This window comes from Chryseobacterium scophthalmum (assembly GCF_900143185.1).
Classification (GTDB): Bacteria; Bacteroidota; Bacteroidia; order Flavobacteriales; family Weeksellaceae; genus Chryseobacterium; species Chryseobacterium scophthalmum.
Genome location: NZ_FSRQ01000001.1, coordinates 1,901,561 through 1,959,231, shown reverse-complemented (window position 1 = coordinate 1,959,231; position 57,671 = coordinate 1,901,561). Strand labels below are relative to the sequence as shown.

Here is a 57,671-nt window from a genome sequence, read left to right as displayed (position 1 = left end):
GATATATTTCTATTTTAAAACTAATAATTTGATTTTTAAAGTGTTGTTTATTGCTTCTTTTTGAAAAACTATATTCTGATATTGATTTTCTAATGATTGACGAAATTAGCTTTTTCCTGAGATAAAATAAAGTCGACCATTGCGTTGTTAAGTTCCTCCTGATAAGCTTTTTCTGTTGTAGAAAACCCGTGATTTCCTTTTTTTACAATGATTAATTCATGAGTGGTTTTCTGCTTTTTCAACATTTTGTTGAGTCTTTTAGAATGCCTTATAGGTGCAATTTTATCTTTGTTGCCATGCAAAATTAAAGTTGGAACCGTATTTTGAGTATAATGTAGAGGAGAAATCGTTTTACAGAATTCTACAATTTCCTTTTTATCTTCTTTGCTGTTCAAGCCTGTAATTCCCATAATAAGCTTACCTCTCAAATCAATAATCTTTTTTGAAATTAAGCCTACAGTCAACAAAAGTGGTTTTGGAGCACGGGTATGAAGAAGCCTGTTCATATCAGTCGGTCCAAAATTATCAACCACATAATTTACTTTTGCCGAATATTTTGAAAGTTCCTTATCGCCAACAAAATCTTCATCCTGAGTATAAGCGCTTAAAAGCGAAAGATGTGCGCCTGCAGAAACGCCCCACATTCCAATATTGTTTTCATCAAGATTGTATTTATCTGCATTTTTGCGAACCCATCTTACCGCATCTTTTGTGTCCTGAATCGGTGCCGGAAAATGAATATTTTCGGTAACTAAACGATAATTAATACTGATAACAACATAGTTTTTTTCTAAAAGTTTTAAAATGGTGTTTTCAACATAGTTATCAGCTGTAATGATTTTGTCACCTTCAACCCAAGCTCCACCGTGAACGTACATCACAACAGGAAGTTTTTTATTTTCTGTATTTTTCGGACGGTAAATATCAAGCTTAATATCTTTATTCGTTTCATCGGTTTTGTAAACAATATTTTCTGAAACATTAGCGTGCTCAAAAAGGAGTATACTTTTCTGTTTTTGTGAAAATCCAAACGTGGAAATTGTCAATAGGAATAAAAAAAATAGGTTCTTTAAAAACCTATCATTTTTTGTGTTTGAGTGGAATGCTCTCATAAAATATTGCTTTGGTTTGCTACTTTACCAGTTCTTCAAAAAGTTTACCAAAAGTTTGGTTTAAATCTTTCGATTTTCCGGGATGCGGTCTTGAAGTTTGTACAACTGCACTTCTCACCGCAGTCAGCCAACGGAATCTGTCTGGAATTTCGAGTAAAGCAATTGGCCCGCCTTCTTTTTTTCCTTCAGCAATATTTTTAAAACTCTCAAGATTTTTAGTAATATCATCATAATCGAGTTTGCTGTGCATAAGTTTAAATTTATCAGGACAGAGATAAAATTCTACTTTGATAAATTTTTCTTTTTTCGAAAACAAAACCAGTCCAATGTTGAAAAACTCTTCTCTTTCAACCTTCGGTACCAAACGTATTACGGCGTATTCGTATATCTTATCCTCTTGCATTTCTGGCTTCGTTTATAAAGATTTGAGAATTTTCTAATCGGGTCTTCAGAAAGTTGAAATAAATTTCACGAATTTCGTCCGGACTTTCTTCAGCATCATTCCAGTGCAACCAATCCTGTGGAATTGTATTGACGATTTCTCTGAACAATGTTTCATTTAAAACGGAATGAGCAAATTGATCTGCCTCATCTAATTTTGTCGCCTGTGGAAGCAAAACGTGATCTTTTACATATTTAAAAGGGGTTTTCGCAGCCGCATCAAAATTCTGCCATGAATGATGGAAATAAAAAGACGCACCGTTATCGATAATCCACAATTCTTTGTGCCACATCAAAAGATTAGTATTTTTGAAAGTACGGTCTATATTGGTGATAAATGCATCCAGCCAAACAATTTTTGAAGCCAGAAGTGCATCGACTTTCACGCTCGAATCGTAGGCAATAGAACCTGAAAGATAATGAAGTCCTAAATTTAATCCTTCAGAATTTTTCAATAAATCCTGAATTTCTTCATCGGCTTCCGTTCTTCCAAAATCTACATCAAGATTGGCAAAAACCAGCTCTGGAATTGGTAATCCCAAAGCTTCCGTAATTTTTCCTCCTAAAAATTCTGAAATCAACATTTTTACACCATGACCGGCTCCACGAAATTTTAAAACATATTTAAAATCATCATCGGCTTCTGCCAAAGCAGGAAGTGAGCCTCCTTCACGAAGTGGAAGGATATAACGTTGTACAGTAACTGTTCTTAAATCTGACATAATGCAAAAATAACGTTTTCCTTTGTGCTTATTTCTATTTGTGCTATTTTTAGGTTTAAAATTTGTTTAAATTAAAATATTTCTCTTGAAGATTCGACTAATTGCAGAAAATTAAATATTTGTCGGATTCAATTAATTCAAAAATAAAATACATGAAAATCATCAAAAATCAAAATATACTCATCTCAAATCCTGAAACCAAGGATTTCCTTGCAGATGCATTTTACCCTGAAACCAATGAGACACTACCTTTGGTAATTTTTGTTCATGGTTATAAAGGCTATAAAGACTGGGGTGCCTGGAATTTAATGGCAGAAAAGTTTGCAGAAGCAGGCTTTTTCTTTGTTAAATTTAATTTTTCGCATAACGGAACTACCGTTGAAGATCCTGAGAATTTTGCTGATCTGGAAGCTTTTGGAAATAATAATTATTCAAAAGAATTGTCAGATTTAAATGTTGTGATTGATCATTTCGTTAAAGATCTAAAAATTGATGACCAAAAAATAATATTAATCGGTCACAGTCGCGGAGGAGGAATTTCTATTATTAAAACCTGTGAAGACGAAAGAATTAACGGGTTGATTACTTTGGCAAGCGTAGATACTTTAGAAAGATTTCCTACAAAAGAAAATTTTGAAAAATGGAAAGAAAACGGAGTTTATTATGTACAGAACGGAAGAACAAAGCAGCAAATGCCCCATTATTTCCAGTTTTTTGAAGACTTTAAAAATGATGAGTATCGTTTTGATGTAGAACGTTCGATGGAAATGGCAAAAGCTCAGGTTTTAATTATTCATGGAACCAATGATGAAAGTGTTGACGTGAAAAATGCAGAACATCTTCATATTTTAAACCCAACTTCAGAATTGTATCTTATTGAAAATGCAAACCATACATTTGGCGCAAAAGAACCTTGGGAAGATGATGCGCTACCAAAAGGGTTGAATGAAGTTGTTGAAAAGTCTATTAAATTTATCAAACAAAATATTTGATTTTATTGTTAAAATTATTTTTGATGTTAATAATTTTCATACTTTAGTGAAACATTAATACCATTAAACAAAAATTTTTATGAAAAAATCAAATTTAAAAAAATTAAGCAGAGCAGCTCAGAAAAGTATCTCAGGAGGAGTAGGAGGTCTAGAACCAATACAATGTGCAACAGGCTGCTACAAAAATTATCTTGGTGATGGACAAGGCATTTTATGCATTGTGCCCCCATGTCAATCTCCTAATTTTGGTACACAAAGCCAAGATGCTAATGGACGTTGGCAGTGCTGTTACTAAGTATTCAGTTTTAAAAATAAAAGAAAGGAGTGAAAATTTTCACTCCTTTTAATTTGAATCTAAATTTATTTAATCAAAATTTTCCAGGCTTCTTCAATTTTACTATCTAATAATAATTTTTGAGCTTCCAAATGAATGTTTTCGTCGTTATGACAAGTTTCAGAAGGTAAAACTTCTACATTAGCTAACATACCTAAATCATTTCCGGTAAACACTTTGCTAAGTTTTATAGCATCCGGAAGTAAATCAAATCCAATTCCTTTCGTAACCAATGGTTTTGGGACTTCAAAAAGATTATTTTCATTATTTCTAGAATACCAATTTCCACCAAGGCGTGCAACCATATCTAGTTTTTTCTGATCCAGGTTTCCTTCTTCATTCAGATATTCTTCTCGGATGTGGATCTTCTGTACTTCACAAATGACCAAATTTCCCGCACCTCCCTGGTCTCCTAAAGATCTTACTTCTAAAACCTTGCATTCAAAATTAACAGGACATTCTTCGATTAATTTAGGTGTAACCAAATCGGCATCTTTCATCGTTAGTCCGGACTTGATGAATTCGTTCACTCCGTCACCATATTCTGTAGACGCTAAAGAAATCTGTTGTACAATTGGAAAATTAACGGTTCCGATCACTACTTCCGAAGTTTCCAAAACATTTTCTAAAGTATGTTTTGTAGTATTGTCGCGTACTCTTCTCGATGGTGAAAAAATCAAAATCGGAGGAACCGTGCTGAACATATTGAAGAAACTGAATGGCGATAAATTGATTTCTCCATTTTTATCAACTGTAGAAGCTAATGCGATTGGACGTGGTGAAACGGCAGTCTGCATTATTGTTTGTAGTTGTACAGGAGTTATTTCGGATGGAATTACTGTTTTCATTGTTTATATTTAACCACAAAAGTCACAAAAGTTTTTAAGTAAATAATTAGAATCTTTTAAGATCAAAAAAGCATATCGTAATATTTATTTACGAAGGTTTCGTGCCCTTGATGATAGAGATTTTTTACATTAAAATTTACTAATATGCCTTTGGGTTTTTTCATTAAATTAATATAATTTAAAACTTGAGCACGATGAATTTCATGTAGTTCTGAAACTGCTTTTAATTCAATTACGATTAAATCTTCCACTAAAAAGTCACAAAAGAAATCACAGTTAATTTCTTTTCCTTTATAAACGATAGGTACTTTAAACTCAGATTTAAAGTTGATATTTCTTAATTTGAATTCTTCTTCCAAGCATTTATGATAAACACTTTCAAGCAAACCAGCACCCAAAATTTTATGAACTTCAATACAAGCTCCATTGATTTTGTATGTCAAATCTGTTAAGTATGATTGTGTTATCATTTGTGTGTTATTTTACAAATTAGCATAAAGTTTTGTGAACTTTATCGGAAAATTATGAAGCTTTAAATGTTAAAAAACTTTTGTGACTTTTGTGGTTGAGATTTAATTATTTAGTCGGAATGATTTTTCCAGCAACCTCACCAAAACCAACTCTAACGCCGTCTTTTTCAGCCCAAGCTTTCATAGTTACAATATCATTATCGTCGATGAATTTTCTTTCCTGTCCGTTGCTTAGCTGAATTGGGTTTTGTCCTCTCCAGGTTAATTCAAGCATAGAACCGAAAGATTTTGGATCGCTTCCTGAAATAGTTCCGCTTGCGTATAGGTCACCAACTTCTACGTTGCAACCATTTACCGTGTGATGAGCCAATTGTTGGGTCATGTTCCAGTACATGTGTTTGTAGTTGCTTTCAGAAATTAGGTTTTCTTCACCGTTTTCAGGCTGTAAATAAACTTCTAAATTGATATCGTAATTTTTGTCACCTTCAAATTTTAAATAATCCAAAACTTCAGGATCTTGTGTTGGAGAAGCGGTTTTAAATGGCTCTAAAGCTTCCAAAGTAACTACCCATGGAGAAACTGATGACCCGAAATTTTTCGCCAAAAATGGTCCCAACGGAACGTATTCCCAAGATTGAATATCTCTTGCAGACCAGTCGTTGAAAACGACCATTCCGAAAATAGCGTCTTCGGCATCTTTTGTAGAGATACTTTCGCCCATTTCGGTATTTTTATTGACAATAAATGCCATTTCCAATTCAAAATCCAATTGTTTGCAAGGTCCGAAAACAGGCTTGTCTGCATCTGCAGGTTTCATCTGACCTTTTGGACGGTTGATTTCTGTTCCTGAAACCACAATTGATGAAGCTCTTCCGTGATAACCTACCGGTAAATGTTTCCAGTTTGGAAGTAGTGCATTTGCCGGATCTCTGAACATTTTCCCAACGTTGGTTGCGTGCTCAATGCTGCTGTAGAAATCAGTGTAATTTGGAATGTGAACAGGCATCATCATTTTTACCTGATCTACATCGTAAAATGCTTCTTCAATGGTTTTTTCATCTTTAGATAAAATAGAACCTTCAAGCAATAATTCCTGTATTTTAAGACGTACGGCGTTGGTTACAGGTTTTCCAAGTTCAATAAATTCATTTAAAGTGTATGCTTCAAAAATATTGTCATCAAGACCTTCGATATCTTCAAAGTAACCAAGATCATACAGGGTTGCAAGATCTATAATCTGATCTCCGATTCTTGTACAACATCCTATGAATTCTTTATTGAAAACAGTTACTCCGAAAGGAATATTGTGGATTGAAAAGTCTGAATTTGATGAATATTCTACAAATGATTTCATAATTTTTGTAATTTAATTTAGATTAGAATAAAACCAATACTGATTTTACTTTTTAGCTTTAATCTTCGCTTTGGAAAAGGATTCTTCGTCAATCCATCTGTCTTTATTGTTGACGTCGATAAGGTATAAAATATTATCCTGTCTTGTCAGTAACAGTGTTTTGGTAACGGGAATCGGAACTTTTTTGTTTTCAAGCAAATCGGCTCTCAGTGAAATGATATTTTTTCTGCTTCTTACAATGTCGCCGGAAAAAACATTAGAAGTACTTTCACCAGTGGCTTTATCGTCAAATATTTCGACATACGTTGCTTTCTGACCTTTTATCACAATGAAATTTCTTTCTGTGTGATCGGGCAGGTCTTTTATCAAAACAAATTTTTTGTCATCAATATTTACATCGCTTAAATTTTGATTAATACCTTTTCTTTCCTCAAGTTTGGTGAGAATAGCATCTAAAGTTCCGTATTGTGCGTTTGCAAAAAAACTTGTTCCAATGAGGAGCAATCCGCTGAAAAATTTGATCATAATACTGTGTTTTATAAAAAAGTTTTGTCAAGATCTGCATCCTGACAAAACTCTGTATTTATTATTTTAGATTAAAGATTTCCTCTTTTTTCCTGCTCTCTTTCTAATGCTTCGAACAATGCTTTGAAGTTACCTGCACCAAAACTTTGTGCACCGTGTCTTTCAATGATTTCGAAGAATAGAGTAGGACGGTCTTCTACAGGTTTTGTGAAGATCTGAAGTAAGTAACCTTCTTCGTCATGGTCAATAAGAATTCCTAAATCCTGAAGTTTTTTAAGATCTTCGTCAATGTGACCAACTCTTTCAGGAACCATGTCGTAGTAAGCTTCCGGTGGAGCAGAAAGGAATTCTACACCACGTTTTTTCAACTCAGTTACGGTATGAATAATATCTTTTGTTGCAACAGCAATGTGCTGCACACCTTCACCTTCGTAGAAATCTAAATATTCTTCAACCTGAGATTTCTTTTTACCTTCCGCAGGCTCGTTAATCGGGAATTTTGCAAAACCGTTTCCGTTTGACATTACTTTAGACATCAAAGCAGAATATTCTGTGTTGATCTGCTTGTCGTCAAAAGAAAGGATGTTTACAAATCCCATTACTTTTTCGTACCATTCAACGGTAGGAATCATTCTGTCCCAGTCTACATTTCCTACACAGTGATCAACATATAATAGACCAGCTTCTTCAGGTTGGTAAGCACTTTCCCATTTTTCGTAACCAGGCATGAAAGGACCTGTATAATTTTTTCTTTCGATAAACATGTGAACAGTTTCTCCGTATGTGTAAATTCCGGACATTCTTACTTCACCGTGTTCGTCAGTTAATGTTGTAGGCTCTAAATATGGTTTTCCGCCTCTTTTAGTAGTTTCTTCAAAAGCTGCATACGCATCATCTACCCAAAGTGCCAAAATTTTAACACCATCACCGTGTTTTTTTACATGCTCATTAATTGGAGAATCAGACTTTAAACCTGTTGTAAGAATCAATCTGATTTTTCCTTGCTGTAGAACATAAGATGCACGATCTCTTACTCCTGTTTCAGGACCTGCATAAGCAACAGACTGAAATCCAAATGCTGTTTTATAGTAATGAGCCGCTTGCTTAGCGTTTCCTACATAAAATTCGATGTAATCTGTACCATTAATTGGTAAAAAATTCTCAGCTTGAGCAATTTTTTCGGCAAATGTAAGTGTTGACATATTTTCTATTTTTACTTTTATTTAATGGCTTGCAAATTACAAAATTCCTGTAAATAATTAAAAACAAAATCGTTATGCAACCGATTGTCTTATTTTTAACTAAAATTAAAGTTTGTTTAAGTATAGATAAGTTTATTGTTATTTTGTTATTTATTCTACATTTGTTAAAGATACAACATGCAGAAAATAAAATTATTTCAAACACAGAAAGCCGTAATTATTTACGGCTTTCATTTTTTATTATTTAATCTTCCTGCATCTGGGTTGTAATTATCCCATATTTTCCACACGTTATCTATTTTACGGATAAAATAAATTTGGGTGTTGAGCTGGTTCACAAAGTGCTCTTCTCCGGTTTCTCCAGCTTTGAAGAGGAGATTCCAGAACTCCTGAGTTTCAAGAATCTTTTTATCAGGATCGTCTGTTATAATATTTACATCAAATATTTCAAAATTTGAACGATTATTTTTGGTAACAAGTTCAAACTGTCTATCGCAAAGTTCTTTACTGAATGCTGAAGCTCTCTCAAGAAAAGGGGAATTGTCGAATACCCAATCCTTGAACAAGTCTAATTTTAAGGTAGGGAAATTTTTATATAATTCGAAAACTGCTGTACAGTATTGATACACAATGTCTACTGAAAAAACATCGCTGTTTACCTTTTCTTCAAGTACTTGGTGTTCTTTAATATCATGAATGTATGAGTTGAGGTCTTTAAAGCCTAAAAAAATACATATTTTATCAAGTGTTTTTAAAAAACGTAGATCATTGTGTGTTTTATCTTGATAATCGCTTTCAAAAAAACGCTGTAAAGTAATGTGCGAAATTGTATTTCCCAACTCAAACCGTTTATCGTTTTTGAGTTCTTCAGATGATGCTAATTCTTCTTTAATGATTTCTGAAAGAATGATATAATGACTCCTTTTCCATTCATTTACTGTTCCTAAAACTGAATCTTGAATTTTCGGATGTTTTGCAACTTTTTCTTTTATAGAATTGTAAATCGTCTTCATTTGTGTACTATTTATATATAACAAAAGTTTTTGGCAAAACGATTGCCAAAAACTTCATGGTTATTTTACTTAAATGTAAGAACTTTTTTAGTTTGAAAAGCTATATTTTTTATTTTTTTAATGTTTAAACCTCTCATAAGCTGCTCTTTCCAGCATTTCTCGGTCATCAGGATGTGCAATACTGATTAATTCCTGAGCTCTCTGGCGAAGATTTTTTCCATATAAATAAACGCTTCCGTATTCTGTTACGACCCAATGGATATGACCTCTTGTGGTTACAACACCCGCTCCTTGTTTTAGGAAAGGTACAATTCTGGAAATTCCTTTTTTTGTTCTTGAAGTGATGGCGATGATCGGTTTTCCGTCTTCGCTTAAAGCTGCACCTCTCATAAAATCCATTTGTCCACCGATTCCGCTGTATTGCATTGTTCCGATAGAATCGGCACAAACTTGTCCGGTGAGATCAATTTCAATAGCAGAATTAATGGCAACCATTTTTTTGTTTCTCATGATATTGATCGGAAAATTCACAGCACTTACATCATTGAATGCAAAAACAGTATTATCATCTACGTAATCGTACAATTTTTTAGTTCCGAAACAGAAACTTGTAATGGTTTTATTATTGTGATAACCTTTATATTTATTGTTGATAACGTCGTTTTTAATTAAATCAATCACTCCGTCGCTGAGCATTTCGGTATGAACACCAAGATCTTTGTGATTTCCTAAACATTTTAAAACGGCATCGGGAATAGTTCCAATTCCCATTTGAAGTGTAGATTTATCATCAATTAACTCAGCAACATTTTTACCCACCAACATTTCATCCGGACCTACTTTTGCTCCGTAATCAACGGTTGGAAGTTCTTCTTCGTGCCAAACCAGTTTATGAATTTTACTGATGTGAATCATTCCGTCGCCGTGCGTTCTCGGCATCAAAGGATTAACGATGGCGACAATTGTTTGAGCAGTATCGACTGCAGCTCTTGCAACATCCACAGAAGTTCCCAATGTACAAAAACCATGTTTGTCGGGCGGAGAAACTGTAATAAATGCTACATCAAGCGTTAAAATGTTTTTTCTGAAAAGAATCGGAATTTCACTTAAAAAAACAGGAACAAAATCTCCTCTGTCAGAATTTACGGCATCTCTTACCGGTGTGGAAACAAATAAAGAATTAACGAAAAACTTGTCTTTGTATTCAGGTTTTGCAACTTCTACATTTCCCTGTTGTGTAATGGAAACAATTTCTACATTATCAACACGGTGCGACTGTCTTGCTAATTCGTCAATTAAATGATTCGGAGTACATGCACTTCCATGAAAGAATACACGGTTTCCGCTTTTTACAGTATATACAGCTTCTTCTGCACTAATATAATTGTACATTTTTCTAAAATTTTATAGATATATTCTACGATTTTCTTTAATCCTTTAAAGATACTTCATATTGTTTTTATAACCCATAAATAAGAGAAAATATTTATCATGTTTTGGTGAAAGCTGGTTAAAAATAAAGGACTGAATGTATAAATTCAGTCCTCAATTTTTTTATAACAAGTTTAGAGCTAAAGGCTAATTGCCAAAAGCTGTATTATTCCTGTGAACGGTCTTCCAGACTGTGATCTTCGCTTTCCAGCCAAGAAGTTTTGTAAGACGGGTCTTCCACTTTCATCGCTTCTTCAGTAATTTTCAAAGGACGGAAAGGGTCTACCATCACTGCGTATTCTTCGGTGAATTTTTTACCGATACTTCTTTCCATTGCTCCAGGATGCGGTCCGTGAACAATTCCTCCCGGATGAAGGGTTAAATCCATTAAATCGATATGATTACGGCTCATAAAATCACCTTCTGTATAAAATAATACTTCGTCAGAATCGATATTCGAGTGATTGTAAGGTGCAGGAATTGCCATCGGATGATAATCATACATTCTTGCACAGAACGAACAAACTACAAAGTTGTGTGCCTCAAAAGTCTGGTGAACTGGTGGCGGTTGGTGGATTCTTCCTGTAATGGGTTCGAAGTTTTTGATATTAAATTTATAAGGATAAAAATAACCATCCCAACCTACAACATCGAATGGATGCGTTGCATAAATGAAATCAGTGATCTGGTTTTCTTTTTTTACCTTAATTAAAAATTCTCCTTTTTCATCTTTAGGTTCAACAAAAGTAGGAGCGATGATGTCTCTTTCACAGAACGGAGAATGCTCCAAAAGCTGTCCAAATTCGTTTCTGTATCTTTTTGGCGTGTAAATTGGTGAGTGACTTTCAACTACGAAAAATACCGTGTCGTCAGAATTTAATTCAACCTGATAAATCGTTCCTCTCGGGATAATTAGATAATCACCAAAAGAAAATTCAAGATTTCCTACAAAAGTTTTCAAAGTTCCGCTTCCGTTATGAACGTACAAAAGTTCATCACATTCAGCATTTTTGTAGAAATAATCCATTGATTTTCTCGGCTTCGCCAATCCCATTTTCAGATCATTGTTTACCAAAAGAAACTTTCGACTGTCCATAAAATCGTCTTCAGGAGTTACATTCATTCCTTTAAACATTCTTGGAGTTACGTTTTTGTCTACAGCAATTTTCGGAGCTACATCTTTTGGTTCGCCAATCGATTTGATTTGCGTAGGGCGATGAACGTGATACAGCAAAGAAGAAATTCCATGAAAACCTTCCGTTCCGAAAAGTTGCTCATAGTAAAATTTATCTTCAGGAGATTTGAAAACTGTATGCCTTTTTTGAGGGATATTTCCCGACTGATGGTATCTCATTTTTACTTTTATATCTAGAATTTCAAATTTAATATTTTTTAATGAATTGAAATTTAAAAACAATTTTTATTTAAGTTTTGTCGTTCTAAAAATAAATGTTAGTTTTGTCTAACAATTTTATTTCATGAAGCGAATATTATTTTCTGCAGTTTTTTTATCGTCATTTTGTTTCGCTCAGGAAACAGATAGTTTAGATTTAAATAAAACTCAAAAAACCGATTCTGTTAAGATTTCTGAGAAGAAAGAAATTAAAACAAAAGATATCGATGATGTTGTCATTACCGGAACGATAAAGCCAATCAGTAAGTCGAAAAGTCCGGTTGCGGTGGAGATTTACAGTCAGAAATTTTTCCAAAAAAATCCAACTCCGAATGTTTTTGAAGCGATTGCAATGGTAAATGGCGTAAAACCTCAGTTGAATTGTTCGGTTTGTAATACGGGAGATATTCACATCAACGGTTTGGAAGGACCTTATACCATGATTTTGATTGACGGAATGCCTATTGTGAGCTCACTTTCTACAGTCTATGGTTTGAGCGGAATTCCGAATAGTTTGATTGACAGAATTGAAGTTGTAAAAGGTCCGGCTTCGTCACTTTACGGTTCTGAAGCAATGGGTGGAGTCATCAATATTATCACAAAAAATGCTTTGACAGCTCCCAAATTGAGTGTTGATTTAATGACAACAAGCTGGGCAGAAAATAATGTCGATTTGTCTACGAAATTTAATGTATCTGAAAATATAGCTTCACTTTTAAGTTTAAATTATTTTAATTCAACCAAAAGATTCGACGAAAATAAAGACAATTTCACCGATGCAGCGTTACAAAACAGAATTTCAATTTTCAATAAATGGAATTTCAAAAGAAAAGAAAACCGACAAGCGAGTTTTGCGTTAAGGTATTTGTATGAAGACCGTTTTGGAGGAGAAATGCAGTGGAATAAGTCGTATCGTGGAAGCGATGAGGTTTATGGTGAAAGTATCTATACCAATCGGGTAGAAGCTTTTGGAGCTTATCAATGGCCGATGAAAGAAAATATTGTGACGCAGTTTTCTTACAATTTTCATGACCAGAATTCTTTTTACGGAACCAATCCTTTTGAAGCGACTCAAAAAGTAGCTTTCGCACAAACGTATTGGGATAAAAAACTAGGAAATCATGATTTGATTTTAGGAGTGACTTTCAAAAGAACTTTTTATGATGACAACACGCCCGGAACTTTATCAGGTGATGGATTGACAAATGAGCCGATGAAATCACCAATTTTAGGAGCTTTTATTCAGGACCAATGGGAAATAAATGATAAAAATACTTTGTTGTTAGGTTACCGATTTGATTACGATAAAATACATCATGCTGTACATTCACCGCGTTTTGCATGGAAGTTTTCCCCGAATCCTTATCATACTTTGCGTTTCAATTTCGGGACAGGTTTCAGAGTTGTCAATTTATTTACAGAAGACCATGCTGCTTTGACGGGTTCTCGAGATGTTGTGATTCAGTCTAATTTAAAACCCGAAAAATCGGTTAATGGAAACCTGAATTATGTCTGGAAAATTCCTGTTGGTGACAAGTTGATTAATTTGGATGCTTCAGCGTTTTATACTTATTTCAGCAATAAAATTGTCGGCGATTTTGATACGGATCCTGAGAAAATTATTTATGATAATCTTAATGGTTACGGAATTTCAAGAGGTGCTTCAATGAATGTGGATTATAGTTTTAATTTTCCTTTAAGTGTAAATATTGGGGTCACCTATTTGGATGTTTACCAAAAATTTGATGGTGAAACTGAAAAATCCCGACAACTTCATGCCCCAAAATGGAGTGGAACGTATAATCTGACGTATAAATTTCCGAGTAATTTGACGATAGATTTTACAGGACAATTTTACGGACCGATGCGATTGCCGGTTTTACCGAATGATTATCGACCTGAATATTCCCCGTTTTATAATCTTGCGAATATTCAGGTTTCGAAAAGTTTCAAATCCGGATTTGAAGTGTATTGCGGAATTAAAAACCTGTTCAATTTCACGCCAAAAGATCCTTTGATGCGACCATTTGACCCGTTTGATAAAAATGTTGACGACCCAATCTCTAATCCGAATCGTTATACTTTTGATACGACGTATGGATATGCTCCGATGCAGAAAATAAGAGGTTTTTTAGGGGTGAAATATATTTTGAAATAGTTTTAACAACGAAAGAGGCAAAAGAAGCAAGCGGAAAAAAGGTTTATCTAAACTTAAGATAATTACAGACTCATATGAATCAACGGATAATCTTTGCCCGAACCATCTTTTTCTGATCTTCCTGTTTTTCTGAATCCCATTTTTTCATAAAATCCTATTGCCTCCGGATTTTGCTCATTCACATCCACTTTTGTACAGCCTGTTTTATCATGCAAATGTTGATAAAGAATTTTTCCTAAACCTTTTCTACGAGCGTCATTATGTATAAAAAGCATTTCTAAAGTATCTTCTGAAACTGCACCAAATCCTTTTGGATTACTGTTTTCAGAAATAATGTAGACCTCAAGATGAGGAAAATACTGCTCAGGAATTGCTTTTTTGAAATATTGAAAATCACTTTCCAATAAAAAATCATGAGTAGCTTTTACGGCAGACTCCCAAATTTCAACTAGTTTCGGATAGTCGTCTGGAACTGCTATTCTAATTGTATAAGACATTTCTTATTTTTCGGTTAAATTTAAAAATTAATCAATGAAAACGAAAATCATGTTTTGAGAATGATAAGGAAAAAAATAATTGACTAATTTTAAGTAAAAGAAATCTTATGTTTTTCCCTGAAACCATCAGCAAAATTTTAAAAATAAAATATCCAATAGTGCAAGCTCCAATGTTTGGAGTAAGCACTCCGGAAATGACAGCAGCTGCAGCAAAAGCAGGATGTTTAGGTTCGTTAGCTTTGGCTGATCTTTCAGCCGAAAAATCTGTTGAATTGATCCGTAAAACTAAAAAACTGACCAATCAACCTTTTGCGGCTAATATTTTTGTTCATCACATTCCTGAAATAACAGATGAATTAAAACAACAATATTCTAAGACTAAAAAATATCTTGAAAATTTGGCTCAGAAAAATAATATGGAAATTAAGCTTCCTGAATTAGAAAGCTTGAAGATCAATTCTTATCATGAGCAAATTGATGCAATTGTTGAAGAGAAATGTAAGATCCTAAGCTTTACTTTTGGAAACCTTGACAATAAAAGTATTCAAAAATTAAAAGAAACCGGAACAATTTTGATCGGAACCTGTACTTCTGTAGAAGAAGCTTTGGAGTTGGAAAGATCGGGAATCGATATTATTTGCGTTCAGGGAATCGAAGCCGGAGGTCACAGAGGTAGTTTTGTTTCGGAAAATATTCCTCAAATCGGCGGATTTTCATTGTTGTCACAGGTGTATGATGCTGTAAAAGTTCCTCTGATCTATGCAGGTGGAATTTATAATGCAAAAACTTTGGCTGCTGCAAAAGAATTGGGTGCAGAAGGTTTTCAGATAGGAAGTCTTTTGCTGACTTCTCAGGAAAGTGCTTTACAGGATTTTGAAAAAGAAAGACTAAAGAATGTCAATGAAAAAGATATTGTATTGACGAAAAGTTTTTCAGGACGCTACGCAAGAGGGATTAAAAATAAATTTATTGAAACGATTGAAAATTCAGAGTATATTTTGCCGTATCCATATCAGAATAAACTGACCGGAGAAATGAGAAGAATTGCAAGAACGGTGAAGAATGATGAGTTTGTCAATCTTTGGGTTGGGCAATCAATTGTTAACTACAGCGAAATTTCAACTCAAAATATTTTAGAAAAATTAATTAGGGAATATTCAGAATCTATTTAATTTTAAGGTTCTCGCAGATTTAATTGATTTAGCAGATTTAATAAATGGAAAAACAGTTTTATTTGTGCAGTTAACGGGATAATATTTAAGCTATCTTTAAATTTATATCATAAAATCATACAATATAAATGAAATCACCATCACAAAATTTTGAAAAACCAATAAGAAAAAAATCAACTGCTAGAAAAATATTTAAAGTCATTGGATTTGGATTCTTAGTTTTAATTCTTGGTTTAGGCATTGCAGAATATGTTTACCGAAACGAAAAAGAAACACCGCTTTATAAAATTCAACAGTATTTAACGTACAGCAAAGAAGATTGGGCGAATTATGAAAACAATAAGCGGATGTTGGCAAGTTCTCCTGCGGAATCGAGTATAACCGATATTGCAAGTCCTGCTCCTGAAAGCCCGATTGATACATTGATGTGGGAAAATGCAATTAAAAATAAAGATTTTATTCCGGATGAGGTTTTGGCTGAAATTAAAAGGTACAAAGCTCGGGATTTTTCTAAATTGATCTTGGCAGAAAATAAACCGACAAGTGAAGAAGCTCAAAATGCCATTATTAGTCATTATAAAAATGAAGTAAGTCAACTTTTAGACGAATATAAAGCCCATATTCAAATCGGAACAGCTTATAATGCACCATTGCAATCAGGAGATGAATTGGTAAGAGTTACGGCAATGGTTTCGGCGTTTAATAAAGAACGTGGAAATTTGGGAAATATTCAGATGCCGCTCGATGTGATCTATGATTTTGTTCAATATAAAACTGAACCTAATGTTTGGTATGTATCAGATCTTAGCCAGAATATTCCTTATGATTATAAGCTTAATAAAGACCCTTGGTAAAGTTTTCATTAAAGTTAATATCAAAAAAATAGCTTTCAGAAGTACTGAAAGCTATTTTTTAGTGTGTAAATTAAGAGTTTATTCTTCTCAATTATTTATTTAGATCTAAACCTCCAAAATTTCCGGAACTCATCATCATATAAACACCTTGTGTTTTATCAAGCAAATCCCAATAGGCATGAAGTTCTTCAGCGTTGGTAAACACTTTCAGGTTTTCATTTTTAAATTTCTCTTTAATTAAATCTGGAGAAATTGGCTCCATTCTTTTTATTTTTAAAGCATCTTCAGAATAGAAAACAATGGCTTCATTCAATCCGTCCATTGCGTGGTCGTATTGCTCAAGAAAAATAGGATTTAAACTTGAATACGTGTGAAGTTCAAGGAAACCGTATTTTTTTTCGTTTTTAAACTGTTCACAAAACGCTTTTACAGCCGCTTTTACTTTGCTTGGAGCGTGTGCGAAATCTTTGTAAAGAATTCCTTTATCTTCTCTTTCTACTTTTTCCAGACGCTTTGAAGCTCCTTTAAAGCTCATAATAGCATCATAGAAATCTTCATCCATAATTCCCAAAGTATGGCAAATATGTCTTGCTCCTTCAAGATTTAATAAATTGTGTGCTCCAAAAACAGAAAGTGGAATATCACCCATTTCGGTTTTCAGAAGTACTTTTCCGTTGCTGATCTCGTATTCTGGGGTTTTATATGGAATTTTTCTGAAATAATTTTCAGCATTTTCTACCACTTTTACCACTTCTGCATCTTCTTCATTGTACACCAAAACTCCACCCGGAGTTATGCTTGCTACAAATCTTCTGAACTGCTCGATATAATCGTCAAATGTTTTGAAAACATTGATGTGATCCCAAGCAATTCCGCTCATTAAAGCGATATTCGGTTGATATAAAAGAAATTTTGAACGCAAATCGATAGGAGAGGAAAGGTATTCGTCACCTTCCAAAACCATAAAATCGTTGTTTTCGGTCAATTTTACCATACAGTCAAAACCTTCCAACTGAGCTCCCACCATATAATCTACATCTTTCTGATGGAAATTCAGAACATGAAGAATCATTGATGTGATGGTTGTTTTTCCGTGAGAACCAGCAATGACAACTCTGGTTTTAGTTTTTGATTGTTCGTAAAGAAACTCAGGATAAGAATATATTTTTAAACCTAATTCTTTTGCTTTTGCCAACTCAGGATTGTCTTGATGAGCGTGCATTCCGAGGATTACAGCATCAATATCAGACGTGATTTTTTCAGGAAACCAGCCCATTTCTTCGGGAAGAATCCCTTTTTTTTCTAATCTCGATTTGGAAGGTTCAAAAATAGCATCATCTGAACCTGTCACATGATATCCTTTATCTTTAAGTGCAATTGCAAGATTGTGCATTGCGCTTCCGCCAATAGCAATAAAATGAGTTCTCAACTTATTTCCTTAGTTTTTTACGTTATTGTTTATGAGTTTCTGAAATTCAGCGGTAATGTTTTCCCAATTGGTTTTGTAATTGGGCATAATCATGCTTCCGTCGTTTTTGCTTCCTTCATTTACACCTTTCTTAATGTTGATTGAAGTTGTCACATTATCATAAACTTTTTTATGATCTTCCTGAATTCTTCTGAAATTATTTTTTGAAAGTGTTTCTTCCAGATTTTTCAGATCTTCATTAGATACTTTGAAGCTTTTTTTTATTTTTTTACCCTGTCCTTCAAAAGAATAATGTACATCATTTCCTTTAATTAAAAGGTTCTCGTAAGTAGGAGCATAACCTCCGCTTTTAGAATAACTGATATCAAAATCCTGATAAACTTTCTGACTGTTACAAGAAAGTATGGTGATCATTATTAAAAATACACCTAAAATCTTCTTCATTGTTTTTTAGTTTTGAGAATTGCGCTGTTCAGATTTTTTAGCCTTAATTTCTTCATCATAGGTGTGTAGGATATTAAAATCTTCGGTCTGCTCAATGGCAGTCATTATTTTAAGAAGAATCTGCTGTGCATTTTCTTTGTCGTAATCAATATCCAAAGGTTTTTTAAACTCCATGGTTGGTTTTACTCCGGTTACTTTTACACGAAGTCCTTTTTTATCAAACGCTCTTCTGAATCCATTTATTTTAATAGGAATCACAATCGGGCGCTGGTTTTTTATCAGTTTTGCAGTACCTTTTCTTCCTTGTGCAAAAGCTGCAGTTGTACCTTGTGGAAAAGTTGCTACCCAACCGTTGTCGAGAGCTTTCATAATGTTATCAATCTCTCCAAGATCTACCATTCGGTTGACGTTTTTCCCTTCTGCTCTCCAGGTTCTTTTTACGGTAACTGCACCTGCAATTTTAAAAATTTTAGGAAGAATTCCTTTGTTCATGGTTTCTTCAGCAGCAACGTAATAAAAATCTACTCTTGGATTAAGAAGATAAATAGGATTTTTAATGGTATTTAAATATCCATTGTTTACTGCACAAAATGCGTGATACATTGCCGCAACATCAGCAAAATACGTTTGGTGGTTTGATACGAAAAGCACATTAGAATCCGGAAGATCTACCAAATTTTCGGTTCCGGTGATTTTAAGCTTATTGAAACCATTGAATCTTCTGTAAGAAACAATTCCCAGAATAAAAATGATTAATCTTTTTAAAAAATAAGGTGTTCCGAATGAATCGGTAAAAATGTTCTTCTTCGCCATTTTTCAATTAAACATAATAGTTGCAAAGTTACATTTTTTTAATCAACTGGCTGAATTCGCTTAAGATCATCGCTGTGGCTCCCCAAATAATATATCCGTTAAAATTGATTACCGGAACTTCATGACCTCCGGCTCCCGGAAGTGCCATGATTTCAGGACTGTCTGGTAAATTTAAAAATGAAGTAATAGGAAATTCTATCACTTCTACAGCTTCACTTTGCTGCAAAATAAATTCAGGATTTTTTTTGGTGTAAGAAATAAATGGATAAACATAAAAATTACTTGGCGGAATGTAAATAGGAGATAGCTCCCGTATAATTCTCACATAATGTTTTTCGATGCCTATTTCTTCAGACGTTTCACGAATTGCGGTTTGGGCAAAATCTTTATCAAGCTCCTCACGTTTTCCGCCTGGAAGAGAGATTTGTCCGCTGTGTCGGTCTCTTTCGTTTGTACTTCTTACAATCAGAGGAAAATGCCATTCATTGTCTTTTAGATATAAAACGATATTTACGGCTGCAAATTTCGGATTTTTTTCTAAAACCTGATCGTATGTAAATATAGGACGTGAAGGCGGCGAGAAAATTCCGTGTGCATTGGCGCCTGCCAATCCTGCATTTTTTATTTTTCGTAGTAAATCTTTTCCAAAACTCATACTTCAAATTTACTAATATATCTTGTAGAAAGGAAGTGTGAAAATGTTAATTAAAAATAATTTTAAGTTTAAAAACTCATAAGTAATAATATTGATTGTGTTGTGTAACTAATAGCCGTTATAAAGAAAAACTGAAAACAGTTACAATACAAACTGCATTCAGTGATTTTTAAAATTTACACTTTTGCAGTGTTTTTTCCGGCGTTTTGCGCTTCTATCTTTGTCTCATTATTAACCAACAAATTTTACTGAAATGAGAAATTTAATTACTGGTGTTTTAACACTAACAGCTATGGGGTTCACATTTGCTCAAATGAACATCGATGTTAGCACTCAAAATGGAAATTTAAACGCAGCAACTGTTACACAGACAGGAATGCTAAATTCAAACTCATTATTACAGGATGGAAATCGTAACGTTGCAACGATTGACCAAACCGGAATACAAAACTCTAATACAGTTGTGAGCGACGGTAACAGAAATAACGTTGATGTAGATCAAACTGGCTGGCTTAACGTTAATAATACCAATCAGGTAGGAAACAGAAATGATGCTTCAACTTTACAATGGGGAGGTTGGAATAGCGTAGATCAAGATCAATTAGGCAATAGAAATGATGCTTCTGCAACTCAATATGGAGCAAGTAACGCAATTATCCAGTTTCAGGATGGAAATGATAACTCAGCAACGGCTCTTCAAGTAGGTAATTCTAATGCAGCAGGACAATATCAAATGGGATCAGGAAATAGTGCTGTAGCTGCTCAAGGTGGAAACTCAAACTTAATTGTACAATGGCAGGATGGTGACGATAACGTTGCTGTCCATGGTCAGTTAGGTAATAGCAACCAAGCTTTTGTAGGTCAATTTGGAGATGATAACCAAGCTTATGCGGCTCAAATTGGTAATGGTAACTATTTAGAACAAGGCCAATTTGGTGATTCTAATACAGCTTTAGATATTCAGTTAGGTAATTCAAACCAAGCTTATATTTATCAATATGGAGATTCTCATCTTCACGTAGGAACTCAAATAGGAAACAATAATACATTAACGGTGACCCAATCTAATTAATTCTTAGGTTATTTTTTATTCAACCCAAAGAGAGGCTTCGGCTTCTCTTTTTTTGTTTAAAGATAATTCGTAGAAACGATGATGTGATGTAACGGAAAGTAGTGATTTTAATTTTGTAATGGTAAGGAGTGTTTCGTAAGGCTGTGTAATAGGGTACCTTTAAATAAAAAAATGAAAGCCTTAACCAAATTAATTTCATGTATTATCTTCTTCACATTTCTTTGGGGGAAGTCGCAACAAGTTGATTGGAATAAAATCAATAGCAATACAATTATAGATGTGATTTCTCTTCAGAGTATTCCACAAAGTAATTCATCATCTATTGTTGCACAAGTTGGAAACGGGAATAACACTGATCTTACTATCAGTTCTAAAACCAACATTATTATTCAGCAGCTAGGTGATCAGAATAGTATTTATTTTAATAATGCTTTTACCGAAAAGGAAACTAAAGCTGCCGTTACCGTACAAGGTTATAATAATATTGTTGATGTCACAGGAAGTAACAGCGTTTCAGATGGAATGCAGATTAATGTAAAAGCAGATAATAAGACGGTCTTTGTAAGAAATTATTAGATAAAATGCGATGAAAAGTTTTTATTCATTATTAGTTTTTTTATTTCTTATGCTCTTGCCCTCATCAATCTTTGGGCAAGAGGATAAGAGAATTATAGCAAAAATTGAAAATGAAACAATTGAAAAACAACTTAAAATAAAAGCGATTGTTACTAATAATACTCCTACTTACGTAGAGCTCAATTACCTTTTGGTAAGCATTAAAAAAGGAGAAAATGGAAATCTTTCCAACAACAAACAAAGTGGGAAATTCTCTATTAATCCGGGAGAAACAAAATCTTTATCCGAAATCAATGTAGGTTTAGAAAATAAAGATGCACTGAAAGCGTTTCTCTACATCCGAGACGAGCAAACCCAGAAACTCATATCTAAAGACAGTTTAGAAATTAATCAGAATTTTTTTAACAAAAAAATCAGCCAGGTCGAAAAAGAAGAAGCTTTTGAACTGAAAGGCCTTACAATTGACGACACAAAAACAAAAGTGGGAAGAGATTTTTATGATATGTTTTACATTCAGTACAGTCAAATTCCCGATAAAAACAGTTCAAGTATAAAAATTTCTGAACTTCCGGCAAGAGGAACCAGTGGACAAATAAACATTGAAATTGATGATAAGGTTATTTACAGCTTTATTACAAACCCAAGTGAAGACTATCTAACGGAGCAGCTTGCCTATACTTTAAGATACATCAAAGAATATAATATCAGGAAAAATCTTATAAAAAATGAATTTATCTACTAAAATGAATAGTCATGAAAAATTTAACCGTTGTAATGATACTTTTTGCCGGGACATTTCTCGCAAAATCTCAGCAACTGGTATATAAACCTATCAATCCCGCATTTGGTGGCGATACCTTTAATTATCAGTGGCTTTTGAGCTCAGCCAATGCTCAGAATCAGTTTGATGAAAAGTCTAATATAGATAATTTATTAAGTGGTTTAAACTCTCTAGACAGTTTTACACAAAGCCTGAATAGGCAAATCTTGAGTCAGCTTTCTAGCAAATTGTTTCAGGAACAGTTTGGTGATGGAGCTTTAAAACCAGGAAATTACATATTTGGTTCACTGTATTTGCAAGTGACTTCTACAGCTCAAGGACTATTAATAAATATTTTGGATACCGGTTCGGGAGATCAGTCAGAGATTGTCATTCCAAAATAAAAAAAACTAAAAACGATCATGAAAAGTTATATTAATGTCAAAATGTTATTCTGTATAATGGTTTTGTCTATTGTATTGGGATGCGGTTCTATGATTGGATTACCTTCTTCAAAAGAAAAATCAATGATTGGTGAAATCACACCTTATACTACAGAACTCAAAAACTTACCAGCTCCTAAAGAAAAAATTGTTATCGGAGTATATAAATTTCGGGATCAAACCGGGCAGTACAAACCTGCAGAAAACGGAAACAACTGGAGTACAGCAGTTCCGCAAGGTACCACCACAATTCTTATCAAAGCTTTGGAAGACAGCCATTGGTTTATTCCTATCGAAAGAGAAAATATTGCAAATCTTTTAAACGAAAGACAAATCATCCGTTCCACAAGACAGGAATATCTGAAAGACGCAGATAAAAATAACAGTCAGGGATTACCGCCATTATTGTACGCCGGAATTCTTTTGGAAGGTGGTGTCATTTCTTACGACAGCAATATTCTGACTGGTGGAGTAGGCGCAAGATATTTTGGGATTGGTGCTTCTTCACAATACCGACAAGACAGGATTACTATTTATCTGAGAGCGGTCTCTACTTTAAACGGAGAAATTTTAAAAACGGTTTATGTTTCCAAAACAATTCTTTCCACAAGCGTAAACGGAAGCTTCTTCAGATATGTTGATGCAGAAAGACTTTTGGAAGCTGAGGTTGGGATGACTCAAAATGAGCCCGTTCAATTGGCGGTAACGGATGCTATAGAAAAAGCGGTGAAATCTTTAATTGTAGAAGGTGTTCGTGATAAAATTTGGGGGAAAGCAGTTGATTCAAATGTGAAATACCAAAAACTTATTGATGAGTACAATGCCGAGCAAGCCAACAGCAACAAAAGATTAATAGGAAATAAATATCCTAATGACAACAGACAGAATTTTTCAATTTTCGGAAACGTTGAAACGCAGCAGGTAAAAGATGATTATGTAAATCCTGCAACCAATATTGGTGGGAAGATTGGAATCAAATATTTCCTCAATAAAAATTTCAATTTAGAAGGAAATGCCAATTATTTCAAGATTCAAAACGATAACATAATGTCTCGCTCATTTTTCGTTACAGAAATTAATCTTGAATATATAATCATTCCACAATACAAACTTTCGCCATACGTCTATGGTGGAGTTGCAACGATGTTTTCGCAGGATAAATCAAGATACAAAGCACAAGTTGGTGGCGGATTAGAATATTTGGTAAAACAAAATATTGGTTTAAGGCTTTCCTCGCAGTATGATATGGGATTCAGTGATGATTGGGAAAATCTCACAACAGGTAAAAGAAATGATCAGGCAATACGATTTGGTCTTGGAATCAATTTTTATATCGGAAAAAATTAAAAACTAGGTTATGAAAACTTTTATAAAAATATTCACCATTCTCATTCTGATTTTTTCTTTAGGATCATGCAGTGAAGAATTGGTAGAACAGGCACAAACAGGGAATCTTAAAGGGAAAGTTGTAAAACGTGGCACCAACGAGCCGATACAAAATGCAAAAATTTTTACAACTCCAAGTACACAAACTGTGTTTAGCGACAAAGATGGTTTGTTTGAAATAAAAGATCTACCAATCGGAAACTATTCGGTGAAATGTGAACTTTCGGGTTATGTAACCAATTTTCAGGCGGTCAATATTCAAAATCAAGGGCAATTGGTTACGATTGTTTTTGAGATGAATGATGATGATTCGTTAAATTCTCCACCGACAGCTCCTGTGTTGTTGAGTCCAATTGATAATGCGGTCAATCAACCTTTGACGGTAGAACTCAAATGGAATTCTACTGATCCCGATACAACGGATGTTTTGAAATATAGATTGATTGTAAAAAATAATCTCAATACAAATATTGTTGAGGTAAATGATCTAAAGGAAAAGCATTATACGTTAGATAATCTTCAGTTTGGAGTCAGTTATTTTTGGCAGGTTGGCGTTTCAGACGAAATTCATCCGGAAGTTTTGAGTGCTGTATTCAAATTTACAACGAATACTGTTCCTGCAAATCGGTATCATTATGTGCGTAAGCAAAGTGGAAATTTTGTAATCATGTCCAGCGATAATCTGGGAAGTAATTTTCAATACACAGCTTCTATGTACAACAGTTGGCGTCCGAGAAAAAATAATAATGCAGGATTAATCGCATTTTTAAGAACTGAAAGTGGCGGAACTCATATTTACACCGCAAATCCGGATGGTTCAAATCCATTTAAAGTGACGCAGATTCCGGTTTCCGGTTTTAATAATTATGAAATGGATTTTGCATGGAGCACGAATGGAAGCATGTTCATTTACTCCAGTTTTGATAAACTATATAAAATTAATAAAGACGGAAGCGGACAGGAACTTTTGTACACAACACCCGATGGAAGTCTGATTTCAGAATGTGACTGGAGCTATGATAACAGTAAAATTGCCCTGAAAACAAATAATTTTAACGGCTATAATGTGAAAATTTATATTATCGATATGCTCGGAAATGTTTTGAAGAATATTGTTAATAGTGGTTTAGGAGCAGCAGGAGGATTAAACTTTTCTGTTGACGGACAAAAATTGCTGTACACAAGAGATGTTTCAGGATATCAGGATTCTAATTACCGACAGCTCGATTCGCGAATTTTTATTTATAATTTAGTAACCGACACTATTATCGATATTTCTACGGAAAGTGATAAACCAGTTGGAACCAACGATCTTGACCCAAGATTTTCACCGAACGATGCTCAGATTATTCTGATGAATACTTCGAATGATAATATTTCACAGAAAAACGTCGTCGTTATAGATTTAAATAACACCAATACAGATTTTACCAGAACTACACTTTTCACCAATGCAGAAATGCCGGATTATGAATAATATTAAGACCAAAATATTTCTCACAGATTGTTTTAAAATTTGTGCGATTTAAACAATCTGTGAGAATTAAAAATAGAAAGCATAAAATTTAAAAAGACATATGATTTAAAATTTCTAAAACTTAAATAAGCTAATTTAAACATTCATATTTTTTTGTAAACTTTTGCCTCAATTTTTTCTAGGATTAATGGCAAAAAAGAATCTAAACCTTTCGAGTTTAGATTTTTTTGGTTTAAAACTTAGAATTTTTAGTGGATGATGTTATTCTCCAAAGCATATTTTACCACACCCACCGAGTTTCTTACATTGAGTTTTAAAAGAATTCGCTTTCTGTGAGTTTCTACCGTATTGATACTGATAAAAAGTTTTTCACTGATGTCTTTGCTGCTCAATCCGTCGCAGATTAGTTTCAAAATCTCCATTTCACGCTTTGTTAAAGGGTCTTTAATGTGAGAATTTTGTTTTTCCTGCTCGTGGCTGATGTAGTTAATCATCATTTCTTTCGCATAATCACAAATGTAGATTTCGTTTGAGATTAATGCCTGAATAGATTTTAAAAATTCATCATAAGAACTGTTTTTGTCGAGGTAACTTTTAATTCCTTTAGTAAAAAGTTTTCTAATTGATGTTACGTCAAAAGAGTGCCCGATTACAATAATCTTGATATTTTTATTTTCAGCAACAATATTTTCTATAGAAGAATACATTTCTGTACGTACTAAAATACCGGAGCTGATCATTAAAAATTCTGGAGGGTCATTCTTGATGTGTTTAGAAAGATTTTCGTACGAATTAAAAATTTCGATCGAACTAAAAATCTTGTTTTGAACAAGAATTTTTGATAAACCCTCCGCATACAACAGTGGCTCATCAAAGATGGTTAATTTAGGTTTCATCAGGGTAAGTTTTCAATACATAAATATAGTAAAAACCCCATTATTTTACACTAAATAATCCGTTTTTTTACGGGTTTTATTAATGTAATTGTTGTTTTTATATGAAAATGATAATTTGTAGTTATTTATATCATTGATTGTTGATTAATTGCGTTTTCATCATTTTTTTGAGAGTTTAAATGTGTGAATAATTCGGTGTTTACATGAATTTATTAAACTTTTGGAGAAAATTTATTTCACAAGTAGGGAATTGTACATTAGGATTGAAAAAAAGTTTTTTTCAAAAATTATCTCATGTGAGGCTTAAAATTTATATAATTTTTTAAAAAGCTGTAAAATCAATGAAAATAATGTGATTTTTAAATGAAAAAAAACCTCGGTTAATGTATGAAAAAGTAAGCTATGATAAAATTTAAATAAAAAAGCCTCCAAAATATGGAGGCTGTAGAATGTTTTTTAATTAGAATATCCGCTCAATTCTTCCTTATTAGAATTGTAGATTTTGTATTCTAAATACTTAAAAGAATCCCTGGGAATAATGGTGACCCATTTTTTGTACTTCAAAAACCATTTCATCTGGATGCTTTTAAGACCTTTAGTAAGGTAAGCTTCTACGAAAGGGTGTACATGCAGGAAAAGTTTTCCTTTTTCTTTCTGCATAATGGTTCTGATGGTGTCTCCCATTTTCTCAACAATTACGATCGGAGCTACTATTTCTCCGTCTTTGTTGGGATTTTCTTCTTTAATGTCGATTTGTTTTTCCGGACGGTTTCTTTGTCTTGTGATTTGTATCAATCCAAACTTACTTGGAGGTAAAATCTTGTGACGGGCCTTGTCGCGGCTCATTTCTGTTTTAAAATGCTCATACAAATCTCTTCTATGATCGGGGTTGGTCATGTCGATAAAATCTACAACGATGATGCCTCCCATATCGCGAAGACGCAATTGTCTTGCTATTTCTGTGGCTGCCATTTTGTTCACATTCAATGCGTGTTCTTTATTGGCAGTATTTCCGGTGGTAATATTATTTCCGGAATTGACGTCGATTACGTGCAACGCTTCTGTGTGTTCTATCACCAGATAAGCGCCTTTTGAACTTGGAATATTTACGTGTTTTCCGAAGCTTTGTTTTAGCTGCTTTTCAACGTTATAATATTCGAGAAGAGGAATGTGGGAGTCGTAGAACTGAACGATATTTTTTCGTTCCGGAGCTATTACTTCCAGATAATTTTTCATTTCGTCTACCATTTGCTCGTCATCGCAAAAGACATTTACAAAATCCTGGTTAAAGTTATCTCTCAAAATAGACGATGCTTTATCATCTTCGCTCAAGACTTTAGAAGGTACTTTGTTTTTCTGAATATTCTTAAAAGTATTCTCCCATTTCTGAATCAGTTGATTCATATCATTATGGAGATCGGCTACTTTCTTTCCTTCTGCTACTGTTCTGATGATGACGCCAAAACCTTCTGGTTTTATACTGTCGATCAGGGTGCGAAGTCTTACTTTTTCTTCAGAACTGCTGATTTTTTTTGAGATTGAAACTTTATTGTCGAAAGGTATCAAAACCAAAAAACGTCCTGTTAAAGAAATTTGGGTAGAAATTCGTGGTCCTTTTGTGGAGATAGGCTCCTTGGTAATTTGTAATAAAACGATATCATCTTTGGCGATGATCTTATCTACAGTCCCGTTTTTGTCGATTTCAGGCTGAATTTCAAAATTCTTTAAACCTGATGAAGTCTGTTTTTTAGAAACCGAATCTTTTAAAAATTTTCGGTACGTAAGGTATTGCGGTCCCAAATCCTGGTAATGCAAGAATGCATCTTTATCATAGCCGATATTTACAAAAGCGGCATTAAGATTGGGTGCAAGTTTTTTTACTTTTCCTATAAACAGATCTCCTACTACAAAATCATTTTTGTCTTCTTCCTCATGAAGTTCACATAGTCTTCCATCCTCCAGCAAAGCAATCTTTGTAAGATCATCTTCATGCGAAACTATTAGTTCTTTCTTCATTTTTAAAATTAAAGATAAAAAGATTGGTGATGAAATTTGAGGTTAATGATTGCTCATTGTTCTCAATTCCTTACTGTTTTACATAACAAAATATAGTCGGTGAATATTAAAAAATTAAAAACACCAACTATATTATTATACTAAAAATCCCGAAGGAGATTATTTTTTCTTATGTCTGTTCGCTCTTCTTCTTTTCTTTCTTTTGTGTGTTGCAACCTTGTGTCTTTTTCTTTTCTTTCCGCTTGGCATAATGTTAAATTTTTTTTAAGTAACTAGTTAATATTAATTATTTCTCTCTTTATTTTACTGCAACCTTAGTTTTCACTTTCTCCACAAAAGATTTTGATGGCTTGAAAGCAGGAATATTATGTGCAGGAATTTCTATTGCAGTGTTCTTAGAGATGTTTCTTCCCGTTTTTGCTGCTCTTGTTTTCACGATGAAAGATCCAAAACCTCTTAAGTAAACATTGTCTCCATTGTACATAGAAGTTCTGATCTCCTGCATAAAAGCTTCTACAACTTTCTGTGTTTCATTCTTTTCGGTCCCCAATTTATTTGAGATGGTGTTTACCAATTCTGCCTTTGTCATTTCCTTTGTAAATTTTAAATTTTAGGTGTGCAAATTTAGTCAAAAAAATTGAATATTAACAATTTCAAACGAAAAATGTTTCACATAAACTACTGAGAATTCTGTGTTTAGTATAGTGTATTGCTAAAAGAAGGAGTTTTTTACATGCTGGAATTGTAATATCCGTTTTCTACACAGAAGCGAATGAGGTGCAGTTTGGTTTTTAAACCGAGCTTTTCTGTAAGTCTGTTGATGTACGTATCGATGGTACGTGTGCTCAGATTGAGCTTTTCGCCAATCTCTTTATTGCTGAAGCCTTCATAGCAAAATTTCATCAGTTGAATTTCTGTTGATGAAAGTTCTTCCTGGCTTTTTTTCTGACGGTTCATATATTCCTGAACCGCCAAAGGCTGTTGTTTCCAGTTTTCGGAATAAGCTTGATAATCAAAATCTTGAGAGGTAATTTGTCCTTTGATAATGTCTTTTATAATATTGCTGTTTTTTTGGCAGTAATAGATATTTGGAACCTTCTCTAAAATCTCTGCCATGTCTTCCTGATACGTTCCGGAATAGGTGATAATCGGTGTTTCACTATTGTTTTTTCGGATAAATTTTATGGCTTCAATACCGCTGAGAACAGGCATAAAGAGCTCTATGATAAAGACATCTTCCTGTTTCCTGTAGATTCGGTTAATCAGCTCATGACCGTTGTTGCAGTCATTAAGCAGCACATTAAATGGGTTTTCCAGAAGCGTTTTGATCATTATTTTTTTAAAATAAAAATCGCTGTCCGCAATAGAAAATCTTACCGTATTGGTCAGTAACTTACTCATTTTATTTTCGTGATTTGGTATGGCAAAATAAAATTCTGCTGACTAAAATAAGAAAATCTTTCGGATCTGAAAATTAAACTTTACATTAAAAAATTGTAAATAGTATTGTATGCATTGAATTTAATTTTGTGCATAAATATTTTTTTTCCTATTTTCACAATCCAAACCAAATCACAAACATGTCTACGAGTAGAGAAAAAAAATTAAACAAATCTGATGTAAGATTAGGTATATGGAAGTTTATACTTTCATTCGTTATATTATCTGCAATCTCATTTACCAGTGTATTCTTCTTTTTTAAGAGTTACGACAGGCAGCTTGCCGGTGTTGATGAAGAAGTACGTGCATACCGAGACCTTTTGGCTAAAGATAACCTTCTTCGTATTCATGTTGACAGTATTTACGCAAGAATGGAGCTGTTGGATTCTGACAAAGCTTATAACGATAACTATTTACGTACTTACATTCTCGACAACGTTCGCGAAGCTCAACAGCTTATGGCAGCCGACAGTGCTCATAATTTAAAACATTACGCAGTTTTAATGCAGAAAATTAAGCCAATGCTTAATCTTAAAAGCCAAATCCTCAATGTCTCTTTTAAACAACAGATTGCGATTCGTAATGTTCAGGAATGTCAGGGGAAATCTAATCAGATTAACAGCAAGATGAAAATAGATCCTACCAGAAATTTTACAGGACGAAGAAGATAATTATATTTTAAAGTTTAGAAATTATGCAGGGACAAGTTACATTATCAAAAAAAGAAAAACATTATCAGTTTTTTTACCTCATATTAATGCTTATCGTGGCGCTTTTCTTTCTGGGAGTTATTTTTCTAAAAGATTTTGCATCACCGTTTTCTGAGGCAGATACCAATTCGTTACAGATTTTGGATCAGAAAGTAAAGTTTGATCAGCAGCAAAAAATTGGTTTAAAATTAATAGATACCGCTTCGGCGAGAGTTAACAGATTGTCTGTAGAAATTCAGCAACCTGTAGAAAGAAATGATGCTGAATATGCAGTGCAGGATTTAGCCAATACGTTTCAGAATGTCACTGTCAACGATTCCCGAAAAATGGCTTTTCCACAAATAGGAAAATTCTTTAAAATGAACATGGTAGACAAAGAAAGAATCATGAAAATGAATGAAACGACGAAAACATTCGAAAAACAGTTTGAAGACTGTCAATTAGGATACAAAGAGAAAAGCCAGACTCTGAGAGATCGGAATAATGCTTTAAACCCAAGATAACACCAAAAATATACAAAACACATCACAAAAACTTACTATGAATTATTTTCAAAAGAACAGGAAAAACATCATTATTGGTGTAATTGCCACATTGCTTATTGCCGCACTCGTCGCATTGTGGCTGCAAAAAAAGGTCATTCATTCGGAGAGTGATATTGAAGGAGTAGTTTTCCCGTCTTCGCTTTTTACAGGAGATACTTTAAGATTTCAGGATAAAACACCGTTTGCAAAATTCAAAAAATGGGATTTTGGAGATGGGCAAACTTCAGACAAAGACAAAGGAATTCATTTTTACAGTAAGCCGGGTTATTACAACGTGACCTTGATTATTGATAATAAATATTCTAAATCTTTCCCGATTATGGTTTCCCCAAGAGGAATTCCAAAACCTAAAGACAGCACAGCCGGAGTAACGAAGATTGATGCCCAAACTCAGGCAATGCAGTATGAAAACATACAATTCCGTGCGCTTTCAGATGCTACACAGTTTACCTGGAGATTTGGAGAAACCGGAAAAATTGATGCTAAAGACAAACTGGCTATTTACGCGTTTCAAAAACCTGGAGATTATACGGTTACATTGTATACCGAAAAAGATTTGGAACCCGTTGAACATCGTATAAAAATCTTACCTGCGTACAATTCTATGCAGGATGAAGAGCCTACTTTAGACGAACTGTATGCGAAAAAAGATAATGATTTTAAATATCACTTGCAGCAGATTGCCAATGGTAACAGCTTCAATATGCATTACAATTATCTTTTGAAAACCTATTTGTGTAATAACGAGAATGCAATTGTAAAAGTTAGCGACAGCAAAGTCAATAATTTTTATCTGTATTGTGCAGGTCTTCAGTTTGATAAAAATACAGTGATACAAACTGTAAAATTGAATTTTGATGATGGTATGACTTGTGTAACCAAAGTTGACATCAACCAAAGCAAATAATAAATTGTTCGTTTATCGGGCATCACACCAATTATAAAGAAAATTAAGATGAAAAATAAATTTCCTCTAGCGGCTTATTATATCGGGCTTTCAGTTTTGCTGACGAGTTGTCAGGTAAAATTGCCATCAAAAAAAACTCCTGAACCACAACAATATGGGCAAATTGATAATGCTCCGGTAATTAATGGTTTTCCAAAAAAATCAGCTCCCTGGATCGTTATTTCAGACCGATCAAGAAATACAGCTTATCTCGATAAAAATGATGAAAAATCATATAAAGAAGTGAAATTTTTAGAGCCTTTAATGGTTTTAAAACACAGAGACGGAATGGTAAAAGTAGCAGAATATATTCCTGATGCTTTGATGAAAAAGATCTCGTCGAAATCAATAAAAACCTACGGCTGGATCCCCGAATCTGATCTTTTGCTTTGGAGTAATTCTTTGAAAAGCGAAAAAACAGGTTATCCGGTAAGAGTTGCGGTAGTTCCCAATAATCCTGATGTTATTAAAAGTGCAGAGAGGTATTATAAGAACGATTCGATCATGGTTTTTAATTCGCCAAGCCTTATTGAAGCTGCAAATGTAAAAATCCCGAATGGTCAAATGGTCTACGTTTACAAACAGGCAGAAAATAACAAACGTTTTCTGGTTGGGAAAAAACCAAGAATCGATATGGACAGTATCAGTACAGGTTTGTATGGTTGGGTGAGTTCTAATGTTGTTTCAGCTTGGGGTGAACGTTCTGCTGTAAAAATGAAAAACACAACAGGTATTAAAGAAAGTACTTTAGGAATTCATGAAGGTTCTCCAGGAGCTCAGGATAAGGAAAACCGTACTGCTGTTTTGTTGACGGATGTTAATCAAAGACCGCCTCTTGAAAATATTTTCCCTGTAACATTGGCTTTAAATGAAGAAGCAAAACCTGATCTTAAAACTAAATATTTTACCAATGTTTTAGATTACAGTAAAAACTTTGTTAAGAACGTCTTGGGAGAGCCTATTATTTTTGACCGTTACAAAGAGATAATTGATAAAAACAAGAAAATAAATATTGTTTTTGTTCTGGATATAAGTGAAGCAAATAGACCTTACATTCCCATTGTAAGCTCGCTTTTACAGGATCTTCAGTTAAAATTTGAAAAACCTTCTTATTTTAATTCTGTAAAATACGGTGTGGTTCTTTATAAAAACAATTCTTGTGGAGAAAATGTAATTCCGTCGCCTTTAAGTAAAGATTACAACAAAGTAATGAGTTTTATTGAAGATAAAATGAATGAAATGAATTGTCCTAGTAGTGTTGGAAATCAGCCGGTAAATGAAGGTCTGATTGCAGCTGGAAATTTACTTTCTGGTGTTCCGGATGAAGCTAATATTGTAGTTACAATTGGTACTTCCGCCAATCGAAGCGGAAATATGTATGGCGTTATTGGTTCATTAACACAAGCTCAGGCACGGTTGATTATGTTCCAAACTAATGCTCGTTCTTCCGATACTTACAACGATTTTGTTTTGATATCAGAAAATATCGTGACCAATACGGCTAAAAATGTTGCCGAATTAAAAAAACAGAAAATTATTAATCAAAGTGACGTCTTAAACAAGAATAACTTTAGTTTAATAGAAAGTGATGCAGGCTTCTTTTCTTTAGATTTCCCTAAACAGAGTATGGCTCAAGGATTTGTAATTTTCCCTAAAAAAGGGGACATCACTGCACCGGGGCTTTTGGTAAAATCTGTAGATAGTCTCATTGCTCAGGTTACTTATGACAATGAAATGATAGATAAGTCATTAAATGAACGCTTCCATTCTTCGGTGGGTGCAGGGAAAACTGAGGTAGATTTTAAATATAAATATTTGTATCCGGGATTGACTAATCCGGTTCCTTCAGGAATTGCAGCGCAGTTGATCAACTATGGAAATCCGTTTTTAGCAAAAGGATATATTCCTAAAGAATTGATGGATTACAAACAGAATATGGAAAAAGGTATTCTTGTTTCTGAGAGTGAATATGATCAGTTGAAAGCTTTCTATAAAGAAGTTTATGAAAATACTGGGGCTGCAAGAACAGACTTTAAACAGGGAAGAGCAATTAGAGAATATGTTAAATTATTGAAAAAATATAATCCAACGCTGAAATTTTTAGACAAAGGAGAATTGTATAAGAAGCCGATGTCTTATGCAGTGGGAGTAAGTACAGGTTTTGATAATTCTGATGAAGAAAAAATGTCTAAATACATGCTTGCAGGCTGGAAAAAATCTAATATCATCACCAATGAAGAAGCAAGAACTTATTTTAAATATTACAAAGATCTTGCAGACAGAATGCTTACTTACAGGAATAATCCTGCGGTAAAAATTAAGCAGAACGGGCAGGAATTTTATTGGCTTAATGAATATTTTATGCCAACAATGCTTCCTGTAGAGGAACCGGAATATACTCAACATTAATTAGTTATGACATAATAAAAAAACGGAGAATTAATTTTCCGTTTTTTTTATGTTAGAATACTTTTTGTTATCTTTGAGTACCAAATCTCACATTATGTCTACTCAATCATCATCTCATGATGGTAAACACTTCGTCGTTCAAAAAGGAACTTGCCAGTGTAACCAGGGAGATCAGTTTCCTAAGCATATCGTTAATGCTCACAACAAACATTTCTGGAATGATTCTGCCGGAAATTCAGATTATTTAGCTGTTACAGAAGATGATTTGCAATTCAATCCACCAGGTCCGAGTTTTGGAAAATGTAAATTAAAACCCAGTTCGGGAGGATATCTTCCCTGCGCTTATGCTCCTGCCGGAAAATGGCAGAAAACTTACGAAAAAGTTTTGGTGATGGGTAAAAAGTGTGTGACAGAAGTTTCGGAACTTCAATGTGCAACGGGTGGAAAAATTACGATCAAAGATCACGGACAGCGTGGTGAGATGAGTAAAAAGAATGTAAAAAATGCTGATGCAAAAGTAATCAGACATGCAAATCCTCTTGTGGATGTGAATGACTTTAAAGAAACAGCAATGGAAAGCGAAATCGACGCTTATTAATCTTTAAACTTTCCTGAAATGTCTAAAAAAGGAGTTTCAAAAATATCCGGAAATTCTTCACCAAAAGTGGGGGAAGCCGTTACGTATACTGTTACAGATTGGTATCCTTCCACTCCTCAAAACCAAAGGAATCCGGCAAATGTTATTTGGGAATTATTTAAAAAAAGACCCAACGGAAGATTTACATCCACCAACATCAAAAAAACGGGTGTTGGGAATTTTACTTTCGGAGAGGTTGCACAAAAGCATACCTATCGTTTAGAAGCCTATCTTTTTGAACCTGAAGGAAGAGGTGCGTCAACAATTGAAATCAATCCTCAACCTGCAGCCGTTCCAAAAATTGAAAAAGTAGAACTTCAGTATGTAGACGATTCACCGGGAACGGTGTTCAGTTTTACAGAGAAAATGAGAGCTCGCGCGCAATGTGTGAATTTGAATGGTAAAAAATTAAAGTTTACTCTTTGGGAAGATGATGCCACAGGCGAAGGACACGATGCAAAAAACCTTTTAATTGAAACTAAAGAAGCCACTGTAGACAGAAGTGGTGTTGCTACAGCTGAATTTATGCTCACCCGAGCTTTGATGCAAAAGGCAATGCAGGGAGAAACAGATCCCAAACAACTTGAGTTTTATGTTACGGTCGAATATTTTTCACACAAAAGACACGCAACAGATAATGTCAATGTGAACAATCCTTTGCATACACCTGCGCCAATTCCTCAACCAAGACCACAACAACCGACAAGTAATCCTACTCCTCCGCCTCAATCAACACCTGAAACTCAATCAAATAATACGCAACCCAGAGCCGAAAATTCTCCTGCAGCAGAAAAACCGGCATCACAGATGGAAGAAAGGGGAGTTGCTGGTCAGAATCCAAACCCATCTGAAGGAGAATTGCACGATTATCAGGAGGCTCAAGGAACAATTGAGGCTGAACAACCATCAACTCCTCAAGCTAATGAAGGGAAAACAGTAAGTATTGTACAAGATTCTTCGGTGGAAGAATTATTGGATGCTTATTTTGCTAAAAAAGAATACACTAAACAAACTGGTGAAGCTGCCGGAACTTTAGAATATAAGTTTGGAAGCAACGGAAATAAAACGGCTACTGATGCAGAAAAAGAAAAAATTGCAAAAATTATTTTAGGAAAGCCTGCTGTAAAAGCATTGGCAGACAAGAAAGAATACACAACTCTGGAAGCCATTAAACAGGCTCTCTCCAAAGAGGTTTATAATAAAGATGAAAAAGTAAGTTTCCAAACCTTTAAACTGGGAGCCGAATTAAAGAAAATTACCTCTGCGCCTTTAGACACAAAATTATATTTGGTGGCAAAAACTGCTGGTTCAGGTCTAAGTGACAAACAGGCTACGATTATTATTAAAGAAAAAGATGGATTAATTAAAGGTTCTGCAGGAGCTGTTCTACCCATCTTAGAAATTAGTGAAGAACAAATGGATCAGGCTACTCCGACCACAGGAGAAGTTCCGGGAACTGAAAAAAGTGAGTTCACAGGGAAAATAGAAAACGGAATGGTAAAAATTCCTGTTCATCTGAGACCGAAATCGGATGATGAACTGAAACAATGGAAGGAAAAGGTTTCCAGAGGAAAAGAAGATGGGGAATACACTTACAAATTTGGAGGTGAAAATAAAGTCACCGATGAAAATTCTAAAAAAAGAGTTGCAGAAACCATTTTGAAAAACTCAAAAAATGGAAATACGAACAATGAAAAAATAGCTGATGGTAAAACTGCTTACATTGAGGATATTGAAAAAGCTCTTGAAATAAAAACATATCAAAAAGACCAAACAATTAAATTTAAGCTTTATAAAAAAGAGAAAGAACTTCTTTATCTTCAAGCTAAAGCTCAAGGCGAAAAACAACACGATAAAGAATTTTTGAAAGCGGATGGGGCTTATTTTGAGGTAGCTACAAAATGTCCAAGATGTGGAGTGCTAACAATAGAGGAATTAACTCAGGTATTTCCATCTGCCGCTGAAGATAGAAAGACCCAATTGATGGATGCTTTTAACGGAGCTAATTCTAAATTTGGACTTAATACTTGTAGACAAAAAGCTCAATTTTTTGCTCAGGTTTTACAGGAAGTTGGTGAATCTATAAACGTACGAAATGGTGAAGGTTTAGATTATCCTGCTGAAGAACTTCCAAGACATTTCGCAAATTTCAGTACTACAGGAAGATTAAATGGTGCACCAAATAATCTTGCATATCAATATGGTAGAAGTGCACAGAATAATTACAGATCAAATCCTGAAATGATTGCAAATATTGCATACGCGAATAGAGGAGGTAACGGAAATGTTGCAAGTGGTGACGGCTGGAAGTACAGAGGCCGTGGAATCATTCAAATCACATTTAAAAATAAATACAACAGAATAAATACCAGAATAGATAACGATTACCCAGAATTCGGAATTGATATCGATGCAAATAATATTAATAATCTTAATGAAGGAACAGTTGCTAGTATGGCATATTGGGAGGATTATGGTTGTCAGACCGAAGCAGATAAAGGTGTAGAAAGACCTAATTTTGATGCAATTGTAGATATAGTTAATCCAAGTACGCCTTCTCGTGAAGATAGGTGGCAAAATTTACAAAGAATGATAACTATTTTTAAAGTTAAAGAATGCAGTGGTAGTGAAGAAGATTCTACATGGCATCAACCTTTAGACACGATGGTCTTAAGAGGTTGGTATTCAGAGACACAATGGTCTCCAGGTAAAAGTGATTTCCATGGTAGAACCGGAGGAAAGCATGATGGATTAGATCTTTATGCCCCTGTTGGTACACCTATCTACGCTTCTATTGACGGAACAATCACATATCAGGAAGATCCTACCGGATATGGACATCGAATCTTTTTAGAAGGTAATTATAAAGGTCAAAAATATTTTCTAATGTATTGTCACCTTTCAGAATATGTCACGGGTGAGGTGAAAGCTGGTGATCCTATTGGTAAAACCGGGCAGACAGGAAATGCTAATGGTCAGGCTGCAAAAATGGCTCACTTACATTTTGAAGTCAGAAAAGCAAAAATGTCTAAACCTTCATTTAGTCCGCTTACAGAAATTCCCGAATTAGGAAGGGCTGTAAATATTAATCCAGATCAAACAACTCAAACAGGAACTTAATATGATAAATTCAAAAATATTCTACAGCATTTTTCTTTTCTCAATATTTTTCTCCTGTAAACAGAATAAACAGGCGGATCAGAAGGCAGTGATTAATGAAGTTAAAACCGATATATTAAAAAATATTCCTTCAAACTTAAAAATTGAAAAACAGGAAAAAATTAATATAGATAATGATTCTGACGACGAATTGATTGTTACCGCAGTCGACTCGCTTTCTGAGAAATATTTTGAATATTGGTATAAAAATGGAAATCTTATTCATGAATTTTCTTATCCTTTTGTTTCTATTAATTATAAATGGTTTGCAGATTTAGATGATGATAATAAAAAAGAGGTTATAAGAGCACAAGGATATGAAGATGGGGTAGATTATGCAATTTATAAGATTAAAAATAATGACGAGATTCTGCAATTATATTTTAATCCAGGATTGAAAGATGAGAGATACGGAGATAAGAATTTTTGGGCTTATCCCAATGATATTAAAGAATTAGCTGTTGATCAAGATAAAAAATTATTGGTTTCTTTAGATAATAATTATCCGAGAGATGACGATCACACGATGCCTGATAATCAGCGAGAGTTACCTTTTGTTTTTTTTAAAGGAAAAACTACGCAACCGGATATGGAATTGAAGAACTTAAAAAGACAACAAAAAATTGATTTAAAAGATTTAGTTAAAAGTATTGCGAAGGGAAATTCACCAGAAAGTAAAATTTCTGTGACGACAGTTCAGGAGATTATCCATGATTTAAATGGAGATGGTATTAAAGATAAGATTGAGGTATATAAAAACACATCTTTAAATGATAAATTTGATCAGGAACATTTCGATTTGCCAATCAAAATTTTTAAGGGCACTAACAGCGGATTTGAATTATGGAAAGAAAATAATAACTTGATTTATTCCGTAGATAATACATGTGCTTCTGAGGGCTTTAGTAATATCGTTGTAAAAAATAACTACTTTACCATTGAAGCACAGACATGTTATGATTACAATATTTTAGTAAATGGTTTTACTACTTTTAAAATAGAAAATAATGAAATCTTTTTATATAAATATGGAGAAGAATATTTTGATAAAAGCAATCATGATAAAAAAATACCTTCTAAAGTCTGGACTCAAAAGAATCTCGATAAGATCAAATTTCAGGATGTTAATGAATCATTTCTGAAAAAGTTGAAAAATAAAAATTGATACAGTTTTAAAGATTAAAATTTGTTTTTTGATTCAATTGAAAATTTATCAAACTAAAGGGAAAGGTATTATTGAAGCCGCTAAATTAATAAACTAAAATGTTTTCCCAGCTAAAGTTTAAATTCTATTTGAAGCTTATAGAATAGAATTTTGAAAATCTTACATAAAAATATGAAATTAGATCATGAAAAAAATTAATATTTTAATAATACTATTTTCTTTCGTATTTTTTAATTGCCAAAAGAGATCAATTCTAAAAGATGATATAAAAACTTCAAAAATTCAATATCAAATTGATGGAAGATGGATGGTAAACTGTGAAAATGGAGTTGGTAGTTTAACGATAGAAGGACAGGATGCTTCATTGATACTTCTGTATAATCAAATTTATATTGATATGACAGAGCTTAAAAGGTTCGATTTTGAGAATGGTATTTCATATAAACTAAAAGAAATACCTGAAGATATAGGAAATATCGGTAGGAATCTAAATTGGAAAGAATATATAAATGATGAACCGATTGCTTATATTAAAATGATTGATGATAAAACGTATCATTTTTATTGGTATGGATTTTATAATAAAAAAACAAAAAAAAGAGAGTTTAAAGAAAATAGTTTTCGGCAGGAAGCTAATAATGAAGAAGTTATTCTCAAAAAATGTGAATAAGATTTATCAAAAGCTGAATCTAATATGAATCTAAAAATACTTAACAAATTCTCAAGATGCGAACGAGTAAAAAAATCATCATTTCATTTTTATTATTTTTTATAATTGGATGTAAGAAAAATAATGCTTCAGAAATAACAAACTTAGACACTCAAGATTCTGTAAAGAGTCAAAGCTCTGTTGAAATAAATGACAATTCTAAAGAACTAAATGATTCTTTTGTTATCAGTTGTGGTTCAGGTTGTGCAATGACCTATAATCTTAAAAATGTAAAAGATTTAGGGAATATAAAAGAAGTGAAATTTGAAATAGAAACTTATATTGACGATGTACTTTCGGAAACCAATGATGAAACCTATCTTTTTTATTACAATCAATCAAATCAAATTGAAAAAATACAGCATAAAGGAGAAAAGGAAAATATCTTGGAAAACTTATTACCAAGTGCTGTTGAATCTTTCAAAAAATTTTGCGGGTAAATTAGTAGACACAACTAAAATAAATGCTATTCAAGATACTCTAAAATACGAAACACATCATGAATAAAATTACCATTCTAGTATTACTATTTTTTTTCTTACTTGCCAATTGTCAAAAGAAATCAATTCTGAAAAATGATAGAGTAGAAGCCAATAATACTGAAAAGGTTCAAACAATAAATCTTAATCAATATACTAACAATACAAATTATTTCATTAAAACATTTGATGTAAACAAAGATGGAATTAAAGATAAAATTGTGAGTCATAATCGTTATTTGGGAGATGAATTATTGTTGTTTTTAGGAGATAAAAGCGGTAATTATAATTTGGCTCTAAAATCGACTAACTTTTCTGAAGACGGTGGCAATCAGATAACTGATATTAAAGAGGCCAAAGAAGGATTCGAAATTATTACTCAATTTCCGGATAGAGGATATCTTCAGAATGCTTATTTGGTTTCGGGTATAAATAATAAGTTTATTTTAAAAAAAATTCAAAGTGAATCTGAATCGTGGCAGAGTGGTTACACGGAAAAGTGCAGTCAAAATATAAATGTGGATTTGAAAAAATCCATAACAGAACTTTCGAAAGTAATAGGCAACACAAAAAAGAAATGCACTAAAATATATAATAAGCAGTCTAAAGTCAGAAATTAAATATGGATATTTTTTATTAGTAATATGAAAATAATCTTAAAACTAAATTGGATTTTCTTAATCCTAATTTTCATCAACTGTAAAGAACAAGATACCAAGAATGAACCTCCTGCGAAAGCTACTTTTCCTAAAGAAACTAGTAAAATAGAGAATAAGGATGAGCTTTATGTAGGAAAAGAATTTTATTCGGGTGATGAGCTCAATACCTATACTTTCCTTAAATCAGGTAAAATACATGAAAATGACAGTTTAACGTATTCTATTTATAAAAGAAATAATGAAGAAAATTATTTGTTCAGTATAGAAAAGTTGGTGTCAAATGAAGATCAGGAACGATATAAAATAGTTGATGTATTCAAATTTACTGATTATAATTCTGCAAATAATAAAGTCGAAATAAAAAATCAGAAAGACAGGTATTCAGTTTTACTTTTAGATAAAAATAAAGTTTTAAAAAAATGGGATTTTACATTAAATAATAGTGCGATAAGTAAAAGCTGGAATGGGAAATATGAATGCAATTTTCTTCGTATTAAAGAAGAATCTGCCGATCCACGTGCATATGCAATGATTTACATTGATATTAAAGATAATAAAGCGACCTTTCGATTAGATAGCTATAATGAGATTTTAGACAAAGATCTGATTATTTTGAATAGTAATCCAAACAAAATCATTCTACAGGAAAAAGATAACAGCGATTCAAAATTTTCAATTATAAGAAAAAATGATGACTTTATTCTGACCAGCGATTTACTTGATAAAACCACGGGTGAAATTACAACCTACAAGCTAAAGAAAAAGAAATAGTAGAGATCAAACTGAATGTCTAAAAACTTAAAAAGCCGATTACAAAAAAGCTAAATAATCAAACTTAGTTTTAAAAATAATTAGTAAATTAATGTTCTCTTTTCATAAACACACTATCATAAAGGCATTTATAAAAACATGATGATCCATTTTATACTTCCCGGAGATACCCTCGAAAATATTGCTGAAAAAATCAGGCTTGAAAATCCTGTTTATCTTAAAGAATTTCACAATCAACATTGCCTGAAAGAAGATTTTATTGTTGATAATTTGATTCCCGGAAAAAAACTTTTGTTACCCGATTTTGCGAAGATCAAAGAATATAATGATAAAAATGATGCCCCTTTTAAAAGCCTTGAGCTAAACCCTAAAATTGTTTTTAATCCAATTGGTTTTAACGAAAAATTTAAAACTATAATTAAAGAATCATCCAATGCAGAAGGTAAAACTGTTGACAAAAGTTTTTCTTATATCGCATCTTTAGAATGGAAAAAAAATGAATTTGGGGAATATCTTTTTCATTTTACCAAAGATCAGTTTTCAAATCGCAATGACACAAAAATGGAAAGTTTGGCGATTGAAAGCATGAAGTCTTTATATCCGATTGAAGTTTTTGTAAACGCCAAAGGTGAGATTTTGCGAACTGCTTTAAAGAAAGAAATTTTAAATAATTTTAATCAGATTAAGGGAAAATTACTGGATTTTTTCCCTGATAAATATGCTAAAATTTATCTTGAAGAATTTGAATATGTTGTATTAAATCCTGATGTTTTTGATCAGAAAATGAAAGAAGATTGGTTTCTGAAAATCTACTTTTCATCTTTCCGAAATCCTTTTGAAAACGGAAAATCTTTTTTTGAAATGTATTTAGATAAAACCTTATTAAACATTCAGCAAACTGCAAAATTAACGGACAACAAAGAAGAAATTTTATTACATCAAACCTTAAAAAGTAAAGAAGAAAACCAAAATGATTTCACAGGAAATGCAACGATTTCTAAAAACGACGGAATGATCAAATCGATGAATCTATCCCATACTTACAACGAATTTTCAGTTTTGTATACCACCGAATTTTCAATTGAAAATATATGAATTAAACAGTTTTTTTAATTGCCTATAATTTCTCATTGTATTTCTTTGTTAAGTTTACGCCGTTGTTTAGCTTAAAATCAGTCAATATTTAAAATTCTTTGTTTCCCTTTGCGGTAAATTAATATAAGTTTTGTTGAAATTAGGTGAATTTTAAATTATTATAATTTTTAGTCCAAAAAGCTTTAATTTTTAAATATTTTCATAAATATTCGTGCATTCGTGGCAAATCAGCAGTTTATTTCCAATTATCTTCTAAAAACCCGCAGAATATATCTAAAAAAAAGACTGCTTCAAAATTGAAACAGTCTCTTTTAATATTTTATCTTAAAACTTATTTAATTACAAATTTCAGACTCGATTCATCAAGTTTTAAAATATAAACTCCCTGCAAAAGGCTTTTAATTTTAATTGATTTTCCGTTTTTAAAAGGATTATTGATCGTTTGCATTACTTTCCCCTGTAGATTATAGATTTCCGCTTTTTTAATATTTTGTGTATCTCCTTTTACAAAAATTTCTTGATTCGTAATAGGATTCGGATAGATCTGTAATTCTTTTGGCTCGGCAATAATATTTGTCGTTTGGCTTTGTCTTGAAGCAGAATTATTGCAAGTCCAGCTCAGGTTATCAATCGCCACTCTGTTGCTTGTAGAATTATTCACTAAAGTCACCACAACATTCCCTGAAACATTAATATTGTTAATTGTCGTCGTAGTTGCCGTTGTGCTGTAAGGAACTGTTCCAACATTTATTCCATTTACTTGAACCGTAAAATTTCCATTACTTCCACTGAATTTAAGCTGTGTTGTAACCGTCAAAGATCCAATTCCGTTTGCAGAACTGCTTGATTTTAATGATCCGTCTCTTACGGTAATTGCTTTGTTGGAAATGGTTTGATCACTTCTTGAATCCGTTGCCGTCCATGTAATTCCGTTGCTCGTCCATGTTTTTGTTGAATACGATGATGAACTTGCTGTTGGAATCGTTTCAAAATTTTCGTTTACACAACCTGTCGGATTTGGATTGGTTGTTCCCGCATTCGTCGTTGCTGAAACAGTAGAACTGTTTGCTGAAGAATTTCCTGCAGCATCTTTAGCTTTAATATAAAAATTATAAGTTGTAGAAGGATTTAATCCTGTAACTGTCGTTGAAGTTGAAGAAACGTTGGTTTTTAAACTTCCGTTCATATAAACATCGTAAGAACTCACGGCTACATTATCAGTTGCAGCATTCCATGTAAGAGAAACCGTGTTCGTTGTTTTTCCTGAAACTGTTAAATTAGTAACCGTTGACGGAGCTTGAGTATCGGTTGTTGGAGCTTGTCCTCCCCAAATTTGGTTCACATAACTAGGATTGTCGATAAAAGGATTTCTGTTTCCCTGAAAAGTATAGGAAGCATTATTTCTGTTGATTTCTGCCTGCGAAACAGGATCCTGATTATGCCACGCTAAAAGAACATTCAGTTCCCATGTTTGTAATCCGGGAAATGCAGAACTTCCAAGCATATTTCCTGTGGAGAAAGTTGAGAGTTTGCTTTGATATCTTGTCACAAAATAGAAAACCATTCTCGCTACATCACCTTTAAATTCATCGATGGGTTCAAAAACTGTCCCTGAAAATCCTGAAGATGACGAACTTCCCAATTTTGAACCATTTAAAGAAGTGAAACTTGCGCTTCCCACTTTTCCGAAAGGATAATTAGAACGCATTCCATTTACTTTTCCATCGGTAGCTCTGATGAAATGGATGTCATTTTTCATCGGTGAACCTTCATTAAAAAGACTTTGAGGAACGATGTGTTCACGATTGTAGCAGTTTCCTTCAGTAGAGTAGGTGCCACACTGATTATTTCCCGGAGTAAATTTGTAAGGGTCTGTAGAGCTTGGTTTTTCAGAATAAATATCGAGAATAGAACCGTCGTTTTCGTAATTTTTATCAATGTCTGTGGTTTTGTAGGCAGTCCAAAGTCCGTTGTAACCTTTGTCTTGATGTCCGTTTGTAATAATATTGCTTAAAGCTGTTTTTAATGAAGCTCCCGACAATCCGTTCGCTGAGTTGTAATATCCTGCAGGAGCTTGTGCATTAGCAAGCTGGGAGAATACTACACATAAAAGTAGTTTTTTCATAATAATATAATTTTTTGGTAAGATTAAAACAATTTGGTAAATGTAAAATTACATTATTATTAAATTTAAAAGCAATTATCTTTTCCACAAACAGGTTAAGTTTTTGTAAAATTTCACATCACTTATTTCAAGAAATATCGCATAAAAAAAGTCAACACAAAATTTTGTGTTGACTTTTAATATAATTTAAAATAAAAATTTTATTTTTTCATTCCCGGAGGATAGTTTGCCATAATTTCGGCTACAATCTGAGGAATTTGTTTTTGTTTAGCTTTTGGTCGGTCTACAGAAATTCCGCTACCGATTCCTTGCCAAACTAATTTTTGAGATCTAGAGTCTACAAGATCTACAATAATTGCACCTTCATTATAATTGCTGGTCCAGGTTCTGTTCATTCCGATTCCCCAACCGAAACCACCGCCCCATCCCCACATTCCGTAAGGATTTGTGCTGTTGATATCGGTAATTTTTTTGTGGTTAGCTTTTACATTCACAATCAAATCAGGATTTTCTCCCGGTTGAAGTCCTTTCATCTGCAATTGTTTAGACAGCTCATTCAAAACTCTGTCTTTATCGATGTCATTCAGTTTCAAATCATCGATTCTGATTTTATATGTTTTGTAAGTCGTAAAATTAGCAGTTTGAGCATAATCTGAACGTACCTGAAATGGGCTACAAGACGATAAACCTAAACTTGCTGCAAGCAAAATAAAAATATATTTCTTCATTTTATTTATTTTTTTTAGTGGTTTTTATAAATGTGTCTGTCTTCTTATCGTATCCGTATGGGCAATGTCTGCAACCGCTTTTACAGCAATGTCCACGTTTAAGATGGAATTTTTCGGTAAAAACTTTGTAACCTTGCTCGTTATAGTAAAAGTCTTCACCCTCTTTGATTTCAAAAAGAGCCATAAGTTAAATCAAAACTTTTATATTTGTTATCATGATAATTGTGTGCCAAAAGCTCCTCAAAAATACAAAAATAAACGGCATTACGCTCTATCCTTTTATTTTCATTAAAAATCCTGAAGATAAGAAGAATAGAGTTCTGATTAATCATGAAAAAATTCATATCAGACAGCAATTGGAGTTATTGATTGTCTTCTTTTACATTTTATATGTTGCAGAATATTACTATCATTTCTTCAGACTTAAAAATGCACATGCAGCCTATCACGCAATTTCTTTTGAAAGAGAAGCTTATTCAATGGAACATGATTTAAATTATCTTAAAAATAGAAAATTCTGGGCATTCAGAAAATACTTTTAATTATAAATTCGTTATAAAAAATGTGGAACAAAATTCCCCTCCTCTGGAGGGGTGGCAAAAATTCAAAGAATTTTTGACGGGGTGGTTTAAAAATACCTTCACAAAATATCCTCAATTTTGCTTAAGAATTAGTGTTACTTACACAAGCTCAAATAAAAAAACTAATTTTGTTAAAACAAATATCATTTAAACGAAGAAATGCTATTACAACTTCCTACAGAAACTATTCCCATTCAGGAAATCCTAATTAATAAAAAAGTAAAACTTTTCATCAAAAGAGAAGACTTCATTCATCCTCAAATTTCAGGAAACAAATACTGGAAACTTTTTTATAACATCAATAATTATTTAGAAACTCTGCCGGAAAATCCTTTAATCATTACATTTGGCGGAGCCTATTCAAACCATATTTCGGCAGTTTCTGCCACAGGAAATCTTTTTGGAATTAAAACTTTAGGCATTATAAGAGGCGAAGAATTAGAAAAAAAATGGCGGGATAATCCCACTTTACTTTTTGCCAAAAGAAACGGAATGAATTTAAAATTTGTTTCGCGTGAAGAATATCGCCATAAAGAAAAACTGACCGAATTTTTACAACATGAATTTCCTGAAGCATTAATAATTCCTGAAGGCGGAACCAATAAACACGCTGTTCAGGGCGTAAAAATGATGCTCAATAACGATACAAAAGATTTTGATTATCTTTGCACAGCAGTTGGAACCGGAGGTACTTTGGCGGGGATTTCAGAATTTTGTGAAGATAATCAGAAAGTTATAGGTTTTAAAGTAGTTGAAGATTCTTCTTTAGAAAGCAAAATATCAGAATTAACCTCTAAAAGAAATTTTCATCTAACCGATGCTGCTTTTGGCGGTTATGGTAAAATAAATGATGAAAATGTTCGTTATATCAATGATTTTAAAGCGAAATTTGATATTCCTTTAGAACCAGTGTATACAGGAAAAATGATGCAGAAAGTTTTTGAAATGATTGATGCTGATTATTTTCCTGAAGGAAGCAAAATTCTGTGTTTTCATACCGGAGGTTTGCAGGGAATAGAAGGAGCCAATTTGCTTTTAGAAAAACAAAATAGAAATTTAATAATATAAAGCTGAAAAGCATGATGCATTCATGCAGCAATTTTAAAATGCAAGTGATTACTTGTCTGGCTTTAAAAATCAAAAAACATGAAAAGACTTTTCTTACTAATTAGCCTTTTAGTTTTATCAAAATTCTCAGCTCAGACCTGGGCTACAGAAGATCAATACATTCAGAAATTTGCTCAATATGCGGTTGAAGAAATGGAAAAATATAAAATTCCGGCTTCAATTACTCTTGCGCAAGGACTTTTAGAAACAGGTGGCGGACAAAGCCGTTTGGCGCAGGAAGGCAAAAACCATTTCGGTATAAAATGTAAAGAAGACTGGACCGGAAAGACAATGAAGCACACCGATGATGCTCCAAATGAATGTTTCCGTGTGTATGACGATCCTAAACAATCTTACGAAGACCACTCTATATTTTTGGCAACAAGAAAATATTACACCAAACTTTTTGATCTTGATATGAAAGATTACAGAGCTTGGGCGCATGGTTTAAAAAAAGCTGGTTACGCAACCAATCCTCGTTATGCATCAATTCTTATCGGAAAAATTGAAAAATACAAGCTGTATGAGTTTGATGAAGTAAATTCTAAGGAAGTTCTTTATGCAGTATTAAAAAAATATCCTGATCTGAAAGACGACCGTACTTTCATGGCGAGAATGGAGCCTGCAAAAGCTACAAAAAAGACGACAACTCCTGTTACTGTAAAAGTTCCTTACAAAGCGACTTCTTATGCGCAACAACAGCAGAGAGTGGAAAGAATTAAAACCAAAGCTGAAATTCTTAATTCAATTTTAATTAAAAGCCATCCGAATGGCGGTTTAAAATATATTGTAATTCCTGAAGATACTGATGTACAGTATATTGCTAAGAAATTTAAAATCAGCGAAAGTAAACTGATGAAATGGAATGAGCTTGAAGGAACGGCATTGGCAAAAAATGAAGTCGTTTTCCTTGAATCTAAAAATTCTGAAGGAAATACTGCAATCTATAAAGCCGAATCTGGTGAAGATATGTATGATATCGCACAGAAATTTGGTATCAAACTCCATAAATTATACGCTAAAAACAGAATGGATGAAGGTCAAAAACCATCTGCTGGACAGCTTATTTATCTGATTGACAAAAAACCTAGAAACTAAAATCAGTTGTTAGGTTTTAGTTGATGGTTGTTAGTTTTAAGAACTGATAATTAATCGCTATTAACTAATTACCATCAACTATCAACTAAATATAATGAAATACCAAAGAAGTTCAGCTTTATTTGAAGAAGCTTACAAATATATTCCGGGAGGTGTAAATTCTCCGGTTCGTGCGTTTAAATCGGTGGGTGGAGTTCCCGTTTTTATGAAATCTGCGAAAGGCGCTTACCTTACAGATGCCGATGATAACACGTATGTAGACTACATTAATTCTTGGGGACCTGCAATTTTGGGTCACACCCATCCTGAAGTTTTAGAAGAATTAAAAATTCAGGCACAAAAAGGTTTCTCTTTTGGTGCACCAACAGAATTGGAAACTGAAATTGCAAAATTCATTACCGAAAATGTTCCGAATATCGACCAGATCAGAATGGTTTCTTCAGGTACAGAAGCTTGTATGAGCGCAATCAGATTGGCAAGAGGTTTTACAGGAAGAGATAAGTTTATAAAATTTGAAGGCTGTTATCACGGACATTCAGATTCATTTTTAATAAAAGCGGGAAGTGGCGCTGCTACTTTTGGAAATCCAAATTCTCCGGGCGTAACGGCTGGAACAGCAAAAGACACTTTGTTAGCGAGATATAATGATTTTGAGCAAGTTGAAGATCTGTTCAGACATAATCAGGGTGAAATTGCAGCGGTAATTATCGAACCAGTTGCAGGAAACATGGGTTGTGTACTTCCTGAAAACGATTTCTTACAAAAATTAAGAAAAATCTGTGACGAAAACGGAGCTTTATTGATTTTTGATGAAGTAATGACAGGTTTCAGACTAGCTTTTGGTGGAGCTCAGGAATTGTTTAATGTGAAAGCCGATTTGGTAACTTACGGTAAAGTAATCGGAGGTGGACTTCCGGTAGGAGCTTTTGCTGGAAGAAACGAAATTATGGACCATTTGGCTCCAAAAGGCGGCGTTTATCAGGCAGGAACACTAAGTGGAAATCCTTTGGCAATGAGAGCAGGTTTAAAAACTTTGCAAATCATTAAAAATGACCCTGAATTTTTCAACAGATTAGCTAAAACAACAGAAACTTTAGACTTTGAAATCGGAAAAATTTTAAGTGAAAAAGGAATTGAGCACAGGATCAACAGAAAAGGCTCAATGATGTCGGTTTTCTTCCACATCAATGCGGTTTCTAATTTTGATGAGGCACAGAATGCTAATCATGCACTGTTTAATAATTTCTTTCATCAGATGTTGACCAACGGAATTTATCTTCCGCCAAGTGGTTATGAAACCTATTTCATCAGTAATGCGATCAAAGACAAAGAAATCGATATGACTTTAGAAGCTGTAAGAAAATTTCAGTATTCTTAAAATTATAAGACATAAATTATAAAGGATGAGGTTTAAAACTTCATCCTTTTTGTTTAAAATAAAAAATTACAATTCTTAACTTATTTGTTTAAATTCTGGAATGACATTTGAAAATGGAGTTTTGAGTAAGTTTTTATAAATTCTATTATCAAAAAAATAAACATAATTATAAATTACTTAGTTTTAATTTCAAAAGCTAGTTCAATTAAGTTTGTCACTATTCTTTCTCTTTTTTTGCCACACGCATTTATTTTTTAACACGTCAATTTCTGTCGCAACGCAGACTTATTTTTACAGAATAAATAATCATGTTTGTCAAATTTGTATCAAAATGCTTGTGAAATTTGTTAAAAAAAGTTAATTTAGTAGGAAATAATAATTAAAAAACGCAAATCATGAAAAAACTCTACACGAGTGCATTTTTCGTATGCACAACTGCTGTATTATATGCTCAGGATGTGGTATGGCAGAAAGATATTAAATCTTCTACACAGGATTTTCTCTCACAAGTTACCACAACTGTCGATCATCAATATCTCGTAACAGGTAGCAGTATTCAGGCAGCAGGTAAAACTGCAGTGTCATCTGCAGCTTCAAAACAAAACAACGGCTACGATTTTCATCTTGTTAAATTAAATCAACAGGGAGAAGAAGTTTGGGAAAAGTATTTCTCAGGACAGAATCACGACTTTTTATCGTCAACGGTTGCAACCCAGGAAGGAGGATTTCTTTTGGCAGGAACTTCTTTTTCCGGAAAAGGTTTAGATAAAAAAGATGCTTCTAAAGGAGGATCTGATATCTGGCTGATCAGAATCAATGAATTCGGGGATGAATTATGGCAGAAAACTTTAGGAACGTCACAGGATGAAGAAGCAAGATCCGTGATTCAGACTGCTGATTTTGGTTTTATGGTCGCTGGAAATATTCAGAATGCTGCCAACGGATTCGGATCGAAAGATGTTACGGTAACAAGACTTGACAAGAACGGAAAAGTACTTTCAGAATTAATTATAGGCGGAAGAGGTTTGGATGAGGTGGAAAAAATGATTCCTACACCGGATGGAGGAGCGCTATTGGGAATCTATTCAAGGAGTTCTGAGTTACGGGATTCGAGTTCAGCGGGAAACAGTGGTAGTAACGAAACCTCGAATCCTGTATCACGAACCTCCAAATCCAGCCCCAATTTCGGAGAGGGCGATTACTGGGTAATAAAGCTCAACAAAGACAACAAAATTGAATGGGAAAAGAACTTCGGAGGTAAAGGTGATGACCATTTGAGAACCATGGTTTTTACTTCATCGGGATATATTATTGGCGGAGAATCGAGATCAGAGAAATCTGGTAACAAGACCGTAGGAATTGAAGAAGGAACTGATGTCTGGCTGATCTCTTTAAACACAAAAGGAGAAGAACAGTGGCAGAAATCTTACAATTTTAAAAACCGTGATATTCTGATGGGAATGAATGTGATAAACGCAAGAGATGGGAAGAATTCTAAAGGCGTTTTACTCGGAGGTTACACTCAGGCTGAAGGAAGAATTGAAACTGATGATGAGACCTTTTGGATGCTTTATATCGACAATGACGGGAATGAACAGTGGCGCAAACATATAAAAGGTGAATCAAGGAAGAAAGAAGAAAGACTTTCTGATCTGAAAATGAATAAAGACGGTTCAATCGTTTTGGCAGGAACAAGTGCTGAAGAATTGGGGAAAGAGAACTGGAAGATTGTAAAATTGGGAGATTCGCAGATTGACCAGTTAATAGAAAAACAGAATATTAAGATTTACCCTAATCCTGTTTCAGATTATGCTTATGTGGAAATTGGGTTTGATTTCAAAGAAGCTGATATTACTCTTTATGATATGGGCGGAAGACAGCTTCAAAGCTTGAAAACAAAAAATAAAGTAACGAAGATTAATACACAGAATTTGATTCAGGGAGCGTATCTGATTGTGATAAAAACTGATACTGAAAAAACTGCGAATGCTAAATTGATTAAAAAATAAAATACAATGAAGAAGACTCTAATATTATTTTTGCTGTCCTATGTTTTTATGGGATACGCGCAATTAGGAATAGGAAACGACTCGCAAAAAAGAAATATTCTTCCTTTTCCCACAACAGCTAATGCGTATGCATTAGATAAAGTTGGAAAATTACCTGTTGATTTATTTAAGGGAAAAGCTAATATAAATGTTCCAATTTATACAATTCAAAGTGAAGGTCTAAATATCCCTATTTCAATATCGTACAATACAGGCGGAATAAAACTGAATGAAGTAGCTGGAATTGTAGGATTAGGCTGGGCTTTGAATATACCTGGTAATATTACACAAAATATTGTTGATAAAGATGATAAGTATTTTTCTCACTATACAAAAGATATAAATGTTGCCAATCAAAACATTAGAGATGTCGGTGTATACGATAATGACATAAGGCCTTATATAGAAGGTTTTTACGAAGGGAATTATGATACAAAACCTGATATTTTTAATTATAAATTACCCAACATTACCGGAAGTTTTATTGTCAGTAACGGGAATGGCTACACAATTCCACATGATGATATTAAGATCGAAACATTTGATGAGATCAAAAAAATTAAAATTACAGATAAAGAAGGGAATATTTTTTATTTAACACCTAAAAACATTATGAGTTCTGATGGTGGAGAACCAGGATCTCTTGTATTAAGTCAATCTCTTTATTCATTAGATAGTATCAGAACAGTTTCTAACAAAAAAATTGAATTTATTTATGGTAAAACACTTTCTTATACTGAAAAAATATAATTGAAAGAGCCAATTTTCTAATTACACAGCAACCTGGTGGAATATATGAACAATCCCCACCTCTTCCTGCCTACGAACGTTACGAAGGTTCAAATTCTAATACAGATAAACTATTAACAAAAATAGTATTTCCCGAGGGTGAAATATCTTTCCAATATTCTAATGAAAATGGATTAAAAACAACCAATACAGATGTTTATAGAAAAGATTTAAACTCTCCAGCAGGAGTAGCGCTCAGAAAAATACTGGTTACTAGTACTTCAGGGAAGATTATCAAAGACATTAATCTTAATTACTCCTATTTTGAATCTGCTTCAAGTAATAAAAACTTTCAAGATTACCGTCTAAAACTTAATAATGTAAAAGACAATCTGCAAAACAATCAATATTCGTTTACTTACGATGAGAGCAGTCCCATACCTGCTAGAAATTCAAACAATGACGATTACTGGGGATATATTAATAACTTGTATAATACTGAAACAAACTCTAATCTTCCTCAAAAAGTTTACACCGAATACACTTTGGAACAAATCACGGTTCAAAATGGAAGAAATCGAGATACAAACCCTTCATATTCACAATTAGCAACATTAGTAAAAATAGATTATCCAACAGGTGGAAGTAAAAAATTATATTATGAATCCAATAGAACGTACATGACAAATACTTCTTATGATGATAATTTTACTGAACCTATACAATCTATTGTTAACAAGTATCCTGAAAACCCAGATATTAACACTAACGTTTACATCCCGTCAAGTATGCTTTTAGGAAAGGTTATGCCAAGACTTAAAATAGCTTTTGGAAATTCATGTCAAAATAACAATGATAATATCAATCAAATACGAGAAACAATGTGCTTTGGTGCTGCAAAATACGGATCTGGCAATTATGGAAGTAGCGGACCTCCGAAAGAATATATTATTCCAGATCCTAGTGCTTCAATACCTGTTAATGTGATCCTGAATAGAATGGGTAATTGTAAATGTTCATACAGCTTGAGCCTTGTATCGAGAAAATATTATGATACTGAAGTTGAGATTCCTTTAGGTGGATTAAGGATACGTAAAATAGAAGACATAAATGAAAATAATATAGCTAATATTTTTCAATATAAGTATAATTATTTTGATAATTTATCCAACAAACTTAAAGAGAGTGGAGTTTTAAATCTCCCTTTTCAATATACATCTTTACGAAAAAATCTTTTAAGAAGATTCAATGATAATGGAGGAGAGGTTTATGGTGGAGAATATATTAAAAAATACGTAGTAGTATCTAATTCCAGCGGAAGTTATAACGCTTATGGGACTTCAGATATAGTGACTTATTCTCAAGTTACAGAATACAATGATTTGGGAAGTGTTATAAATAAATTTACACAAAACAGATTAACAGGCAAACTTCATTCACATTTTTATGGTGATTATAATAACTGGAAAGGTGGTTTGTTGAAAAAAAGTATAATGTTAAATAAATTGAATGACACAATCAAAATACAGGATTATAAATATGAAATAAAACTCTTGAAAAATCCATTGGCAGGTTATATTCCCTTAAACGGAAAAGATATTTCATTTGGACTTGATTTGGATATCATGAAGTATAATAAACAAATTTCATCATCACCACCAATTGAAGCAGAGCTGTATGATGTTCAGAATAAATATATTGCTATAGAGTCTGGAAAAATTGAAAATATGGAAATCATTACTAAAGAGTTTTTAGGAAATAAAATTATAGAGTCAAAAACAAGAAATATTTATGGTAATGATCTACAAAAACCAATCAATCTTCAAAGTGCAGAAAATCTATTACCAAGTGGGGAACAAGTGAAAATTTCTTACAGCTATGCCCACGAAAAAGATAATCAGTATTTGATAGGGAAAAATATGATTGGTATTCCTTTAGAGACTACGATTATTAGGAAGAAGGATTTATTAGATATCGGTAAAATTGTGTCAAAATCTGAAATAGTTTATCCTATATCTCAATCAGAAGCTAATACAAAAACTTCGGGATTAGCTTTACCTTACAAAATAAATTCTACAGATTTGTTAAATATTGTTTCTGCGGAAGTTATCTATGATAAATACGATAGTAAAGGGAACATACAACAATACACAACAAAAGATGGTATTGTAACTTCGGTAATTTGGGGTTACAATTCAACTCAGCCCATTGCTAAAATTACAGGTGTTCCTTATTCTGTAGCGAGTGGATTGGCAGCAGAAATTATTTCGGCTTCAAATGGTGATATTGATGCGGGTACTGAGCAGACTTTGATAGGTAAATTAGATATTTTCAGAAAAGAGTCTGCATTACAAAATGCACAGATATCTACTTATACGTATGATCCGTTAATTGGAGTAACAAGCATTACTCCACCATCAGGAATCAGAGAAATTTACAAATATGATTCTGCTAATAGGTTAGAAAATATCAAAGATATTAACGGGAAACTGTTAAAAGAATTCAAGTATAACTACAAACATTAAAAACCAAATCATGAAAAAAATAATCATCCCAATAAGTACATTGTTTGTAGTGGGGCTTTTCCATGCGCAGACTTTGAGCACCAATGAAAATTATGTCTATTCAAAAAACTATTTGACTGATCCTACAGCTTCCACACCGAAAAGTGTAGAGAGCGTGCAATATTTTGATGGTTTGGGTAGACCTAAACAGGTTGTGAATATCAAAGCATCTCCACTGCAGAGAGATGTGGTTACCCATATAGAATATGATGCTTTCGGAAGACAGGTTAAAGATTTCTTACCTGTTCCCCAATCAGGAACAGCTAATGGAGCCATCGTAACCAATCCTTTAGGAAATGCTACCCAAACCGACATTTACGGTTCAGAAATCATATTTTCAAAAAAAGAATTTGAGAATTCACCATTAGACAGAGTTTTAGAACAGAAACAGGTCGGGCAAGCCTGGAGTGATAAACCAGTAAAGTTTGATTATGATGCGAATATTGTAGGTGAAGTGATCAAATATACCACCACAACAACATGGGAAAACGATGCTACCAAATCTGGACTTATCCAGAACGGCAGTTATGGCACTGCGCAACTCTATAAAAATAGCATCACTGATGAAGACGGTAACAAGACTATCGAATTCAAAAATGAAGAAGGTCAGACTTTATTAGTAAGAAAAGTTATAAATGATACGGAAAAAGCAGATACTTACTATGTTTATAATGAATATAACCAGCTCTCCTATGTTATTCCGCCGAACGCAGCCATTATTTATCAAAATCTTGTTGCAGGAACTGCTATTGCATACGAAGATATTAATTTAAATGACTTATGCTACCGATATCGCTATGATGGCAGAAATCGTTTGGTAGAAAAGAGGCTTCCTGGAAAAGGTTGGGAATATATGGTTTATGATAAAGCAGACCGATTGATTATGACTCAGGATGCCAACTTGAGACAGCAGGAAAAATGGCTCATTACAAAATATGATCAATTGGGAAGAGTGGCTTATACAGGAATCATTCGAGGAGGTAGCAGAGACAGTATGCAAAGTCAGGCAGGACCACATATTATTATAGAATCCCGAAGCAGAACAGGTTTCACAAAAAGTGGAATGGATGTGTATTACAGTAACGGATATTTTCTTGATATAGAAACAGTTTTATCCGTTAATTATTACGACACCTATCCTCCTTATACGCCATCATTTACTTCTACAGTCACTAATCTACCATTATTGACAGATGATCTAACTTTAAATATTAATACCAAAAGTTTGCCTTTAGCTTCTTATGTAAAAAACATTGAAGATGACAGCTGGACGAAGAACTACACCTGGTACGATACGAAAGGAAGAGCAATCGGAAGTCATTCTATTAATCATTTGGGAGGCTATACGAAAACAGAATCTGAGCTTGATTTTTCAGGAACTCCAAAGATGGCAATTACCAAACATAAAAGATTGGATAGTGATACCGAAAGAGTGATTACCGAAAACTTTACTTATGACCATCAAAACAGGTTATTAATTCATACTCATCAGGTTGATAATAATCCTGCGGAATATCTTGCTCAGAATAAGTATAATGAATTATCACAGCTGGAAAGCAAAAAAGTAGGTGGTACAGTTTCCGGAAACGGCTTGCAACAGGTAGATTATCTGTATAATATCCGAGGCTGGATGACGCAGATTAACAATCCGAATGACTTAAATAATGGAGACCTTTTCGGATATGCAATAAAATACACCAATCCTGAAAATACAAATCTTTCAACGGGTAAGTTCAACGGTAATATTGCAGAGATTGACTGGAAAACATCAACAAATCCTAATGATAATAAACGTAGATATTCTTACACGTATGATGGACTAAACAGACTTCAACAAGGAATTTATTCAGAACCCGGCTCATCACTTATCAACAATAATAACTATAATGAGCAGCTTACCTATGACCTCAACGGAAATATTGCTAGTTTAAAAAGATTTTCAAAACCTTCTTCAGGAACCACTGCTGAGAAAATTGATGATTTAATTTATAATTACACTGGTAACCATTTAGATAAAATAACGCTTCCTCAAGGAGTTGTCAATAACTCTTCAGGATACAATGCTTTGCAAAATGTTTTTACCTATGACCCCAATGGAAATATG

The 57,671-nt window shown here is 33.4% G+C and carries 54 protein-coding genes (1 of these 54 cut by a window edge); 31 read left to right on the top strand and 23 right to left on the bottom strand.

What is annotated here, in order from left to right; translation table 11 throughout:
* Positions 1–89 precede the first annotated feature (89 nt).
* Genes BUR17_RS08845 through BUR17_RS08835 form a run of 3 tightly spaced genes read right to left on the bottom strand, consistent with a single transcriptional unit; the run spans position 90 to position 2,275 of the window.
* Entirely contained in the window at positions 90–1,112 is a 1,023-nt protein-coding gene (locus tag BUR17_RS08845) for an alpha/beta hydrolase (RefSeq protein ID WP_074229932.1), read from the bottom strand.
* A gap of 19 nt (positions 1,113–1,131) precedes the next feature.
* Entirely contained in the window at positions 1,132–1,515 is a 384-nt protein-coding gene (locus BUR17_RS08840) for a DUF3037 domain-containing protein (RefSeq protein ID WP_074229931.1), read from the bottom strand.
* Entirely contained in the window at positions 1,502–2,275 is a 774-nt protein-coding gene (locus BUR17_RS08835; protein ID WP_074229930.1) for a HipA family kinase, read from the bottom strand. The genes BUR17_RS08840 and BUR17_RS08835 overlap by 14 nt, the downstream gene beginning before the upstream one ends.
* 152 nt (positions 2,276–2,427) lie before the next feature.
* Between BUR17_RS08835 and BUR17_RS08830 the strand changes: the two genes are divergently transcribed.
* Together BUR17_RS08830 and BUR17_RS21285 are read left to right on the top strand one after the other, a co-directional pair.
* Positions 2,428–3,267, top strand: a complete 840-nt coding sequence (locus BUR17_RS08830) for an alpha/beta hydrolase family protein (RefSeq protein ID WP_074229929.1) — start codon at positions 2,428–2,430, stop codon at positions 3,265–3,267.
* A 79-nt stretch (positions 3,268–3,346) separates the two neighbouring features.
* Positions 3,347–3,562, top strand: coding sequence for a bacteriocin-like protein (locus tag BUR17_RS21285; RefSeq protein ID WP_074229928.1), 216 nt, complete (start codon positions 3,347–3,349; stop codon positions 3,560–3,562).
* A 65-nt stretch (positions 3,563–3,627) separates the two neighbouring features.
* Here the strand turns inward: BUR17_RS21285 and BUR17_RS08820 are convergent, their stop codons facing one another.
* From BUR17_RS08820 to BUR17_RS08785, 8 genes are all read right to left on the bottom strand, one after another.
* Complete coding sequence (locus BUR17_RS08820; protein WP_074229927.1) at positions 3,628–4,449, bottom strand: flavin reductase family protein; 822 nt, start codon at positions 4,447–4,449, stop codon at positions 3,628–3,630.
* Between the two features lie 62 nt (positions 4,450–4,511).
* Positions 4,512–4,919: a GxxExxY protein gene (locus BUR17_RS08815; protein WP_074229926.1), complete on the bottom strand. Its 408-nt coding sequence runs from the start codon at positions 4,917–4,919 to the stop codon at positions 4,512–4,514.
* A 106-nt stretch (positions 4,920–5,025) separates the two neighbouring features.
* Positions 5,026–6,273: a fumarylacetoacetase gene (gene fahA, locus BUR17_RS08810; protein ID WP_074229925.1), complete on the bottom strand. Its 1,248-nt coding sequence runs from the start codon at positions 6,271–6,273 to the stop codon at positions 5,026–5,028.
* Between the two features lie 45 nt (positions 6,274–6,318).
* The gene (locus tag BUR17_RS08805) at positions 6,319–6,798 is read right to left on the bottom strand and encodes a hypothetical protein (protein WP_074229924.1); all 480 of its coding nucleotides are present in this window, start codon (positions 6,796–6,798) and stop codon (positions 6,319–6,321) included.
* Between the two features lie 71 nt (positions 6,799–6,869).
* A complete protein-coding gene (gene hppD, locus BUR17_RS08800; RefSeq protein ID WP_074229923.1) occupies positions 6,870–8,000 on the bottom strand; it encodes a 4-hydroxyphenylpyruvate dioxygenase in 1,131 nt (376 codons plus the stop codon).
* Positions 8,001–8,230: 230 nt separating this feature from the next.
* Entirely contained in the window at positions 8,231–9,013 is a 783-nt protein-coding gene (locus BUR17_RS08795) for a hypothetical protein (RefSeq protein ID WP_074229922.1), read from the bottom strand.
* A gap of 117 nt (positions 9,014–9,130) precedes the next feature.
* Positions 9,131–10,405: an acetyl-CoA hydrolase/transferase family protein gene (locus BUR17_RS08790; RefSeq protein WP_074229921.1), complete on the bottom strand. Its 1,275-nt coding sequence runs from the start codon at positions 10,403–10,405 to the stop codon at positions 9,131–9,133.
* Positions 10,406–10,610: 205 nt separating this feature from the next.
* Positions 10,611–11,798, bottom strand: coding sequence for a homogentisate 1,2-dioxygenase (locus BUR17_RS08785; protein WP_074230268.1), 1,188 nt, complete (start codon positions 11,796–11,798; stop codon positions 10,611–10,613).
* A 124-nt stretch (positions 11,799–11,922) separates the two neighbouring features.
* Between BUR17_RS08785 and BUR17_RS08780 the strand changes: the two genes are divergently transcribed.
* Positions 11,923–13,995 carry a TonB-dependent receptor plug domain-containing protein gene (locus BUR17_RS08780; RefSeq protein WP_074229920.1) on the top strand — a complete coding sequence of 691 codons (2,073 nt, stop codon included), beginning with the start codon at positions 11,923–11,925 and terminating at the stop codon, positions 13,993–13,995.
* Positions 13,996–14,057: 62 nt separating this feature from the next.
* On the opposite strand, the gene BUR17_RS08775 is transcribed toward BUR17_RS08780, so the two are convergent.
* The gene (locus tag BUR17_RS08775; protein ID WP_074229919.1) at positions 14,058–14,492 is read right to left on the bottom strand and encodes a GNAT family N-acetyltransferase; all 435 of its coding nucleotides are present in this window, start codon (positions 14,490–14,492) and stop codon (positions 14,058–14,060) included.
* Between the two features lie 107 nt (positions 14,493–14,599).
* On the opposite strand from BUR17_RS08775, the gene BUR17_RS08770 reads away from it, so the two are divergent.
* On the top strand, positions 14,600–15,664 hold the full coding sequence (locus tag BUR17_RS08770; RefSeq protein WP_074229918.1) for an NAD(P)H-dependent flavin oxidoreductase: 1,065 nt from the start codon (positions 14,600–14,602) through the stop codon (positions 15,662–15,664).
* Positions 15,665–15,792: 128 nt separating this feature from the next.
* On the top strand, positions 15,793–16,518 hold the full coding sequence (locus BUR17_RS08765) for a hypothetical protein (RefSeq protein ID WP_074229917.1): 726 nt from the start codon (positions 15,793–15,795) through the stop codon (positions 16,516–16,518).
* Between the two features lie 91 nt (positions 16,519–16,609).
* Here BUR17_RS08765 and BUR17_RS08760 read toward each other — a convergent pair whose 3' ends face one another.
* From BUR17_RS08760 to BUR17_RS08745, 4 genes are read right to left on the bottom strand one after another with little or no spacing between them, the layout of a single operon-like run.
* Positions 16,610–17,947 (bottom strand): UDP-N-acetylmuramate--L-alanine ligase, encoded by a 1,338-nt coding sequence (locus BUR17_RS08760; protein ID WP_074229916.1) that lies wholly within the window; start codon positions 17,945–17,947, stop codon positions 16,610–16,612.
* Between the two features lie 9 nt (positions 17,948–17,956).
* A complete protein-coding gene (locus tag BUR17_RS08755) occupies positions 17,957–18,391 on the bottom strand; it encodes a hypothetical protein (RefSeq protein WP_074229915.1) in 435 nt (144 codons plus the stop codon).
* A gap of 6 nt (positions 18,392–18,397) precedes the next feature.
* Positions 18,398–19,204: a lysophospholipid acyltransferase family protein gene (locus BUR17_RS08750; RefSeq protein ID WP_074229914.1), complete on the bottom strand. Its 807-nt coding sequence runs from the start codon at positions 19,202–19,204 to the stop codon at positions 18,398–18,400.
* A 28-nt stretch (positions 19,205–19,232) separates the two neighbouring features.
* Complete coding sequence (locus tag BUR17_RS08745) at positions 19,233–19,859, bottom strand: NUDIX hydrolase (protein WP_074229913.1); 627 nt, start codon at positions 19,857–19,859, stop codon at positions 19,233–19,235.
* Positions 19,860–20,151: 292 nt separating this feature from the next.
* Here BUR17_RS08745 and BUR17_RS08740 point away from each other — a divergent pair, with 292 nt between their 5' ends.
* From BUR17_RS08740 to BUR17_RS08715, 6 genes are all read left to right on the top strand, one after another.
* Positions 20,152–20,931 (top strand): hypothetical protein, encoded by a 780-nt coding sequence (locus BUR17_RS08740; protein WP_228418645.1) that lies wholly within the window; start codon positions 20,152–20,154, stop codon positions 20,929–20,931.
* Positions 20,932–21,102: 171 nt separating this feature from the next.
* The gene (locus BUR17_RS08735) at positions 21,103–21,507 is read left to right on the top strand and encodes a hypothetical protein (RefSeq protein WP_074229911.1); all 405 of its coding nucleotides are present in this window, start codon (positions 21,103–21,105) and stop codon (positions 21,505–21,507) included.
* A gap of 49 nt (positions 21,508–21,556) precedes the next feature.
* Entirely contained in the window at positions 21,557–22,249 is a 693-nt protein-coding gene (locus BUR17_RS08730; protein ID WP_228418676.1) for a curli production assembly/transport protein CsgE, read from the top strand.
* A gap of 11 nt (positions 22,250–22,260) precedes the next feature.
* Positions 22,261–22,671: a curli production assembly/transport component CsgF gene (locus BUR17_RS08725; RefSeq protein ID WP_074229909.1), complete on the top strand. Its 411-nt coding sequence runs from the start codon at positions 22,261–22,263 to the stop codon at positions 22,669–22,671.
* A 42-nt stretch (positions 22,672–22,713) separates the two neighbouring features.
* A complete protein-coding gene (locus BUR17_RS08720; RefSeq protein WP_228418643.1) occupies positions 22,714–24,057 on the top strand; it encodes a CsgG/HfaB family protein in 1,344 nt (447 codons plus the stop codon).
* A gap of 10 nt (positions 24,058–24,067) precedes the next feature.
* A complete protein-coding gene (locus BUR17_RS08715; protein ID WP_074229907.1) occupies positions 24,068–25,573 on the top strand; it encodes a carboxypeptidase-like regulatory domain-containing protein in 1,506 nt (501 codons plus the stop codon).
* Between the two features lie 248 nt (positions 25,574–25,821).
* On the opposite strand, the gene BUR17_RS08710 is transcribed toward BUR17_RS08715, so the two are convergent.
* From BUR17_RS08710 to BUR17_RS08695, 4 genes are all read right to left on the bottom strand, one after another.
* Positions 25,822–26,469 (bottom strand): response regulator transcription factor, encoded by a 648-nt coding sequence (locus BUR17_RS08710; protein ID WP_074229906.1) that lies wholly within the window; start codon positions 26,467–26,469, stop codon positions 25,822–25,824.
* 456 nt (positions 26,470–26,925) lie between these two features.
* A complete protein-coding gene (locus BUR17_RS08705; RefSeq protein WP_074229905.1) occupies positions 26,926–28,485 on the bottom strand; it encodes an Rne/Rng family ribonuclease in 1,560 nt (519 codons plus the stop codon).
* 298 nt (positions 28,486–28,783) lie between these two features.
* Positions 28,784–29,074: an HU family DNA-binding protein gene (locus BUR17_RS08700; RefSeq protein WP_034674127.1), complete on the bottom strand. Its 291-nt coding sequence runs from the start codon at positions 29,072–29,074 to the stop codon at positions 28,784–28,786.
* A gap of 140 nt (positions 29,075–29,214) precedes the next feature.
* On the bottom strand, positions 29,215–29,886 hold the full coding sequence (locus tag BUR17_RS08695) for a response regulator transcription factor (RefSeq protein WP_074229904.1): 672 nt from the start codon (positions 29,884–29,886) through the stop codon (positions 29,215–29,217).
* Between the two features lie 179 nt (positions 29,887–30,065).
* Between BUR17_RS08695 and tssO (BUR17_RS08690) the strand changes: the two genes are divergently transcribed.
* The 12 genes from tssO (BUR17_RS08690) to BUR17_RS08635 all read left to right on the top strand — a co-directional run bounded on the left by tssO (BUR17_RS08690) (position 30,066) and on the right by BUR17_RS08635 (position 43,209).
* On the top strand, positions 30,066–30,596 hold the full coding sequence (gene tssO / locus BUR17_RS08690; protein ID WP_074229903.1) for a type VI secretion system TssO: 531 nt from the start codon (positions 30,066–30,068) through the stop codon (positions 30,594–30,596).
* 23 nt (positions 30,597–30,619) lie between these two features.
* Complete coding sequence (tssO, locus tag BUR17_RS08685; protein WP_074229902.1) at positions 30,620–31,138, top strand: type VI secretion system TssO; 519 nt, start codon at positions 30,620–30,622, stop codon at positions 31,136–31,138.
* A gap of 37 nt (positions 31,139–31,175) precedes the next feature.
* Positions 31,176–32,087: a PKD domain-containing protein gene (locus BUR17_RS08680; RefSeq protein WP_074229901.1), complete on the top strand. Its 912-nt coding sequence runs from the start codon at positions 31,176–31,178 to the stop codon at positions 32,085–32,087.
* 48 nt (positions 32,088–32,135) lie between these two features.
* On the top strand, positions 32,136–34,535 hold the full coding sequence (gene tssR / locus BUR17_RS08675) for a type VI secretion system protein TssR domain-containing protein (RefSeq protein WP_074229900.1): 2,400 nt from the start codon (positions 32,136–32,138) through the stop codon (positions 34,533–34,535).
* A 94-nt stretch (positions 34,536–34,629) separates the two neighbouring features.
* A complete protein-coding gene (locus tag BUR17_RS08670; RefSeq protein ID WP_074229899.1) occupies positions 34,630–35,133 on the top strand; it encodes a DUF4280 domain-containing protein in 504 nt (167 codons plus the stop codon).
* A gap of 18 nt (positions 35,134–35,151) precedes the next feature.
* Positions 35,152–38,292, top strand: a complete 3,141-nt coding sequence (locus tag BUR17_RS08665; RefSeq protein WP_074229898.1) for a peptidoglycan DD-metalloendopeptidase family protein — start codon at positions 35,152–35,154, stop codon at positions 38,290–38,292.
* Between the two features lies 1 nt (position 38,293).
* Positions 38,294–39,496 (top strand): hypothetical protein, encoded by a 1,203-nt coding sequence (locus BUR17_RS08660; RefSeq protein ID WP_074229897.1) that lies wholly within the window; start codon positions 38,294–38,296, stop codon positions 39,494–39,496.
* 184 nt (positions 39,497–39,680) lie between these two features.
* Positions 39,681–40,166: a hypothetical protein gene (locus BUR17_RS08655; protein WP_074229896.1), complete on the top strand. Its 486-nt coding sequence runs from the start codon at positions 39,681–39,683 to the stop codon at positions 40,164–40,166.
* A 56-nt stretch (positions 40,167–40,222) separates the two neighbouring features.
* Entirely contained in the window at positions 40,223–40,645 is a 423-nt protein-coding gene (locus tag BUR17_RS08650; protein WP_074229895.1) for a hypothetical protein, read from the top strand.
* Between the two features lie 59 nt (positions 40,646–40,704).
* The gene (locus BUR17_RS08645) at positions 40,705–41,304 is read left to right on the top strand and encodes a hypothetical protein (protein ID WP_074229894.1); all 600 of its coding nucleotides are present in this window, start codon (positions 40,705–40,707) and stop codon (positions 41,302–41,304) included.
* 24 nt (positions 41,305–41,328) lie between these two features.
* A complete protein-coding gene (locus tag BUR17_RS08640) occupies positions 41,329–42,114 on the top strand; it encodes a hypothetical protein (RefSeq protein WP_074229893.1) in 786 nt (261 codons plus the stop codon).
* A 138-nt stretch (positions 42,115–42,252) separates the two neighbouring features.
* On the top strand, positions 42,253–43,209 hold the full coding sequence (locus tag BUR17_RS08635) for a hypothetical protein (RefSeq protein ID WP_074229892.1): 957 nt from the start codon (positions 42,253–42,255) through the stop codon (positions 43,207–43,209).
* Positions 43,210–43,540: 331 nt separating this feature from the next.
* Here the strand turns inward: BUR17_RS08635 and BUR17_RS08630 are convergent, their stop codons facing one another.
* The 3 genes from BUR17_RS08630 to BUR17_RS08620 form a co-directional block, all read right to left on the bottom strand.
* On the bottom strand, positions 43,541–45,334 hold the full coding sequence (locus BUR17_RS08630; RefSeq protein WP_074229891.1) for an endonuclease: 1,794 nt from the start codon (positions 45,332–45,334) through the stop codon (positions 43,541–43,543).
* 200 nt (positions 45,335–45,534) lie between these two features.
* Positions 45,535–46,062, bottom strand: a complete 528-nt coding sequence (locus BUR17_RS08625; protein ID WP_074229890.1) for a DUF4136 domain-containing protein — start codon at positions 46,060–46,062, stop codon at positions 45,535–45,537.
* A 1-nt stretch (position 46,063) separates the two neighbouring features.
* Positions 46,064–46,246 (bottom strand): DUF5522 domain-containing protein, encoded by a 183-nt coding sequence (locus tag BUR17_RS08620; protein WP_074229889.1) that lies wholly within the window; start codon positions 46,244–46,246, stop codon positions 46,064–46,066.
* A gap of 31 nt (positions 46,247–46,277) precedes the next feature.
* Between BUR17_RS08620 and BUR17_RS08615 the strand changes: the two genes are divergently transcribed.
* The 8 genes from BUR17_RS08615 to BUR17_RS08580 form a co-directional block, all read left to right on the top strand.
* Entirely contained in the window at positions 46,278–46,604 is a 327-nt protein-coding gene (locus tag BUR17_RS08615) for a hypothetical protein (protein WP_074229888.1), read from the top strand.
* A 198-nt stretch (positions 46,605–46,802) separates the two neighbouring features.
* The gene (locus BUR17_RS08610; RefSeq protein WP_074229887.1) at positions 46,803–47,711 is read left to right on the top strand and encodes a 1-aminocyclopropane-1-carboxylate deaminase/D-cysteine desulfhydrase; all 909 of its coding nucleotides are present in this window, start codon (positions 46,803–46,805) and stop codon (positions 47,709–47,711) included.
* Positions 47,712–47,789: 78 nt separating this feature from the next.
* Complete coding sequence (locus tag BUR17_RS08605; protein WP_074229886.1) at positions 47,790–48,848, top strand: glucosaminidase domain-containing protein; 1,059 nt, start codon at positions 47,790–47,792, stop codon at positions 48,846–48,848.
* A gap of 94 nt (positions 48,849–48,942) precedes the next feature.
* Positions 48,943–50,226, top strand: a complete 1,284-nt coding sequence (gene hemL, locus BUR17_RS08600; protein ID WP_074229885.1) for a glutamate-1-semialdehyde 2,1-aminomutase — start codon at positions 48,943–48,945, stop codon at positions 50,224–50,226.
* 395 nt (positions 50,227–50,621) lie between these two features.
* Positions 50,622–52,235, top strand: coding sequence for a T9SS type A sorting domain-containing protein (locus tag BUR17_RS08595; protein WP_074229884.1), 1,614 nt, complete (start codon positions 50,622–50,624; stop codon positions 52,233–52,235).
* A 6-nt stretch (positions 52,236–52,241) separates the two neighbouring features.
* Entirely contained in the window at positions 52,242–53,024 is a 783-nt protein-coding gene (locus BUR17_RS08590; protein ID WP_143747548.1) for a hypothetical protein, read from the top strand.
* A 467-nt stretch (positions 53,025–53,491) separates the two neighbouring features.
* Entirely contained in the window at positions 53,492–55,528 is a 2,037-nt protein-coding gene (locus BUR17_RS08585; protein ID WP_074229882.1) for a hypothetical protein, read from the top strand.
* 10 nt (positions 55,529–55,538) lie between these two features.
* On the top strand, positions 55,539–57,671 hold the 5' portion of the coding sequence (locus tag BUR17_RS08580; RefSeq protein WP_084550477.1) for a DUF6443 domain-containing protein. 1,350 nt of this gene lie beyond the right edge of the window; 2,133 of the gene's 3,483 nt are visible here — the first part of the coding sequence; the start codon lies at positions 55,539–55,541; its stop codon lies off the right edge, out of view.

Bases quoted from the DNA above. Each gene is read 5' to 3' on its own strand.
- BUR17_RS08845 (WP_074229932.1), bottom strand. From the start codon at position 1,112: ATGAGAGCATTCCACTCAAACACAAAAAATGATAGGTTTTTAAAGAAC.
- BUR17_RS08840 (WP_074229931.1), bottom strand. From the start codon at position 1,515: ATGCAAGAGGATAAGATATACGAATACGCCGTAATACGTTTGGTACCG.
- BUR17_RS08835 (WP_074229930.1), bottom strand. From the start codon at position 2,275: ATGTCAGATTTAAGAACAGTTACTGTACAACGTTATATCCTTCCACTT.
- BUR17_RS08830 (WP_074229929.1), top strand. From the start codon at position 2,428: ATGAAAATCATCAAAAATCAAAATATACTCATCTCAAATCCTGAAACC.
- BUR17_RS21285 (WP_074229928.1), top strand. From the start codon at position 3,347: ATGAAAAAATCAAATTTAAAAAAATTAAGCAGAGCAGCTCAGAAAAGT.
- BUR17_RS08820 (WP_074229927.1), bottom strand. From the start codon at position 4,449: ATGAAAACAGTAATTCCATCCGAAATAACTCCTGTACAACTACAAACA.
- BUR17_RS08815 (WP_074229926.1), bottom strand. From the start codon at position 4,919: ATGATAACACAATCATACTTAACAGATTTGACATACAAAATCAATGGA.
- fahA (WP_074229925.1), bottom strand. From the start codon at position 6,273: ATGAAATCATTTGTAGAATATTCATCAAATTCAGACTTTTCAATCCAC.
- BUR17_RS08805 (WP_074229924.1), bottom strand. From the start codon at position 6,798: ATGATCAAATTTTTCAGCGGATTGCTCCTCATTGGAACAAGTTTTTTT.
- hppD (WP_074229923.1), bottom strand. From the start codon at position 8,000: ATGTCAACACTTACATTTGCCGAAAAAATTGCTCAAGCTGAGAATTTT.
- BUR17_RS08795 (WP_074229922.1), bottom strand. From the start codon at position 9,013: ATGAAGACGATTTACAATTCTATAAAAGAAAAAGTTGCAAAACATCCG.
- BUR17_RS08790 (WP_074229921.1), bottom strand. From the start codon at position 10,405: ATGTACAATTATATTAGTGCAGAAGAAGCTGTATATACTGTAAAAAGC.
- BUR17_RS08785 (WP_074230268.1), bottom strand. From the start codon at position 11,798: ATGAGATACCATCAGTCGGGAAATATCCCTCAAAAAAGGCATACAGTT.
- BUR17_RS08780 (WP_074229920.1), top strand. From the start codon at position 11,923: ATGAAGCGAATATTATTTTCTGCAGTTTTTTTATCGTCATTTTGTTTC.
- BUR17_RS08775 (WP_074229919.1), bottom strand. From the start codon at position 14,492: ATGTCTTATACAATTAGAATAGCAGTTCCAGACGACTATCCGAAACTA.
- BUR17_RS08770 (WP_074229918.1), top strand. From the start codon at position 14,600: ATGTTTTTCCCTGAAACCATCAGCAAAATTTTAAAAATAAAATATCCA.
- BUR17_RS08765 (WP_074229917.1), top strand. From the start codon at position 15,793: ATGAAATCACCATCACAAAATTTTGAAAAACCAATAAGAAAAAAATCA.
- BUR17_RS08755 (WP_074229915.1), bottom strand. From the start codon at position 18,391: ATGAAGAAGATTTTAGGTGTATTTTTAATAATGATCACCATACTTTCT.
- BUR17_RS08750 (WP_074229914.1), bottom strand. From the start codon at position 19,204: ATGGCGAAGAAGAACATTTTTACCGATTCATTCGGAACACCTTATTTT.
- BUR17_RS08745 (WP_074229913.1), bottom strand. From the start codon at position 19,859: ATGAGTTTTGGAAAAGATTTACTACGAAAAATAAAAAATGCAGGATTG.
- BUR17_RS08740 (WP_228418645.1), top strand. From the start codon at position 20,152: ATGGGGTTCACATTTGCTCAAATGAACATCGATGTTAGCACTCAAAAT.
- BUR17_RS08735 (WP_074229911.1), top strand. From the start codon at position 21,103: ATGAAAGCCTTAACCAAATTAATTTCATGTATTATCTTCTTCACATTT.
- BUR17_RS08730 (WP_228418676.1), top strand. From the start codon at position 21,557: ATGCTCTTGCCCTCATCAATCTTTGGGCAAGAGGATAAGAGAATTATA.
- BUR17_RS08725 (WP_074229909.1), top strand. From the start codon at position 22,261: ATGAAAAATTTAACCGTTGTAATGATACTTTTTGCCGGGACATTTCTC.
- BUR17_RS08720 (WP_228418643.1), top strand. From the start codon at position 22,714: ATGTTATTCTGTATAATGGTTTTGTCTATTGTATTGGGATGCGGTTCT.
- BUR17_RS08715 (WP_074229907.1), top strand. From the start codon at position 24,068: ATGAAAACTTTTATAAAAATATTCACCATTCTCATTCTGATTTTTTCT.
- BUR17_RS08710 (WP_074229906.1), bottom strand. From the start codon at position 26,469: ATGAAACCTAAATTAACCATCTTTGATGAGCCACTGTTGTATGCGGAG.
- BUR17_RS08705 (WP_074229905.1), bottom strand. From the start codon at position 28,485: ATGAAGAAAGAACTAATAGTTTCGCATGAAGATGATCTTACAAAGATT.
- BUR17_RS08700 (WP_034674127.1), bottom strand. From the start codon at position 29,074: ATGACAAAGGCAGAATTGGTAAACACCATCTCAAATAAATTGGGGACC.
- BUR17_RS08695 (WP_074229904.1), bottom strand. From the start codon at position 29,886: ATGAGTAAGTTACTGACCAATACGGTAAGATTTTCTATTGCGGACAGC.
- tssO (WP_074229903.1), top strand. From the start codon at position 30,066: ATGTCTACGAGTAGAGAAAAAAAATTAAACAAATCTGATGTAAGATTA.
- tssO (WP_074229902.1), top strand. From the start codon at position 30,620: ATGCAGGGACAAGTTACATTATCAAAAAAAGAAAAACATTATCAGTTT.
- BUR17_RS08680 (WP_074229901.1), top strand. From the start codon at position 31,176: ATGAATTATTTTCAAAAGAACAGGAAAAACATCATTATTGGTGTAATT.
- tssR (WP_074229900.1), top strand. From the start codon at position 32,136: ATGAAAAATAAATTTCCTCTAGCGGCTTATTATATCGGGCTTTCAGTT.
- BUR17_RS08670 (WP_074229899.1), top strand. From the start codon at position 34,630: ATGTCTACTCAATCATCATCTCATGATGGTAAACACTTCGTCGTTCAA.
- BUR17_RS08665 (WP_074229898.1), top strand. From the start codon at position 35,152: ATGTCTAAAAAAGGAGTTTCAAAAATATCCGGAAATTCTTCACCAAAA.
- BUR17_RS08660 (WP_074229897.1), top strand. From the start codon at position 38,294: ATGATAAATTCAAAAATATTCTACAGCATTTTTCTTTTCTCAATATTT.
- BUR17_RS08655 (WP_074229896.1), top strand. From the start codon at position 39,681: ATGAAAAAAATTAATATTTTAATAATACTATTTTCTTTCGTATTTTTT.
- BUR17_RS08650 (WP_074229895.1), top strand. From the start codon at position 40,223: ATGCGAACGAGTAAAAAAATCATCATTTCATTTTTATTATTTTTTATA.
- BUR17_RS08645 (WP_074229894.1), top strand. From the start codon at position 40,705: ATGAATAAAATTACCATTCTAGTATTACTATTTTTTTTCTTACTTGCC.
- BUR17_RS08640 (WP_074229893.1), top strand. From the start codon at position 41,329: ATGAAAATAATCTTAAAACTAAATTGGATTTTCTTAATCCTAATTTTC.
- BUR17_RS08635 (WP_074229892.1), top strand. From the start codon at position 42,253: ATGATGATCCATTTTATACTTCCCGGAGATACCCTCGAAAATATTGCT.
- BUR17_RS08630 (WP_074229891.1), bottom strand. From the start codon at position 45,334: ATGAAAAAACTACTTTTATGTGTAGTATTCTCCCAGCTTGCTAATGCA.
- BUR17_RS08625 (WP_074229890.1), bottom strand. From the start codon at position 46,062: ATGAAGAAATATATTTTTATTTTGCTTGCAGCAAGTTTAGGTTTATCG.
- BUR17_RS08620 (WP_074229889.1), bottom strand. From the start codon at position 46,246: ATGGCTCTTTTTGAAATCAAAGAGGGTGAAGACTTTTACTATAACGAG.
- BUR17_RS08615 (WP_074229888.1), top strand. From the start codon at position 46,278: ATGATAATTGTGTGCCAAAAGCTCCTCAAAAATACAAAAATAAACGGC.
- BUR17_RS08610 (WP_074229887.1), top strand. From the start codon at position 46,803: ATGCTATTACAACTTCCTACAGAAACTATTCCCATTCAGGAAATCCTA.
- BUR17_RS08605 (WP_074229886.1), top strand. From the start codon at position 47,790: ATGAAAAGACTTTTCTTACTAATTAGCCTTTTAGTTTTATCAAAATTC.
- hemL (WP_074229885.1), top strand. From the start codon at position 48,943: ATGAAATACCAAAGAAGTTCAGCTTTATTTGAAGAAGCTTACAAATAT.
- BUR17_RS08595 (WP_074229884.1), top strand. From the start codon at position 50,622: ATGAAAAAACTCTACACGAGTGCATTTTTCGTATGCACAACTGCTGTA.
- BUR17_RS08590 (WP_143747548.1), top strand. From the start codon at position 52,242: ATGAAGAAGACTCTAATATTATTTTTGCTGTCCTATGTTTTTATGGGA.